This is a genomic window from Enterovibrio litoreus (assembly GCF_045679545.1).
In the GTDB taxonomy this organism is placed as follows: domain Bacteria; phylum Pseudomonadota; class Gammaproteobacteria; order Enterobacterales; family Vibrionaceae; genus Enterovibrio.
The window spans coordinates 2,709,760-2,767,430 of sequence record NZ_CP166194.1; the positions used below are offsets into that span (position 1 = coordinate 2,709,760).

At 47.6% G+C, this 57,671-nt stretch carries 50 protein-coding genes, 6 tRNA genes and 3 rRNA genes (2 of these 59 only partly in view); 20 read left to right on the top strand and 39 right to left on the bottom strand.

Annotated features, from left to right (window positions below; genetic code table 11):
• Positions 1 to 919, bottom strand: the 5' portion of a protein-coding gene (locus AB8599_RS11935; protein WP_407331144.1) for an AI-2E family transporter. Its footprint begins 164 nt before the window's first position; 919 of the gene's 1,083 nt are visible here — the first part of the coding sequence; the start codon lies at positions 917 to 919; the stop codon falls past the left edge of the window.
• Positions 920 to 931: 12 nt separating this feature from the next.
• Positions 932 to 1,153: a sulfurtransferase TusA family protein gene (locus tag AB8599_RS11940; RefSeq protein WP_407331145.1), complete on the bottom strand. Its 222-nt coding sequence runs from the start codon at positions 1,151 to 1,153 to the stop codon at positions 932 to 934.
• 184 nt (positions 1,154 to 1,337) lie between these two features.
• On the opposite strand from AB8599_RS11940, the gene AB8599_RS11945 reads away from it, so the two are divergent.
• The 4 genes from AB8599_RS11945 to AB8599_RS11960 are packed head-to-tail and all read left to right on the top strand — an operon-like array spanning position 1,338 to position 4,214.
• The gene (locus tag AB8599_RS11945) at positions 1,338 to 2,795 is read left to right on the top strand and encodes a M48 family metalloprotease (protein ID WP_407331146.1); all 1,458 of its coding nucleotides are present in this window, start codon (positions 1,338 to 1,340) and stop codon (positions 2,793 to 2,795) included.
• Positions 2,796 to 2,851: 56 nt separating this feature from the next.
• Complete coding sequence (arsC, locus tag AB8599_RS11950; protein ID WP_407331147.1) at positions 2,852 to 3,202, top strand: arsenate reductase (glutaredoxin); 351 nt, start codon at positions 2,852 to 2,854, stop codon at positions 3,200 to 3,202.
• Entirely contained in the window at positions 3,202 to 3,783 is a 582-nt protein-coding gene (gene wrbA / locus AB8599_RS11955; RefSeq protein ID WP_407331148.1) for an NAD(P)H:quinone oxidoreductase, read from the top strand. Before arsC ends, wrbA begins: the two co-directional genes overlap by 1 nt.
• A gap of 17 nt (positions 3,784 to 3,800) precedes the next feature.
• Positions 3,801 to 4,214 (top strand): DUF2069 domain-containing protein, encoded by a 414-nt coding sequence (locus AB8599_RS11960; protein WP_407331149.1) that lies wholly within the window; start codon positions 3,801 to 3,803, stop codon positions 4,212 to 4,214.
• 80 nt (positions 4,215 to 4,294) lie between these two features.
• On the opposite strand, the gene AB8599_RS11965 is transcribed toward AB8599_RS11960, so the two are convergent.
• Positions 4,295 to 5,476 (bottom strand): DUF2066 domain-containing protein, encoded by a 1,182-nt coding sequence (locus tag AB8599_RS11965; RefSeq protein ID WP_407331150.1) that lies wholly within the window; start codon positions 5,474 to 5,476, stop codon positions 4,295 to 4,297.
• 222 nt (positions 5,477 to 5,698) lie between these two features.
• Between AB8599_RS11965 and AB8599_RS11970 the strand changes: the two genes are divergently transcribed.
• Positions 5,699 to 6,940 (top strand): uracil-xanthine permease family protein, encoded by a 1,242-nt coding sequence (locus AB8599_RS11970; protein WP_407331151.1) that lies wholly within the window; start codon positions 5,699 to 5,701, stop codon positions 6,938 to 6,940.
• A 92-nt stretch (positions 6,941 to 7,032) separates the two neighbouring features.
• Here AB8599_RS11970 and upp read toward each other — a convergent pair whose 3' ends face one another.
• Positions 7,033 to 7,659 (bottom strand): uracil phosphoribosyltransferase, encoded by a 627-nt coding sequence (gene upp, locus AB8599_RS11975; RefSeq protein WP_407331152.1) that lies wholly within the window; start codon positions 7,657 to 7,659, stop codon positions 7,033 to 7,035.
• A gap of 179 nt (positions 7,660 to 7,838) precedes the next feature.
• On the opposite strand from upp, the gene purM reads away from it, so the two are divergent.
• Together purM and purN are read left to right on the top strand one after the other, a co-directional pair.
• Positions 7,839 to 8,882, top strand: a complete 1,044-nt coding sequence (gene purM, locus AB8599_RS11980) for a phosphoribosylformylglycinamidine cyclo-ligase (protein WP_407331153.1) — start codon at positions 7,839 to 7,841, stop codon at positions 8,880 to 8,882.
• 2 nt (positions 8,883 to 8,884) lie between these two features.
• Positions 8,885 to 9,520, top strand: a complete 636-nt coding sequence (gene purN / locus AB8599_RS11985) for a phosphoribosylglycinamide formyltransferase (RefSeq protein ID WP_407331154.1) — start codon at positions 8,885 to 8,887, stop codon at positions 9,518 to 9,520.
• A gap of 163 nt (positions 9,521 to 9,683) precedes the next feature.
• Here purN and AB8599_RS11990 read toward each other — a convergent pair whose 3' ends face one another.
• Complete coding sequence (locus AB8599_RS11990) at positions 9,684 to 10,499, bottom strand: class II glutamine amidotransferase (protein WP_407331155.1); 816 nt, start codon at positions 10,497 to 10,499, stop codon at positions 9,684 to 9,686.
• A gap of 22 nt (positions 10,500 to 10,521) precedes the next feature.
• Entirely contained in the window at positions 10,522 to 11,100 is a 579-nt protein-coding gene (gene lpcA, locus AB8599_RS11995) for a D-sedoheptulose 7-phosphate isomerase (protein ID WP_016960045.1), read from the bottom strand.
• A 287-nt stretch (positions 11,101 to 11,387) separates the two neighbouring features.
• Here lpcA and fadE point away from each other — a divergent pair, with 287 nt between their 5' ends.
• Complete coding sequence (fadE, locus tag AB8599_RS12000; protein WP_407331156.1) at positions 11,388 to 13,838, top strand: acyl-CoA dehydrogenase FadE; 2,451 nt, start codon at positions 11,388 to 11,390, stop codon at positions 13,836 to 13,838.
• Between the two features lie 184 nt (positions 13,839 to 14,022).
• Here fadE and AB8599_RS12005 read toward each other — a convergent pair whose 3' ends face one another.
• Together AB8599_RS12005 and dnaQ are read right to left on the bottom strand one after the other, a co-directional pair.
• Positions 14,023 to 15,306 carry a TIGR03503 family protein gene (locus AB8599_RS12005; protein ID WP_407331157.1) on the bottom strand — a complete coding sequence of 428 codons (1,284 nt, stop codon included), beginning with the start codon at positions 15,304 to 15,306 and terminating at the stop codon, positions 14,023 to 14,025.
• A gap of 11 nt (positions 15,307 to 15,317) precedes the next feature.
• On the bottom strand, positions 15,318 to 16,046 hold the full coding sequence (gene dnaQ, locus AB8599_RS12010) for a DNA polymerase III subunit epsilon (protein WP_407331158.1): 729 nt from the start codon (positions 16,044 to 16,046) through the stop codon (positions 15,318 to 15,320).
• Positions 16,047 to 16,097: 51 nt separating this feature from the next.
• Here dnaQ and rnhA point away from each other — a divergent pair, with 51 nt between their 5' ends.
• Entirely contained in the window at positions 16,098 to 16,565 is a 468-nt protein-coding gene (rnhA, locus tag AB8599_RS12015; RefSeq protein ID WP_407331159.1) for a ribonuclease HI, read from the top strand.
• Positions 16,566 to 16,587: 22 nt separating this feature from the next.
• On the opposite strand, the gene AB8599_RS12020 is transcribed toward rnhA, so the two are convergent.
• Entirely contained in the window at positions 16,588 to 17,316 is a 729-nt protein-coding gene (locus AB8599_RS12020) for a methyltransferase domain-containing protein (RefSeq protein WP_407331160.1), read from the bottom strand.
• Between the two features lie 31 nt (positions 17,317 to 17,347).
• On the opposite strand from AB8599_RS12020, the gene gloB reads away from it, so the two are divergent.
• The gene (gene gloB, locus AB8599_RS12025; protein ID WP_407331161.1) at positions 17,348 to 18,106 is read left to right on the top strand and encodes a hydroxyacylglutathione hydrolase; all 759 of its coding nucleotides are present in this window, start codon (positions 17,348 to 17,350) and stop codon (positions 18,104 to 18,106) included.
• Positions 18,107 to 18,178: 72 nt separating this feature from the next.
• Positions 18,179 to 19,747 carry a LysM peptidoglycan-binding domain-containing protein gene (locus tag AB8599_RS12030; protein WP_407331162.1) on the top strand — a complete coding sequence of 523 codons (1,569 nt, stop codon included), beginning with the start codon at positions 18,179 to 18,181 and terminating at the stop codon, positions 19,745 to 19,747.
• Between the two features lie 63 nt (positions 19,748 to 19,810).
• Here the strand turns inward: AB8599_RS12030 and AB8599_RS12035 are convergent, their stop codons facing one another.
• The gene (locus AB8599_RS12035) at positions 19,811 to 20,716 is read right to left on the bottom strand and encodes a LysR substrate-binding domain-containing protein (RefSeq protein WP_407331163.1); all 906 of its coding nucleotides are present in this window, start codon (positions 20,714 to 20,716) and stop codon (positions 19,811 to 19,813) included.
• A 217-nt stretch (positions 20,717 to 20,933) separates the two neighbouring features.
• Between AB8599_RS12035 and focA the strand changes: the two genes are divergently transcribed.
• Positions 20,934 to 22,388 (top strand): formate transporter FocA, encoded by a 1,455-nt coding sequence (focA, locus tag AB8599_RS12040; protein ID WP_407331164.1) that lies wholly within the window; start codon positions 20,934 to 20,936, stop codon positions 22,386 to 22,388.
• A gap of 33 nt (positions 22,389 to 22,421) precedes the next feature.
• Here focA and AB8599_RS12045 read toward each other — a convergent pair whose 3' ends face one another.
• A complete protein-coding gene (locus AB8599_RS12045; protein WP_407331165.1) occupies positions 22,422 to 23,261 on the bottom strand; it encodes an endonuclease/exonuclease/phosphatase family protein in 840 nt (279 codons plus the stop codon).
• A 192-nt stretch (positions 23,262 to 23,453) separates the two neighbouring features.
• Between AB8599_RS12045 and AB8599_RS12050 the strand changes: the two genes are divergently transcribed.
• Together AB8599_RS12050 and AB8599_RS12055 are read left to right on the top strand one after the other, a co-directional pair.
• Positions 23,454 to 23,981, top strand: a complete 528-nt coding sequence (locus AB8599_RS12050) for an HPP family protein (protein WP_407331166.1) — start codon at positions 23,454 to 23,456, stop codon at positions 23,979 to 23,981.
• Between the two features lie 2 nt (positions 23,982 to 23,983).
• Complete coding sequence (locus AB8599_RS12055; protein ID WP_407331167.1) at positions 23,984 to 24,400, top strand: universal stress protein; 417 nt, start codon at positions 23,984 to 23,986, stop codon at positions 24,398 to 24,400.
• A gap of 177 nt (positions 24,401 to 24,577) precedes the next feature.
• On the opposite strand, the gene AB8599_RS12060 is transcribed toward AB8599_RS12055, so the two are convergent.
• From AB8599_RS12060 to gmhB, 10 genes are all read right to left on the bottom strand, one after another.
• Positions 24,578 to 24,654, bottom strand: a tRNA-Trp gene (locus AB8599_RS12060).
• A 36-nt stretch (positions 24,655 to 24,690) separates the two neighbouring features.
• Positions 24,691 to 24,767, bottom strand: a tRNA-Asp gene (locus AB8599_RS12065).
• Positions 24,768 to 24,873: 106 nt separating this feature from the next.
• Positions 24,874 to 24,989 (bottom strand): 5S ribosomal RNA (gene rrf, locus AB8599_RS12070).
• 122 nt (positions 24,990 to 25,111) lie between these two features.
• Positions 25,112 to 28,004, bottom strand: a 23S ribosomal RNA gene (locus tag AB8599_RS12075).
• Between the two features lie 367 nt (positions 28,005 to 28,371).
• A tRNA-Ala gene (locus tag AB8599_RS12080) sits at positions 28,372 to 28,447 on the bottom strand.
• Between the two features lie 31 nt (positions 28,448 to 28,478).
• Positions 28,479 to 28,554: transfer RNA gene (locus AB8599_RS12085), tRNA-Val, on the bottom strand.
• 30 nt (positions 28,555 to 28,584) lie between these two features.
• Positions 28,585 to 28,660, bottom strand: a tRNA-Lys gene (locus AB8599_RS12090).
• 1 nt (position 28,661) lies between these two features.
• Positions 28,662 to 28,737, bottom strand: a tRNA-Glu gene (locus tag AB8599_RS12095).
• A 90-nt stretch (positions 28,738 to 28,827) separates the two neighbouring features.
• Positions 28,828 to 30,372 (bottom strand): 16S ribosomal RNA (locus AB8599_RS12100).
• Together the 16S, 23S and 5S rRNA genes with 6 tRNA genes alongside form the textbook arrangement of a ribosomal RNA operon.
• A gap of 507 nt (positions 30,373 to 30,879) precedes the next feature.
• Positions 30,880 to 31,434 carry a D-glycero-beta-D-manno-heptose 1,7-bisphosphate 7-phosphatase gene (gene gmhB, locus AB8599_RS12105; protein ID WP_407331168.1) on the bottom strand — a complete coding sequence of 185 codons (555 nt, stop codon included), beginning with the start codon at positions 31,432 to 31,434 and terminating at the stop codon, positions 30,880 to 30,882.
• Between the two features lie 125 nt (positions 31,435 to 31,559).
• On the opposite strand from gmhB, the gene tsaA reads away from it, so the two are divergent.
• Positions 31,560 to 32,264, top strand: a complete 705-nt coding sequence (tsaA, locus tag AB8599_RS12110) for a tRNA (N6-threonylcarbamoyladenosine(37)-N6)-methyltransferase TrmO (protein WP_407331169.1) — start codon at positions 31,560 to 31,562, stop codon at positions 32,262 to 32,264.
• A gap of 66 nt (positions 32,265 to 32,330) precedes the next feature.
• Positions 32,331 to 34,046 (top strand): proline--tRNA ligase, encoded by a 1,716-nt coding sequence (locus AB8599_RS12115; RefSeq protein WP_407331170.1) that lies wholly within the window; start codon positions 32,331 to 32,333, stop codon positions 34,044 to 34,046.
• Positions 34,047 to 34,117: 71 nt separating this feature from the next.
• Here the strand turns inward: AB8599_RS12115 and AB8599_RS12120 are convergent, their stop codons facing one another.
• Complete coding sequence (locus AB8599_RS12120; protein WP_407331171.1) at positions 34,118 to 35,050, bottom strand: diguanylate cyclase; 933 nt, start codon at positions 35,048 to 35,050, stop codon at positions 34,118 to 34,120.
• Positions 35,051 to 35,264: 214 nt separating this feature from the next.
• Between AB8599_RS12120 and AB8599_RS12125 the strand changes: the two genes are divergently transcribed.
• From AB8599_RS12125 to AB8599_RS12140, 4 genes are all read left to right on the top strand, one after another.
• Entirely contained in the window at positions 35,265 to 36,416 is a 1,152-nt protein-coding gene (locus AB8599_RS12125; protein WP_407331172.1) for a patatin-like phospholipase family protein, read from the top strand.
• 107 nt (positions 36,417 to 36,523) lie between these two features.
• Positions 36,524 to 37,381, top strand: coding sequence for a GGDEF domain-containing protein (locus tag AB8599_RS12130; protein WP_407331173.1), 858 nt, complete (start codon positions 36,524 to 36,526; stop codon positions 37,379 to 37,381).
• Between the two features lie 85 nt (positions 37,382 to 37,466).
• Complete coding sequence (locus AB8599_RS12135; protein WP_407331174.1) at positions 37,467 to 37,673, top strand: YaeP family protein; 207 nt, start codon at positions 37,467 to 37,469, stop codon at positions 37,671 to 37,673.
• A complete protein-coding gene (locus tag AB8599_RS12140; RefSeq protein WP_407331175.1) occupies positions 37,673 to 37,861 on the top strand; it encodes a DUF4250 domain-containing protein in 189 nt (62 codons plus the stop codon). The genes AB8599_RS12135 and AB8599_RS12140 overlap by 1 nt, the downstream gene beginning before the upstream one ends.
• Positions 37,862 to 37,948: 87 nt before the next feature.
• On the opposite strand, the gene AB8599_RS12145 is transcribed toward AB8599_RS12140, so the two are convergent.
• The 17 genes from AB8599_RS12145 to frr all read right to left on the bottom strand — a co-directional run.
• A complete protein-coding gene (locus AB8599_RS12145; protein WP_407331176.1) occupies positions 37,949 to 39,298 on the bottom strand; it encodes a sodium-dependent transporter in 1,350 nt (449 codons plus the stop codon).
• Positions 39,299 to 39,481: 183 nt separating this feature from the next.
• On the bottom strand, positions 39,482 to 39,793 hold the full coding sequence (locus AB8599_RS12150) for a c-type cytochrome (RefSeq protein ID WP_407331177.1): 312 nt from the start codon (positions 39,791 to 39,793) through the stop codon (positions 39,482 to 39,484).
• Positions 39,794 to 39,849: 56 nt separating this feature from the next.
• Positions 39,850 to 41,178 (bottom strand): tRNA lysidine(34) synthetase TilS, encoded by a 1,329-nt coding sequence (tilS, locus tag AB8599_RS12155; protein ID WP_407331178.1) that lies wholly within the window; start codon positions 41,176 to 41,178, stop codon positions 39,850 to 39,852.
• Positions 41,179 to 41,288: 110 nt separating this feature from the next.
• On the bottom strand, positions 41,289 to 42,251 hold the full coding sequence (gene accA / locus AB8599_RS12160; RefSeq protein ID WP_407331179.1) for an acetyl-CoA carboxylase carboxyl transferase subunit alpha: 963 nt from the start codon (positions 42,249 to 42,251) through the stop codon (positions 41,289 to 41,291).
• A 60-nt stretch (positions 42,252 to 42,311) separates the two neighbouring features.
• Positions 42,312 to 45,791, bottom strand: coding sequence for a DNA polymerase III subunit alpha (gene dnaE, locus AB8599_RS12165; RefSeq protein ID WP_407331180.1), 3,480 nt, complete (start codon positions 45,789 to 45,791; stop codon positions 42,312 to 42,314).
• Positions 45,792 to 45,859: 68 nt separating this feature from the next.
• A complete protein-coding gene (gene rnhB / locus AB8599_RS12170; RefSeq protein ID WP_407331181.1) occupies positions 45,860 to 46,462 on the bottom strand; it encodes a ribonuclease HII in 603 nt (200 codons plus the stop codon).
• 3 nt (positions 46,463 to 46,465) lie between these two features.
• Entirely contained in the window at positions 46,466 to 47,614 is a 1,149-nt protein-coding gene (gene lpxB, locus AB8599_RS12175; RefSeq protein WP_407331182.1) for a lipid-A-disaccharide synthase, read from the bottom strand.
• A complete protein-coding gene (gene lpxA / locus AB8599_RS12180; protein WP_407331183.1) occupies positions 47,614 to 48,402 on the bottom strand; it encodes an acyl-ACP--UDP-N-acetylglucosamine O-acyltransferase in 789 nt (262 codons plus the stop codon). The genes lpxB and lpxA overlap by 1 nt, the downstream gene beginning before the upstream one ends.
• Positions 48,403 to 48,404: 2 nt before the next feature.
• A complete protein-coding gene (gene fabZ / locus AB8599_RS12185) occupies positions 48,405 to 48,857 on the bottom strand; it encodes a 3-hydroxyacyl-ACP dehydratase FabZ (RefSeq protein WP_016958027.1) in 453 nt (150 codons plus the stop codon).
• Positions 48,858 to 48,990: 133 nt separating this feature from the next.
• A complete protein-coding gene (gene lpxD, locus AB8599_RS12190) occupies positions 48,991 to 50,016 on the bottom strand; it encodes a UDP-3-O-(3-hydroxymyristoyl)glucosamine N-acyltransferase (protein WP_407331184.1) in 1,026 nt (341 codons plus the stop codon).
• Between the two features lie 12 nt (positions 50,017 to 50,028).
• Complete coding sequence (locus AB8599_RS12195) at positions 50,029 to 50,538, bottom strand: OmpH family outer membrane protein (protein WP_407331185.1); 510 nt, start codon at positions 50,536 to 50,538, stop codon at positions 50,029 to 50,031.
• Between the two features lie 22 nt (positions 50,539 to 50,560).
• Entirely contained in the window at positions 50,561 to 52,960 is a 2,400-nt protein-coding gene (gene bamA, locus AB8599_RS12200; RefSeq protein ID WP_407331186.1) for an outer membrane protein assembly factor BamA, read from the bottom strand.
• A 35-nt stretch (positions 52,961 to 52,995) separates the two neighbouring features.
• Complete coding sequence (gene rseP / locus AB8599_RS12205; RefSeq protein WP_407331187.1) at positions 52,996 to 54,351, bottom strand: sigma E protease regulator RseP; 1,356 nt, start codon at positions 54,349 to 54,351, stop codon at positions 52,996 to 52,998.
• Positions 54,348 to 55,544, bottom strand: coding sequence for a 1-deoxy-D-xylulose-5-phosphate reductoisomerase (gene ispC, locus AB8599_RS12210; protein ID WP_407331188.1), 1,197 nt, complete (start codon positions 55,542 to 55,544; stop codon positions 54,348 to 54,350). Before ispC ends, rseP begins: the two co-directional genes overlap by 4 nt.
• Before the next feature lie 66 nt (positions 55,545 to 55,610).
• Entirely contained in the window at positions 55,611 to 56,459 is an 849-nt protein-coding gene (locus AB8599_RS12215; RefSeq protein WP_407331189.1) for a phosphatidate cytidylyltransferase, read from the bottom strand.
• Between the two features lie 10 nt (positions 56,460 to 56,469).
• Entirely contained in the window at positions 56,470 to 57,240 is a 771-nt protein-coding gene (locus tag AB8599_RS12220) for an isoprenyl transferase (RefSeq protein ID WP_407331190.1), read from the bottom strand.
• A 75-nt stretch (positions 57,241 to 57,315) separates the two neighbouring features.
• A protein-coding gene (gene frr / locus AB8599_RS12225) for a ribosome recycling factor (RefSeq protein WP_407331191.1) crosses the window boundary here: on the bottom strand, positions 57,316 to 57,671 show its 3' portion. It continues 202 nt past the right edge of the window; 356 of the gene's 558 nt are visible here — the last part of the coding sequence; the start codon falls outside the window, past its right edge; its stop codon occupies positions 57,316 to 57,318.

A 57,671-nucleotide genomic window follows, 5' to 3' on the forward strand; every position in this document is an offset into this window, starting at 1 on the left:
GATTGACCGCCTCAGAAAACAGAACAGGTACTAGCACATTGCCATCAAGGGCTTGAATAATACCGTAAGCAAGCATCAGATATCCCAGATCGGGACTGATCCCCCATTGGAACAAAGCCACCATGAAAATCGGTAAGGTGACAGCAGCTGCGCCAATATACGGGATCAATACTGACAGCCCTGTCGCCACACTCAACAACGCCGCATAACGTAAATCTAATAGTGCAAAAGTAATGTAGCTGGCGATGCCAACAATAATGATTTCTGTCACTTTACCGCGGATGTAATTCGAAATTTGCTCGTTCATCTCTGTGCCGACACGATTCGTCAGTTTACGATTTCGCGGCAATAAGGTGCTAAAAGACGCCAGCATTTGGTCACGGTCTTTCAACAAGAAGAACAGCAATAAGGGAACCAAAATCAAGTAGACCGCCAATGTTGCCAAACTCACTAGCGATGCCAACGAGCCTTTCACAGCGGTTTCCCCTAAGCCCAGCACACGACTTTGCAACGTATCAATAAACGCTTTAACCATCTCAGGTTGAATAACGTCTGGGTAGGCTTCTGGTAAATGGGAGATATAATTCTGGAAATCGTTGAACATGGTCGGGATATCGGCAATCAAATTGATCACCTGCGTCCAAATGGTAGGCACCAGACCGAAACAGGCCAACAGCATCAAGCCAACAAAGAGGGTTAACACTAGCATCACGGAAACGACGCGAGGCAGGCCGAATGACACCATTTTAGACACAGGCCATTCAAGCAAATACGCCAGCACAATGGCCACCAGCAGCGGCGCTAACAAATTGCCAAAGAAGTAAATGACAACAAAGCCAATAACAAGCAACGCCATCAGGCTAACTGCGTGCGGATCGGAAAACCGTCGTTGGTACCAACGGTTAAGCATTTCTAGCATGTAAATTCCCGTTTAAAGTTTGGTGACGTGAAACACCGTCGCTCCATGAACAGTCTGCTGCTCAAAATCAAACCCGTTATTAGTTAAATAACGAGGAATGTCTTTCAATGCCCCGCTGTCCGAAACATATAGCGCTATTTGCTGTCCCTGCCCCAACGTTGCGCAGGCTCTTTTAGCCATAAGCAGCGCCATAGGACAACGATGCTCACGCAAATCAAGGGATTGAATTTCCATTCTTTCTCACTGATCGCTATTATCGACCGCATTGTATACTCAAACGACGCGGAGAAGTAGTTTGGGTCGCCACGACAATAAGGTAATTAGGGTAAACAGTTTAGAACCTCTTAGTGGGTCTGGTGTCTACTACTAAGATATCGCATTCTTACCTTTCCGCGTGCTGGAGGCACTCACGTCCGTTATGCAATTGTTCAAAAAAATGACGACTAGTCTGCTTGTCGCATCTCTGTCGCTGTCTTCACCTGCAATGGCAACAAGCTACAGCGAACTGCCCGACATTGGCACAGCAGCGGCGGGCACGTTATCGGTCGAAAAAGAGATCGAATACGGCAATGCTTACATGCGTATGCTGCGTGGAAGCCAACCAATCGTGACCGACCCGCTTCTTTCCGAGTATATTTCATCGCTCGGTGCAACATTAGTTGCAAATGCGAATGATGTAAAAACACCGTTTGAATTTATCCTAATTCGCAATCGTGACATTAATGCGTTTGCATTCTTTGGTGGCCATGTTGCCCTGCACACGGGTCTTTTTCTCCACGCTCAAAGCGAAAGTGAATTGGCTTCGGTGGTCGCGCATGAAATTGCGCACTTAACACAACGCCACCTTGCTCGCGCGATGGAGGAGCAGGCAAGGCAAACCCCACTGACCATGGCCGCGCTTGTCGGTTCTCTGATGCTTGCAATCGCAGCACCACAAGCGGGCATCGCCGCGGTTCAAGCGACCACTGCCGCTTCCATTCAAAGCCAGATAAATTATACCCGCAGCAATGAAAAAGAAGCGGACCGCGTTGGTATCGAAACGCTGTCTCGATCTGGGTTCGACGTGAATGCTATGCCGCGATTCTTTACGCGTTTGTCTGATCAATATCGCTTTGCGTCAAAACCCCCTCAGTTTCTGCTGACGCACCCGTTGCCAGACTCACGTATTACAGACTCTCGAGATCGCGCGCAGCAGTACCCGCAAAAAACTGTTCCATATTCACCGGAATATCAACTGGCACGAGCGCGGGTGATTGCAAGGTATGCTGGTATTGATGCAAACGCCGCGTTGGATGGGTTTAATCGAGACTTAAAGAAAGCCTCGCCGGCGCAAGCCCAATCTCTCAATTACGGCAAAGCGCTGGTTTACATTGATAGCCGCCAATTCGACAAAGCTGGCGCACTGCTAATACCGCTGTATAAAGCACAACCAAATAACCGCTTCTTTTTGGATGCAATGACCGACCTTGATGTCAACCAAAAGCATTTTGATCAGGCATTAACGCGCCTTAACACCGCATTGGAAAGCCAACCCAATAACCCCGTTTTGTTATTGAACCGCGATTACGTGCTGGTGAAAGCGGAAAAATACAAACAAGCAACATCTGGATTGATGCGATATACCCATCGCTATCCCAATGACGTTAATGGGTGGTCACTGCTTCAAGAGGCATATGACAATCAAGGTATCCGTCATGGCGCATTAGCCGCACAAGGCGAGCTATATGCACTACAAGGACGCTGGCACAAAGCCATTAACAATTACACACAAGCTAGCCAGCTGGTCGACCTTGGCAGCCTTGATCAAGCCCGCTACGATGCACGTATTGATCAGCTTAGGGTTGAAGAAGCGCGATACGCGGCACTTCAACGCTAATATATTTACAATAACAATAAACATTGCGACGACGAACGCAGTAAAAAGGAGCTTTCATGTCAGTCACTATTTATCACAACTCTCGCTGTTCAAAGAGCCGTCAAACACTTGCGCTGCTGACTGAGCGTGGCATTGAACCAGACGTTGTGGCCTATTTAGACACCCCTCCTTCGGTTGAAACCATCAAAACCTTGCTGTCTCAGTTGGGCTATGACTCTCCACGCCAAATGATGCGCACCAAGGAAGACATTTACAAAGAACTCAACTTGGGCGACGCGTCCGTGACAGACGAGCAGTTAATCGTTGCAATGGCTGCCAACCCTAAATTGATTGAGCGCCCAATCGTGGTTGCCAATGGCAAAGCCGCTATGGGACGCCCTCCTGAAAGCGTTCTTGATATCCTCTAATGACTGAGATCTTAGTGCTGTACTACAGCCGCCATGGCGGAACAAAAAAACTGGCGCGCTTGATTGCCAGAGGCATTGAGTCGACGGGCGCGGTTGCGAGACTACGCACGGTACCGGAACTGGCTACTGCAGGTGAAGACCCGATATTTTCTGAACCTGATGACCCGTTTGTTACCCTTGATGATTTGACGGCTTGTGATGGTATGGCTCTGGGTAGCCCTGTTCGTTTTGGAAACATGGCGGCACCACTGAAGCATTTTATCGATAGCACCAGCAAAGCGTGGCTGGCTGGTACCTTGATTGGCAAGCCTGCGATCGTGTTCAGTTCAGGCTCTATGCTTCATGGCGGGCAAGAAACCACTTTGCAATCCATGATGCTGCCATTGTTGCACCACGGCATGATCATTGTTGGACTTCCTCATTCCGAACCTGCATTGCATACGACATCTGGCGGTGGCTCACCCTACGGCCCTTCTCACGTCACTGGTGAAAGTCGGCGTCAGCCTGACAGCGACGAAAAAGCACTAGCAATAGTGGCTGGTAAGCGATTGGCGGATATCGCTGCCAAGCTGCAACATTGATAAAAGGAGTTATCCCGTTGTTCTCTTCTATTTCTCGCTTAAGAGCGGCTGCACTTTTTTCCTATCTTGGTTTATTTGTCTGGGTGGGTCTTTGGCACGGCGTGTTATCGCCGCATGTGCACGTGAACCCCTACGGCGTCACCATTGCGTGGCTAATCCCTTTGCTTTTCCCATTGAAAGGCATCCTTACTGGTAAACCCTACACCCATGCGTGGGCAAATTTCATTCTGATGTTTTACTTCATTCACGCGCTGACCATCCTTTGGGTTGATCAAGGTGAGCGATGGCTAGCATTGGTCGAGTTAGTTCTGACGTCTACTTCATTTGTCAGCAACATCTATTTTGCTAAACGCAAAGGGCAAGAATTAGGATTGGGTCTGAAAAAGCTGTCTCAAGTTGAACGTGAAGAAAAGGCGCGATTTGAGAAGTAATTGTACTTAGCAACCCAAAAGACATAAAAAAAGCAGATGAATAATCATCTGCTTTTTTTTCGCTTAGTTTAACGAATCCGCTAGCCAATCCACTGATAAGTGATTGCTGGCGTGACTGGCACAACAGCATCAGGAACAACCAGTGATGGAACAACAACACCGTCGATAACCTCACCCGCCTCGATATTTGCAGGCTGTGTAGGTGCAGGAATCACTGACGGCTCAGGTAACACTTCAACACGACGTAAACGTCTATCGGTCATTATCTCGTTATGAAAGATATCTTCATTCGCCAACAAGCTAATGCGGAATGTTGCGGTCCCTGACTCAATCGACTCCAAACGGAGCGCTGCAACCGAGTTAAGCCCTTTTAGGGTGCGCTCAACCACGAAGAAATCTTCAGCATCATTTAAACCCGAGATTTGCAGCGCTTTGGCACTGTTGTCGGCTACACCCAAGTTAATGGCTAAACGGTCAGCATAATAATCTGAAATATCATCGACCATTTTTGCAAGGGCTTGAGCAGGAGCGCCCGCTGCTTGACCTTCTAACGGCGCATCATTGCCAATGCTTGCGGCATTTGGAAACAACTGCCAGCTCAAACGGTTATTACGTATTTTCACCACAGCAACGCCGGTTGGGTTATAACGCGCGCTTGCTTGAGCAATAGGTGCAGCAAAGCCTCCCCAAAGATCGGGAATAGACACCGCGACAACATCATCAAAATCACCCACAGGCATAAGCACAGGTAAACCACGTCGCTCACCTTCCGCTTTCAGCATATTAATCAACTGGGAATCCGACTGTTCCCACACCACGTTGCGCTGAGATGCATTGTCTTCGACCAGCCAAAACAGTACTTCTGGGCGCGGTACCCCCCAATATGGCGCTTGCGCCTGCGTCAATAATGTTCGGATTTTGGCATCATCAAACGCCAGCACCAATGTGCGTAATCCCTCAGACTCACCATACCCCAACTGGGTAATGTACTGATTCACAGACGGCAGCGCTTTTTGAATCACGGGATTGTCACCCAAGGCGGATTCACCCGACGTGCGCACAAGCACATCAACAAACGCTTTTTCTTTTGCAGCTTGCTCTGTTGCTCTGTCGCTATCATCCAGCACCACTTCCGTACTGAATAGTGAAGCAGCCATTGCACTGGTTTGTCCCAGCACTAACGCTAAAACGAAAAAGAAGATTCGTAACATATATTTGCCAGATAACTCGATTTTTAAACGTTGATCATAAATTGAAGCCACACTGTCAGCAATGGCAAAACGCCGAATTTGAGCGATATACCCAAACCACTGACAATGTAGTCGACACCAATAGAATAGAACCTACCCTCTCATTGACCTCACACGGAGCAAAAAGTTAGCAACAAGGTGTGTAACTCGTCGACAAGATGATGCGTGGTGATCCAATGTCCTTACAGTTCATGATAGTATCTGCCGATTTTTTTTATTAAAGGAAGGAGCGTCATGATGCAATTCTTACTCGGGGCACAAATGTTATTTGTGGCCTTCGGCGCGTTAGTGCTAGTTCCGCTACTCACCGGACTCGACCCTAACGTTGCACTGTTCGGTGCTGGTGTAGGCACCTTGCTTTTCCAACTTGTGACAAAACGCTCCGTCCCCATTTTCCTCGCTTCCTCTTTTGCTTTTATCGCTCCTATTATGTTCGGCGTCCAAACTTGGGGTATTCCTGCCACAATGGGTGGCCTGATGGTGGCTGGTCTGGTCTATGTGCTCATGGGCGGCATCATTAAAGTGAGAGGCGTTGGTTTTATTCACAAGCTGCTTCCACCTGTTGTAGTGGGTCCCGTGATCATGGTGATTGGCCTGGGCTTGGCACCAGCAGCGGTAAACATGGCGCTAGGTAAATCAGGTGACGGCGCATTGCAACTTGTTGATGGGTCAGTGGCACTTTGGATTTCAGGTATTTCACTGGCAACCACCATTGCGATGTCTGTTTTTGCCAAGGGCTTCTTCCGGTTAGTGCCTATTTTGGCTGGTATTGTTTCAGGCTACGTGACGGCATTGTTCTTCGGCGTGGTCGACTTCTCGCCAGTGCTGAACGCCGCTTGGCTCGCCATGCCTGCATTTACCGCACCGGCATTTAACATTAACGCGATTTTGTTCATGATCCCTGTGGCTATCGCGCCTGCGGTCGAGCACGTGGGCGACATGCTGGCGATTTCAAATGTCACCGGAAAAGACTATCTGAAGAAGCCGGGCCTACACCGCACCATGGCAGGTGATGGCATCGCAACCATGGCAGCATCCATGTTCGGTGCGCCGCCTAACACCACCTACAGTGAAGTGACGGGGGCCGTGATGCTAACGCGCGCATTTAACCCCGCGATCATGACGTGGGCAGCGGTGACCGCCATCATCTTGGCATTTGTCGGTAAATTGGGCGCAGTGCTGCAAACCATTCCAGTTCCAGTCATGGGCGGCATCATGATTTTGCTGTTTGGCTCTATTGCTACAGTTGGCCTCAACACCTTGATCAAAAATCAGGTCGATTTACATAAAGCTCGCAACCTGACCATTGTGGCAGTGACGCTGGTATTTGGTATTGGTGGCATGGCGTTTGGTATTGGTGAATTCAGTCTACAAGGCATCAGTCTTTGCGGTATCGTCGCTATCTTGCTGAACCTTATTCTGCCGCATGACATGGGTGAAACCCACGTTGTTGATAATGCCCAGATGGAAGACTAAGCCTTTGAACACATTCCACTAAGCACAAAAAAGGCTTCCCTCGGGAAGCCTTTTTACATATTGCGTTTCCGCTTTCGATGACATTAGCTCAGTTACTTAGTACCGAAAATCTTGTCGCCGGCATCGCCCAAACCAGGAACGATGTAGCCTTTATCATTCAGTTTTTCATCGATTGCTGCAGTGTACAGTTCAACGTCCGGGTGCGCTTTTTCTAAGGCTTCAAGACCTTCAGGTGCCGCAACCAGAACCAATACTTTAATGTTGTCACAACCGTTTTCTTTCAACAGATCGATCGTCGCGATCATCGAACCGCCCGTCGCCAGCATGGGGTCAACCACCAGCGCCATGCGCTCTTCGATGTTGCTTGCAAGCTTATGGAAATAAGGCACAGGCTCTAGCGTTTCTTCGTCGCGGTAAATACCAACAACACTGATACGTGCACTTGGAATGTGCTCAAGAACGCCGTCCATCATGCCTAGACCCGCGCGCAGGATTGGCACAACCGTGACCTTCTTACCTTTGATTTGGTCGACTTCAACCGGGCCATTCCAGCCTTCAATGGTGACTCTTTCTGTTTCGAAATCTGATGTTGCTTCGTACGTCAGCAGGCTGCCAACTTCGGTCGCTAATTCGCGAAAACGCTTGGTACTGATATCACCTTCACGCATCAAACCGATTTTATGCTTAACCAGCGGGTGCTTAACCTCAACGACTTTCATGACAGACTCCTGCAAAAAACAAATTCCCCGCATTATACACAAGAAAAATGAGCGGAATAGTTACATACAACCAGTTGCGTTTTTTTGCTGCAATTTGCCTTACGCAAACGTTTTCCTTTTTAGAATGTCGCTGTTAAAATGGCGCGGCTTTTAAGTCCACAACTCGGTAAGGATCCCCAGTGAGCGATAATAAGTCTTCTCTAAGCTACAAAGATGCAGGTGTAGATATCGATGCAGGCAACGCCCTGGTCGACAGAATCAAAGGCGTAGTTAAGCGTACTCGTCGCCCTGAAGTGATGGGTGGTATCGGTGGCTTCGGCGCACTTTGTGAACTGCCTACAAAATACAAACAACCGGTACTGGTCTCAGGTACTGACGGTGTAGGCACCAAACTTCGCCTAGCGATGGATCTGAAAAAACACGACACCATTGGCATCGATTTGGTCGCGATGTGTGTCAACGACCTGATTGTTCAAGGTGCTGAACCATTATTCTTCCTTGATTACTACGCGACAGGTAAGTTGGATATTGATACCGCAGCAAGCGTTGTTACGGGCATTGGTGAAGGTTGCTTGCAATCAGGCTGTGCACTGATTGGTGGTGAAACCGCTGAAATGCCAGGTATGTATGAAGGTGAAGATTATGACGTAGCAGGATTCTGCGTCGGCGTTGTGGAAAAAGAAGACATTATTGATGGAACGAAAGTCAGTGCTGGCGATGCCATCATTGCTATCGCATCATCAGGCCCTCACTCAAACGGTTACAGCTTGGTTCGCAAAATCATCGAAGTGTCTAACGCCGATGTGAATGCAGAGTTGGACGGTAAAACACTGGGTGAGCACCTACTAGAACCTACCCGCATTTATGTTAAGCCTGTTTTAAAGATGCTTGAAACTTGCGATGCGCATGCGATTTCTCACATCACAGGCGGCGGTTTCTGGGAAAATATTCCTCGCGTATTGCCGCAAGGCACTAAAGCAGTTATTAACGGCAACAGCTGGGAATGGCCTGCGATCTTCACTTGGCTACAAGAAAACGGCAACGTGACGGATCATGAAATGTATCGCACCTTCAACTGTGGTGTCGGTCTGATCGTTGCTCTCCCAGCAGAGCAAGCACAGCAAGCGATCAATATCCTGAATCAAGAAGGCGAAAATGCGTGGTTGCTAGGCAACATTGAAAACGCTGCCGACGGTGAAGAGCAGGTAGAGATCAAGGAGTAACCATGAAAAAGCTGGTTGTTCTGGTTTCAGGGAATGGCTCTAACCTTCAAGCTATCATCGATCGCTGTCATGATAAAAATGACATTCATATTGCGGCGGTGATTGCGAATAAAGAAGACGTTTACGGTCTCGTTCGTGCAAAGGATGCAGGTATTGATGCGGTGGTGGTTGCCAGCAAAGGTATCACTGATCGCAGCCAATACGACAACCAGTTAATGGCGACCATCGATGAATATGAGCCCGATCTGATCGTGCTGGCAGGTTTTATGCGTATTCTGACGCCGGCGTTTGTTCGTCACTATGAAGGCAAGATGTTAAACATCCACCCTTCACTGTTACCCAAATACCCGGGGTTAAATACCCACCAGCGCGCCATTGATGCAGGTGATAAAGAGCATGGAACGTCAGTGCACTTTGTTACTGAAGAGTTAGACGGTGGCCCCGTTATTCTTCAAGCGCGCGTTCCTATTTTTGAAGACGACAATGCGGATTCCGTATTTGAACGTATCCAAGAGCAGGAACACCGCATCTACCCGCTCGTCGTTGAATGGTTTTGCCAAGATAGACTACAAATGGTTGGAGGCAATGCCGTGTTAGACAGTGTGACGCTCGGCCAGCATGGCTATGCGCCTGAATAACTGAATTCGGCTACTCAAACACATAGCAATTGGCGAAAAGCAGCCAATAAAAAACGCGCCACGGATGAAGTGGCGCGTTTTTTCTTTTCAGGCTGTTCATCCGAGCTAGCAAATCAAAACTAACTCAGCAAAATTAACCCTCAGCGTTAACGAGGAAGAGAAACTAAGCACGTTGTGCCGCACTCGCCTTCTGAGCGATTTCTGCCTGATTGCAGGTAATCACCTCACCCAAATGAAACACACAATATTCACCCGGCTGCATTTTATGCCACGTTTCATTGTTGGTCAGGGGCTGCGTGGCGATCACTGTTACTACATCATTCGGCGTGGTTTCTTGCTGAAAATCCACCGTCACTTCTTCGTCAATTAAACTGGCTTTGCCAAAGGGTGCGCGACGCGTGATTGAATGAAGATTGTTGGTGCAGTAAGCCATCACATAATCACCGTCACTGAACAGCATATTGAACACACCCAGTTCACGGAGCATGTCGCAACGACTAGCAATAAAGCGAAACACTTCGGTCATGTCATCAGGCTTGTCGGGATAATGCTTTTCGATCTCACACAACAACCAACAAAAAGCCTTCTCACTGTCTGTTTCACCAACGGGCTTAAAATGGCCTGTTGGTAAATCTTCGTACCCTGTCAATTGACCATTGTGCGCGTAAGTCCAATAGCTACCCCAGATTTCGCGAGTAAATGGGTGCGTGTTCACCAAATTCACATCACCACGGTTAGCTTGACGAATATGACTTATCACCGCACAACTTTTGATCGGATAGCTTTGTACCAATTCAGCAATCTTCGAGTTACAGCTTGGATTAGGGTCTTTAAACGTACGAAAACCTTTGCCTTCGTAAAAGACGATACCCCAGCCATCGCGGTGAGGGCCAGTATTGCCCCCTCGCTGAATTAGGCCAGTAAAACTAAAACATATATCAGTGGGTACATTGGCACTCATGCCAAGAAGTTCACACATATTCCGTCACGCTTTCCTTGGATTATTTTTCCATTTCTTTTTCAACTAACTGGATCAAGATATGAATAATCTTGATATGTACCTCTTGGATGCGATCAGCATAACCAAAGTGAGGGACGCGGATTTCGATGTCCGCTAAGCCCGCCATTTTGCCGCCGTCTTTACCGGTTAGCATAATGGTTTTCATGCCTTTGGTTTTTGCAGCTTCAATCGCTTTAAGGATGTTACCTGAATTACCAGACGTCGATAAACCAAACAACACATCACCCTTCGAACCAACAGCTTCTAGGTAGCGTGAAAAAACAAATTCGTAGCCAAAATCGTTGCTCACACAAGAAATATGGCTTGGGTCAGAGATCGCAATCGCAGGATAACCTGGGCGATTTTCGCGATAACGTCCCGTCAGCTCTTCAGCAAAGTGCATGGCGTCACAGTGCGAGCCACCGTTACCGCATGAGAGTACTTTTCCGCCTGCTTTGAATGAATCTGCCAGCAAGGTTGCCGCCGCTTCAATATCAGCAATATTTTTGTCGTCGCTAAGAAACGCGTTTAGCACGTGAGCTGCTTCATTGAGCTCGGAGCGAATCAGATCTTGGTACATGGGCAATTCTCTTTATCGATTGTTGACTGTTTGCGGATCAAGCCGCCGGCCTATCAAAGCAGTGTACCTGTAAATGCCAGAAGCTGTCGATAATCAGGCTCACCTTCTGATTACAGCGTAAAAACAGGCGCCTAATAATTGCACGGCGTTTAATTGTTACCCAGTGTGAAGCATTGTGCACATTTCTGTCGGTCATCATTTTACATTCCGTTAAAAACCTGCTTACAATTGAGTGGTATGACCTCTTACCATTTAAAGTTTGGGTTGATGGAGAAGGAGAACCTGACATGGCAACAACCCTGTACCTTACAACGTTCCTAGCAGTGCTGGCGCTTTTGGCTTATCACCGCGCAGGATTAAAGATGTTCACCGCCGCAGCCGCGATTTTGTTAATTGTTGGATCTGTGCTTGGCAATGTCGGCCAGATCGGCTGGCTCGTTTTCTTTGCCGTCGCCATTCCTCTCAATGTGCGCTCCTTCCGCGAAAGTTGGTTGAGTAAACCTGCGCTGAAGATGTTTAAAGGTGTCATGCCTGAGATGTCACAAACAGAAAAAGAAGCGATTGATGCAGGTACCGTTTGGTGGGAAGCGGATTTGTTCCGTGGCGCTCCTGATTGGAACAAGTTGCATGATATTCCTGCGCCGCGTTTGAGCGCGGAAGAGCGTGCGTTTCTTGATGGCCCTGTAAATGAAGTTTGTCGTATGGTGAATGACTACCAAGTGACTCACGAGCTTGCAGACCTTCCTGAAGATATTTGGCAGTTCCTCAAAGATCACAAATTCTTCGCCATGATCATCAAAAAAGAATATGGCGGCCTGGAATTTTCTGCATACGCGCAATCTTTGGTGCTGCAAAAACTAACTGGCGTATCTAGCGTCTTATCTTCAACTGTTGGTGTTCCAAACAGCCTTGGTCCTGGCGAATTGCTGCAACACTATGGCACTGACGATCAAAAAGACTACTACCTGCCGCGCCTAGCGAAAGGTCTGGAAATCCCGTGTTTTGCTCTCACTAGCCCAGAAGCCGGTTCGGATGCCGGCTCGATTCCAGATGAAGGCTTTATCACGAAAGGCATGTGGCAGGGTGAAGAAGTTCTGGGTATGTCGATCACTTGGAACAAGCGTTATATTACCCTTGCGCCAGTGGCAACAGTTCTTGGTCTGGCATTTAAACTGAAAGACCCTGACAGCTTGCTCGGCGACAAAGAAGATCTCGGTATTACCTGTGCGTTAATCCCGACCGATATTGACGGTGTTGAAATCGGTCGCCGCCACTTTCCACTGAACTTGCCGTTCCAAAATGGTCCGACGCGCGGCAACAACATTTTTGTCCCATTGAGCTTCATCATTGGTGGACCTGATATGGCGGGGCAAGGCTGGCGCATGCTGGTTGAATGTCTGTCAGTGGGTCGTGGCATTACGCTGCCTTCAAATTCAACCGGCGGCCTAAAATCCGCGGCCTTGGCAACTGGCGCCTATGCACGCATCCGTCGCCAATTCAAACTGCCTATCGGCAAAATGGAAGGGATCGAAGAGCCTTTGGCGCGTATTGGCGGTAACGCTTACGTGATGGACGCCGCAAGTGCGCTGACTGTAACAGGTATCGATTTAGGCGAGAAGCCATCTGTCATTTCTGCCATTGTGAAATACCACTGTACTCACCGCGGCCAACGTTCCGTGATTGATGCCATGGATGTGGTTGGTGGCAAAGGTATTTGTTTAGGGCCGAAGAACTTCTTGGCTCGGGGCTACCAAGGCTCGCCGATTGCGATCACCGTAGAAGGCGCAAACATTCTGACGCGCTCCATGATCATCTTTGGTCAAGGTGCAATCCGCTGTCACCCATTCGTATTGACGGAAATGGAAGCGGCATACAACGAAAATGAACGCGAAGCTCTTACTGCATTTGACCAAGCTTTGTTTGGCCATGTGGGCTTTGTGATCAGTAATCTTGTTCGTTCAGTTTGGCTAGGTCTGACTGACGGTCGTACCTCGAAAGCACCACGTAAAGACGAAACCGCACGTTACTATCAGCAAATGAACCGCTATGCGTCAAACCTCGCGCTGCTAGCCGATATTTCGATGGCAGTGCTAGGCGGAAACCTTAAGCGTAAAGAACGCCTTTCTGCGCGCCTAGGTGACGTATTGAGCCAGCTTTACATGGCATCGTCGACCATGAAGCGTTATGCGGATGAAGGCTACCAAAAAGCCGACCTCCCATTGGTTCATTGGGGCATGCAAGACGCCTTGTATCAAACGGAAGAAGCGCTTATCGAGTTTTTGGCTAACTTCCCAAGCCGCTGGATAGCTGCACCTTTGCGTGTTTTGCTCTTCCCATTTGGCACCCGCCGTACCAAGCCAAGTGATAAGCTCGACGGTATGGTTGCACAAATCCTGCAAACGCCGAGTGAAACACGAAGCCGTATCGGTCGTGGTCAGTTCCTTGAAGCCTCAGAGCACAACCCTGTCGGTAAGATTGAGAAAGCGCTACTGGATATCTTGGCAGCTGAACCTGTTTACAAAAAGGTCTGCGACGCAACCGGTAAAAAGCTACCTTTCATGTTCCTAGATAAAGTGGCACATGTCGGTTTAACTGAAGGCGTTATCACCGAGAAAGAAGCTGAGATTCTGTGCATCGCAGAAGAAGGACGATTAGAAACCATCAACGTGGATGATTTTGAGTCTGATGAGCTTGCAGCAGCAAGCAAAGCTCTGGATAAAGTGATTCACGCGGCATAACCTGCCGCATGCGCAACAAACAAAAAGGAGAAGCCATGCTTCTCCTTTTTTTATCTGGCCTAAGTGTTTATTCACCAACGGTAATTGAGATTCATTCCGGCTGACCGTCTTTGTTCCTTATCGTTGTGACTCACTGTCACTATTGCTGGCTATCGTTGGCGCTCACACATGCTATACATCATCATTATGCCGCTTTGTCAGGCTCTTCAGGTGGCGGCGCTTCTAATTCTTCTTCTGTTTCAGCCGCTAGCTTCTTGGCTTTAATCTTACGAATGATGAACCACGTCAATATCGCCAGTACCAACAGCAAAATATTGCCGCCAATGATGGTAATCATCGCCATCTTTCGATCTTCTTCACGCTGAATGGCTTGGCGCTTTTCTTCCTCGATACGCTCACGCTCAGCCTCACGCTCGTCACGCTCAAGCTTAGCTTTCTCAATCGCTTCATAGTCGGCGACGGCGAATGTCTGCTCTGGCAAATGGAAAACAAGAGGACGCCCAGATAATTTGTCCGTTCCGTACAGCCAAGCGAACCATCTGTGTCGCCCTGGTTCGCCAAAGTTATCTATCTCAACATTCAGCGCAGTGTAATCTTCACTGGATACTCCCTGATAAACCGAAAGTTTACCGTTGGTATCCGTAAATTCGGCGTGCGCTGCGATGGTGCCCGCTTCAATACTGGCGCTGTCAGATTCCACCAGCAAATGGTGCGGTAGGGCTTTTTTACGACTTTGGGTAAAAGTTGCCATTAGTGGGGTTGGATAAACCAAGACTTCTTGTTCCAGCGTGCGAAAGAAAACGCCGTTACCCGATGTTACTCTGGCTCGGTATTTCCCTGGTGCGACATTAATCGGTAACTCGACAGTAAAAATGCCGTCACCAGCAACCTCATCTAATGCTGAGCCATCATCCACAAATCGGCCCAAGGACATTTCCTGAGGACGCTGATCAACCGGAATGTCATCGACACTTTCCAGATACTCGGTAAACGTCACGGTAAGCTCAACGCGATCGAGAAAATCGCGTAAATTTAACGGTTCGTTGGCCTGCATCAGACGTGCGGTAAATTTCAGGGTTTCGCCCTGATAAAGGCGATCAGGGAAAGTGTCCACTTTCATGCTGAGTTCAGACAGGATGCGGATCTTATTTTCAGGTGTGACTTTGCCTATGGCCTGCCAAGGGCCGGGCATAGGGTTAAGAACAGACACGATGTCCATGTCAGGCTCTTGATGCCAAGAGACATGGTCGGGGTGTCTCCACGCGTATAACTTGGTGCCATCAGGCTGAACGAGCACCACAGGCTGACTCGGATTCTGCCGATAAATAATAAAGGCGACCTGAGTGATGGTGGAGTCGATCCGGAATCGGTTGTTCAGCAACCGAATATCTCGATCAGATGTCTGCTCCGCCGCGACGTTGAATGTCGTCAACAACGCTAGCAGCACGCCAATCCACCCAAATTTCATACTGTCTCCTGTTACCGCCAGAGGCAACTGCCGTTTTTCGCAATAATGTCTAACTGCGCTTCATGTTCTTTTAGTTCATCGGCAGATGCATGGATGATCTTTAGCTTTTTCGTGCCCACTTCGACGCGTCGGATGGATTCCCCATTAGCATCCTGATCATTTGAGTCCTTCCCACTGAATGACAAGGTTGTCTGGCCGCCCGTCATCAGCAAGTAAACGTCAGCTAGGATCTCGGCATCCAACAATGCCCCGTGCAGCGTTCGGTGAGAGTTATCTATGCCATAGCGATCACAAAGCACATCAAGATTGTTGCGCTTGCCCGGGAAGATTTTTCTTGCCATGGCAAGGGTATCGGTGACCTTACAATAGTCCGTGGTCTTGCCGATGCTTGGATCTAACGTCTGGAATTCACTGTCCATAAAGCTGACGTCAAAGGGAGCGTTATGAGCGACCAATTCAGCGCCTTTAATGAACTCAAGAAACTCTTGGTGGATCTTGGCATATGCAGGCTTATCAACCAGAAATTCGTCAGTGATACCATGGACAGAAATTGCCTCTGGATCGATTTGACGATCAGGTTTGATATACACATGGAAATGTCTCCCCGTTAGCTTACGGTTCACGATCTCCACGGCGCCAATTTCAATAATTTTGTGCCCTTCATAAACTGGGCCGCCTTCACGGTTCATACCCGTGGTTTCTGTATCGAGAACGATTATTCTGTCGTAACTGGCTTTCATGGCGTCACTTGTGTCAGACTTTATGATTAATTTAAGTAGATACTAACAAATATGGTCAAGCAGGTAGAGATTTTCACAGACGGTTCTTGTCTCGGCAATCCAGGGCCCGGGGGTTATGGGGTCGTCCTTCGCTACAAAAAGCATGAGAAAGAGCTCAGTGAGGGCTTTGACCTAACGACTAACAATCGCATGGAACTGCTCGCAGCTATCGTGGGATTGGCCAACCTGAAAGAAAGCTGCAACGTTGTGCTGACTACCGACAGTCAGTACGTTCGTCAGGGGATCACGCAGTGGATTCATAACTGGAAAAAGCGTGGTTGGAAAACAGCCGATAAAAAACCCGTGAAAAATGCCGACCTTTGGCAGAGATTGGATGCAGAGGCACAGCGTCATGCGGTTGATTGGCAATGGGTGAAAGGCCATGCTGGCCATCCAGAGAATGAACGTTGTGATGAACTGGCAAGAACGGCAGCACAGAACCCAACAGGCCCTGATACCGGCTATGTACCCACAGAGTAGTTATGTCAATCGGATGAAGTTATTACATATCTCCAGTGCGGTAATTGATGCCAACTGGCGATAGTTGCTTCTTGAGCTTCATTTTTTCTCTAATCGGTTTTAGCGGGTAAGTACGCTTTCTTGCAACGATGAAATATAGCGACCCCATCGCTGGCAACAAGCCTGAACATGCATTTTCAAACCACACTCCACAAGTACGATGCTTGGTAGCCGGAATCAATCCAAAACAAGACATTTCGATCAGCTCATAATTCAGCAACCCTAGCCAATCACGCACTCGAAGCGGTGAGAACATTCTTCCGTTCCAAGGTAGTTGGTTTTTTCGCCACGGAATTAAGCGGCCAACACCCATCACACTGCTAGGATTTACACCCGATATGACCAAGTACCCATCATCTATCATGACTCTGTCGATTTCACGAAGGAGCCGATGTGGGTCGTCTGAATAATCAAGTTGATTAGCGAGAATGCAAACATCGAACGCTTTATCAACAAAAGGTAACTCGTAACTTTCAGCTTCAACGTTTCGCAGAGGGTTTAACTTATCGATGCAGACCTGATGATGGATGTTACAATGCCCACTGGTTAGTTCGCAGCTAAGGCCACCCAGTTTGAGCATGTGATAACCGAAAAAACGAGGGAGCCATTCGTCCAGCCGGGTCTGTACATGTGAGCACGCCCACTCACCATGGGCGAATTGATCCCATGTATAAGGGTATTCCAGTGGACGTTGACTGCGTGCTGGTTTCATAGTCTATTTGAGTTATAGCTGGAGAGTTTAAATGCTATCTGTATCAAGCATACCCGCATTAAATGACAATTACATCTGGCTGCTAAAAAATGATGACAATCATTGCGTTGTTGTCGACCCAGGCGATGCCACACCCGTTTTCGCGTTCTTAGAGAGCCACGGCCTTATCTTAGACGCAATACTGATTACCCACCACCATCATGACCATGTTGGTGGTGTATCTGCGCTTGCTTCCCATTTTCCGGGCATCGTCGTTTATGGTCCATCAACCTCGCGTTTCCCGCAGGTCACTTACCCTCTGAAGGATAAATCAACATTTACGCTTCTGGGCACTGAGTTTGAGGTATTCGACGTACCGGGACATACCTTAGACCATATCGCTTACTACACGGGCAGTATGCTGTTCTGCGGTGACACGCTTTTTTCCGGCGGATGCGGTCGGTTATTCGAAGGCAGTCCAGCTCAGATGCACCAGTCATTAACTCTGTTATCCTCTCTGCCTGATGAAACATTGGTTTTCTGCACGCACGAATACACACAATCAAACCTAAAATTTGCTCAAGCCGTTGATTGCGGCAATACTGCGCTTAAAGCATATGCCCTTGACGTCGACACATTGAGATCTCAAAACAAGATCACTTTGCCCTCTACCATTGGCATGGAAAAAAGTATTAATCCTTTTTTACGCGTTAACCAAGATGCCATAAAAAAAGCAGTACAACACAGTGCGATAGATAGCTCTGATACAGAAACGTTTGCAGCGCTCAGACGCTGGAAAGATGAATTTTGACACAAGTCACTTGTAAGCAGCAGTGCAGGCCGATTACTATCATCGGCCAATTTTTGAAAGGTTAAGCTATTAATGAAGTTCCGTTACGTATTAGTGGGATCGATGTTCCTCGCAGGATGCCAATTAACTGGGCAAGATGACGTCGCGACAACGACTAATACGCCAAAGCAGCAGGAAACCTTGTTGGGCCAAGATGCCTCTGAGACGAACGTTGATGCGGTTGATACTGTGGTCGCGGCGCCTGTCATCACTCCGCAAAATCAGGAAGATGTCTGGGATCGGATTACTTTACAGTTGGAGATGCCAGTTCCAGAAAACAAGCGAGTGAAGTATTACCGCAACTGGTACTTAGAACACCCCCAGCATCTGCAAGTCGTGTCTAAACGTGCCGAGCCTTTCCTCCACCTCATTACAGAAAAAGTCGAAGCACGTGGTATTCCGCTCGAGTTTGCGTTACTGCCCGTTGTCGAAAGTTCATTCGACCAATTTGCTTACTCACATGGTCGTGCTGCCGGTTTATGGCAGTTTGTGCCTGATACGGGACGTCGATTTGGATTGGAGCAGAATTGGTGGTACGACGGTCGAAGAGATGTGGTGGCATCGACTGACGCTGCGTTAGATTTATTGGAGTATCTTCACAAGAAATTTGATGGTGATTGGTTGCACGCGCTTGCAGCATACAACACAGGCGAAGGACGCGTGTTTCGTGCAATTAAAAACAACAAAGCTAAAGGCCTCCCAACTGATTTTTGGTCATTGTCGCTGCCTAAAGAAACCAGCGGCTACGTACCAAAACTCTTAGCCGTGGCTGATGTTATTAAAAACAAAGACCAATATGGTCTTTCACTGCCAGCGATCGCCAACAAACCCGTGGTTGAGTTAGTAGAACCTAACGTTCAAATGGATCTCGCGCTTGCCGCAGATTACGCAGGGCTATCGCTTTCACAGCTTCAGAGTCTTAATCCGGCATACAATCACTGGGCAACAGCACCTGATGGCGCCAATCATCTTCTTCTACCAAAAGAGAAAGTCGCACGTTTTAATACGCAACTTGCAGAGAATGATAATCAAGGAATCAAAGTCACTCGCTATAAGGTCAAAGGCGGAGATTCATTGGGTTTGATCGCACAACGCCACAATACAACAGTAAAATTGATACAACGCGCTAACAGTATCAAGGGAACCAGTATTCGCGTTGGGCAACACCTTATTATTCCTATCGCGCTTCATGATGAAAGCCAATACGCTTTAAGTGCGCCGCAGCGTCTTGCAAAGATGACCAGTAAAAAACGCGGGGATTACAAGCTCACTCATACTGTCGCTAAGGGAGATAGCTTTTGGACTATCTCACGTAAGCATGGTGTGTCTCATGGTGAACTGGCCCGTTGGAATGGCATGAGCCCGAAAGATCCATTGCGTATCGGTCAAGACTTGGTGGTTTGGAAAAAAGGAGAGGATGGCGCACGCATCCGTACTATTTTCTACGAAATCCGCGAAGGGGACTCATTGAGCAGTATTGCTTCGCGCTACGGGGTATCTGTGACAGATCTTGTTCAGTGGAACTCACTGAAAAAGAGCGCTTACATCAAGCCTGGACAAAAACTGAAACTGTATATCGATGTAACTAAAGTCAGCGCGTAATGCGCCTAGCTTACCCATAAAATATAAAAACGCGTTGTAGCCAATACAACGCGTTTTTTTATGTCACATCACCATGGGATGACGTTTCATCATTCTGATTCCTTCCCGCTTAAAGCAATCAACTAACGGGTTTTCTGCCATATCCGCACGCCAAACAAACGACAGTGAACGTGATATATCGAGCTCAGGTACATTAAGTGCAACCAACTTACCGTTCTCTATATAGCGCTCAACATCCAAGTAAGGCAGGCACGTGAGATAAGGTCCGTTTGATACTAGGCTTCGGATCACAGGGACATGTTCATATTCACGCCAAACATCGAGATCGGGAATATGATGACAGATTGCACTTTCAAATGCCGTTCGAGTGCCTGAACCCTGCTCACGCAATACCCATTTAGCCTGCTCTAATTGTGCAATACTCACGCGATCGTAGCGTGAAAAAGGGTGATGAGCAGAAGCAGCAATAATCAGATGATCGGTACACCAAGACTCTTGATGAAGGCGGCTGTCATCACATCGACCTTCTATCACACCAAGATCATAACGGTAGTCCAATACACCCGATATCACGGAGCTAGTACTATGAACACCAAGTGAGATTCGAATTTCTGGAAAATCACTATCAATAATACTGATAAGGTCTGGCACCAAGTGTTCCGCGGGCGTTTGGCTCGCACCAAGTCGAATTTCACCACTCAGTAGATGCTGATCGTAAAAGCCCATTTCAATTTGTTTTGCGTCTCGCAAAAGGCGCTTTGCTTTCGGTCTTAGCCAACTTCCCCAATGTGTGAGGATCAGCCTTTTCCCTTTTCGCTCAAACAAGGGACGACCAAGCATTTTTTCCAGCTGTGCCAACGACATGCTGGTTGCAGACTGTGTGAGTGACAATTTATCTGCTGCCTGACTAACACTTCCCGTGTCTGCCACGGTATCAAATACCGCAAGTTGTTTAAGTGAATATCGCATCGCTGTTATTCCCCAAAAAGCACACCGAAGTAACCCTTTATAATTTTTCTATCTATTGTACCCCCCAAAATACAATCATCAATAAATCTGAATACATTTCAAAGAATTATCAATTGTACTTGTGATGACCTCCCCGATTACGCTGATTAAGAAGCAAGGCAATTCGCCAAGCTCAATCACATGGAGAATGACATGAATACATATCGGAGGCCTTGCGATGACGACTGCCTACTCTGATCACGACTTCGTTTCAGTCAAAGGCTTTAACGCATCAGAGATGATGAATGAGGCTGAACGCTATGCGCTGAAGAAAATAAGCAAACGCAGTGGCGCGACACTCAGCTTGGCTATTTTAGCGGGCGCTTTTATCGGTCTTGCCTTTCTGTTTTACATAACCGTCACAACAGGCAATGACAACACAAGTTGGGGTGTCAATAGGCTGATCGGTGGCTTCGCTTTTAGCATGGGATTGATCCTGATCGTTATTTTTGAAGGCGAGCTATTCACCAGCACCGTGCTGTCGAGTATTTCGTGGGCAAATAATCAGGTCAGTATCAGCAAACTGCTTTCAACCTGGGGCAAGGTTTACCTTGGCAATTTCTTAGGTGCAACACTCCTTGTCATCATGGTCACCGCGGCGGGCTTATACCAGCTTGATGGCGGCCAATGGGGTTTAAATGCACTGAATATCGCCCAGCATAAACTGCACCATACCTGGCTCGAAGCCTTCACCTTAGGTGTTTTGTGTAACATTTTAGTCTGTACGGCTATTTGGCTTACTTTTTGTTCTGCCAATCCTATTGTCAAAGCTGTAATGACAATGCTACCCGTCGCTATGTTCGTCTCTAGTGGTTTCGAACACAGCATCGCTAATATGTTTATGGTGCCATTAGGCATTGTCATCGCCCACTTTTCCCCTGACACCTTTTGGGTAGGGCTTGGCGTCAATTCTGCAAACTACGCTGACCTTACATTCAGTCACTTCATCACTAACAACCTTATCCCCGTTACCATCGGCAATATCGTAGGCGGTGCAGTGCTTGTCGGTCTTGCCAACTGGGGGATCTACCGTAAACAAATGCAACAACCAGACATGCTGAGCGTTAACACGCCAGTGACTATCGCTAAAGCTAGTAAGGACTCTGCCATGATTAACAGTGTGAAAGTAAAAGACCTAATGAACAAAAGCCCTATCGTTTTGAGTGCAAGCGATCGCACGGCTCAAGCCATTGACACATTGCTTTCCAATGGAATCACCGGTGCACCCGTTTGTGATAGTCAGATGCAGGTTGTCGGTTTCTTCTCCGTGCATGATGTGATGGTCAATCTTTGGTGTGAAGACTATCTGCCGGATGCGAAGCAGGTCGTCGGCGAGCTAATGTGCGACAACGTGACTGCGCTAAGTGCAGATGAGAGCTTGGTTGATGTCGCTGAATTCTTAGTCATGGACAAAGAAAAGGTTTTCCCCGTCTCTCCGATGGGTATCGCAACAAGCTTCTCTAATTTGTCACTAGAAGATCGTGTCAAAGAAGCAAAAGTGAGCAAGCCACATATCTTGCCAGTCATCACTAACGGACGTTTGGTCGGTGTAATTTCAAGATCTGATGTGCTTCAAGCATTGAGACCACTTTATGAGATCGAACCATTAGTTGAAGTGGCAAAAGCTGTTTAATGAAAAGAAGGGCAGTACAATACTGCCCTTCTCTTATTGAGTAGGAAATGTCAAAGACGCTTCGATAAATGCATGGTCAGACGCTGATGTCTCTTTTGACAAAGAAACATCAAGTTCAAGTTCGCGGTAAAACAAATGATCAAGTGGATGACCAAACACAGTCAGTCTATCATCACTGTCATACTGAGCTTCTTTCAGCCCAAGTCGCTCGAGTTCTTTTCTAACCACATCCAGACGCTCATCACTCCAAGTATTAAAATCGCCAGCAATGATGAGGGGTCCTTCAATATCACTCACCGCTTCAACCAATGAATGCAGTTGCTCTCTATACTCCTCCACCCCGAAGGTGAAGTTAATACTGTGGAGATTAATGACAGACAACATTTTTCCATTTGAAAGCACAAAGGCACTGTAAAGCGCGCTTTTTGGTAGACGCAGATAAGGTTCAACTTTGGTATAAGCGCACACTTTTCTAGGGATGACCTCCGATAATGTCATCACGCCAGCAATTTCACCGTTGATAGCAAAAGCGTAAGCCTGATTGCTGTGCCACCCCTCGCGCTCAATGTATCTGAGAAGCTGGGGTTTAGATTGAGCTTCTTGAAGCAGTATTATCGCGTTATGTTTCGATAATTCAGAAAGCTCAGCCTCCCAACCATCTAACTGTTGTTTATAGATATTCCACACTGCGATATTCAGTGGCTTAGTCACATCGATCGCTTCAACCACTGAGTAGTCTCGGCAACGAACGCTTGCTTCTCCAGATGCCAAGCTCGCCTCTGTCGGTACATCAACAACCATATAGACTGTTAAAATGCCACAAATCAATATCAATGCGCCTAGTATTGCCCAGCGAGATCCAAGCTGTTTCATCAAAAAGTGGCACCTTACTGTTAGTTTTAAAGCCATCGTGATCCGACAGGCCAAGAATTTTTTGTGCTCTTGATAAATATTGCCGAACAACTCACCACAGTCGTTTCAATAGCGGGACTGACAGCCCTAATTGCCAAGTGCAGTATCGAATAGCCCCTATACTCTCTCGAATCGCACATTCAGGAGCAAAAAATGGCTAATGAACCTAAAGGCATCGATTATCGCATTCTACACCCAGCTCAAAAACCATGGATGATTGCCTTCGTTGCAGCTATTGGCTCTGCAATTTGTATCGCCTTACTAGCATTAATTGATGAAAGTGCGAAAGGTGATTATGTCTTAATGGCACCTTTTGGAGCAACAATGGTTCTGGTTTTTGGATTACCCAAAAGCCCTCTTGCGCAGCCCCCCAATGTCATCTTCGGGCATCTAACAACTGCCATCGTCGGCGTCATTTTTGCCAATCTCTTTCTTGTTGAGTTTTGGTCGCTAGGGTTGGCTGTGGGCATTGGGATTTTCTTTATGATTCTGTTTAACGTTACCCACCCACCCGCTGGCGGAAACCCACTACTCATTATGCTAGGAGGGCACACCAGTTTTACGTTCGCTCTTTATCCAGTGCTCACGGGAGCCTGTGTCATTGTTATTGTTGCTCTGATTTATCACGGATTTGTATCGCGTCTGGAGTATGCGTGGGTCAACAAGCCAAAGAAGGTATAGTTATGTATAACAAAGTACTTTACGCGCTAGATCTGGATTCTAAAGCCCATTTACAAAAAGCGATCGCTATCGCCGCACAACTCAACGCAGAACTTTACGTGGGGTATGCCACCTATATGGGTGAAGACTATACAGATGATGAGATCTATTTCGGCAAGGCAGATGGTGACAAAGTCGTTGATAGCAAGAAAAAAGAGCTCGAAAATAAGCTGGAAGCATTGCTACTGGGAACAGAACTATCAAAAGAGCATGTGTATATCGTCGATGGCCCAGTTGGAAAAGCAATCGATCATTTAGCCCAAACACTGAGTGTAGAGCTTGTCCTTATTGCAAAATCTCATCACCACTTCAGCTTGATGATTAAGCCTGACACCTTAATACGCTATATGTCGCACTATGACTTATTGAGCTTTAACTAGAGAAATAGTAACCAGAAAAATCGACAAATACGAAAAACCCCCGACATTCCTGTCGAAGCTTCCAAAAGTGGCAGGGGTGGAGAGATTCGACCGGGCTGGCGTTCCAGCTCCCAACATCGCTTTAAAAAAGCGACAAATACGAAAAAGCCCCGACATTTCTGTCGAGGCTTTCGAAAGTGGCAGGGGTGGAGAGATTCGAACTCCCAACACGCGGATTTGGAATCCGCTGCTCTGCCAATTGGAGCTACACCCCTATAGTTATTTTAAAGACTTAACTTTGTCTAAATATGTGGCGGAGCGGACGGGACTCGAACCCGCGACCCCCGGCGTGACAGGCCGGTATTCTAACCAACTGAACTACCGCTCCACACGGTGATAAACACCTTGGTGTCTATCCGATACACGCCGTTCAACGCGCGTATCTAAACTTTTTGCCTTCATCTTTATCTTAAAAAGATGAAAACGAATTTGAAGCCTGGCGATGTCCTACTCTCACATGGGGAGACCCCACACTACCATCGGCGCTATTACGTTTCACTACTGAGTTCGGCATGGGATCAGGTGGGTCCATAATGCTATGGTCGCCAAGCAAATTCTGTTGTGTCCCCCGCTTGCGCGAAAAACAAAAATCTGAAGAAAATCTGACTAGCCTATCTCTCAATACACATTCAATGTTCTTATCTGAGTCCGCTAAAACCCCTTGGGTGTTGTATGGTTAAGCCTCACGGGCAATTAGTATCAGTTAGCTCAACGCCTCGCAGCGCTTACACACCTGACCTATCTACGTCGTAGTCTCCAACAACCCTTTAGGACACTTATAGTGTCAGGGATGACTCATCTCGAGGCTTGCTTCGCGCTTAGATGCTTTCAGCGCTTATCAATTCCGAACTTAGCTACCGGGCAATGCCACTGGCGTGACAACCCGAACACCAGAGGTTCGTCCACTCCGGTCCTCTCGTACTAGGAGCAGCCCCTCTCAATCATCCAACGCCCACGGCAGATAGGGACCGAACTGTCTCACGACGTTCTAAACCCAGCTCGCGTACCACTTTAAATGGCGAACAGCCATACCCTTGGGACCGACTTCAGCCCCAGGATGTGATGAGCCGACATCGAGGTGCCAAACACCGCCGTCGATATGAACTCTTGGGCGGTATCAGCCTGTTATCCCCGGAGTACCTTTTATCCGTTGAGCGATGGCCCTTCCATTCAGAACCACCGGATCACTATGACCTACTTTCGTACCTGCTCGAATTGTCATTCTCGCAGTCAAGCGGGCTTATGCCATTGCACTAACCTCACGATGTCCGACCGTGATTAGCCCACCTTCGTGCTCCTCCGTTACTCTTTGGGAGGAGACCGCCCCAGTCAAACTACCCACCAGGCACTGTCCGCAACCCCGATTAGGGGCCAACGTTAGAACATCAAGCATACAAGGGTGGTATTTCAAGATTGCCTCCACACATACTGGCGTACGTGCTTCTAAGGCTCCCACCTATCCTACACATGTAGGGTCAATGTTCAGTGCCAAGCTGTAGTAAAGGTTCACGGGGTCTTTCCGTCTAGCCGCGGGTACACAGCATCTTCACTGCGATTTCAATTTCACTGAGTCTCGGGTGGAGACAGCGTGGCCATCATTACGCCATTCGTGCAGGTCGGAACTTACCCGACAAGGAATTTCGCTACCTTAGGACCGTTATAGTTACGGCCGCCGTTTACCGGGGCTTCGATCAAGAGCTTCTCCGAAGATAACCCCATCAATTAACCTTCCGGCACCGGGCAGGCGTCACACCGTATACGTCATCTTTCGATTTTGCACAGTGCTATGTTTTTAATAAACAGTTGCAGCCACCTGGTATCTGCGACTGCCTCTAGCTCCATCCGCAAGGGACTTCACCGGAGGCAGCGTACCTTCTCCCGAAGTTACGGTACCATTTTGCCTAGTTCCTTCACCCGAGTTCTCTCAAGCGCCTTGGTATTCTCTACCCGACCACCTGTGTCGGTTTGGGGTACGATTGCTTATAACCTGAAGCTTAGAGGCTTTTCCCGGAAGCATGGCATCAATGACTTCATCACCGTAGTGACTCGACATCGTGTCTCAGTGTTAACAGCGTCCCGGATTTACCTAAGACACCCACCTACGCACTTGAACTTGGACAACCGTCGCCAAGCTCACCTAGCCTTCTCCGTCCCCCCATCGCAGTTATAAGCAGTACGGGAATATTAACCCGTTTCCCATCGACTACGCCTTTCGGCCTCGCCTTAGGGGTCGACTTACCCTGCCCCGATTAACGTTGGACAGGAACCCTTGGTCTTCCGGCGAGGAGGTTTTTCACCCCCTTTATCGTTACTCATGTCAGCATTCGCACTTCTGATACCTCCAGCAAACCTTACAGTTCACCTTCAACGGCTTACAGAACGCTCCCCTACCCAACAACTCCGAAGAGTTGATGCCGCAGCTTCGGTGTATCGCTTAGCCCCGTTACATCTTCCGCGCAGGCCGACTCGACCAGTGAGCTATTACGCTTTCTTTAAATGATGGCTGCTTCTAAGCCAACATCCTGGCTGTCTGAGCCTTCCCACATCGTTTCCCACTTAGCGATAACTTTGGGACCTTAGCTGGCGGTCTGGGTTGTTTCCCTCTCCACGACGGACGTTAGCACCCGCCGTGTGTCTCCCGGATAGTACTTACTGGTATTCGGAGTTTGCAAAGGGTTGGTAAGTCGGGATGACCCCCTAGCCTTAACAGTGCTCTACCCCCAGTAGTATTCGTCCGAGGCGCTACCTAAATAGCTTTCGGGGAGAACCAGCTATCTCCGAGTTTGATTGGCCTTTCACCCCTAGCCACAAGTCATCCGCTAATTTTTCAACATTAGTCGGTTCGGTCCTCCAATTGATGTTACTCAATCTTCAACCTGCCCATGGCTAGATCACTCGGTTTCGGGTCTACTCCTAGCAACTCATTCGCCCAGTTAAGACTCGGTTTCCCTACGGCTCCCCTATTCGGTTAACCTTGCTACTAAAAGTAAGTCGCTGACCCATTATACAAAAGGTACGCAGTCACCCCACGAAGAGGCTCCCACTGCTTGTACGTACACGGTTTCAGGTTCTATTTCACTCCCCTCACAGGGGTTCTTTTCGCCTTTCCCTCACGGTACTGGTTCACTATCGGTCAGTCAGGAGTATTTAGCCTTGGAGGATGGTCCCCCCATGTTCAGACAGGATACCACGTGTCCCGTCCTACTCGTTTTCACGATAAAAGCATTGTCGTGTACGGGGCTATCACCCTGTATCGCTACCCTTTCCAGGGTATTCCACTAACACTTAAACCGCTTAAGGGCTAATCCGGGGTCGCTCGCCGCTACTGCCGGAATCTCAATTGATTTCTTTTCCTTCGGGTACTTAGATGTTTCAGTTCCCCGAGTTCGCCTCATACAGCTATGTATTCACTGCATGATACGTGCTTATGCACGTGGGTTTCCCCATTCGGAAATCGTAGACTCAAGTGGCTGTTACTGCCTTATCTACGCTTATCGCAAGTTACTACGTCCTTCATCGCCTCTGACTGCCAAGGCATCCACCGTGTACGCTTAGTCACTTAACCATACAACCCCAAGAGGTCTTTATGTATGGCAAACAACCAAGGTGTTCTCGTTAAAGAACAAGTTCATCTTTCGATGAACGGTTTTTCGCCGGACTCAAATATGTTCATTCCTCTCTAAGAGAAGAATGAAACCAAGAACACTTGAATGTGTTTGGTGTTAATTCCGAAGAATTAACGTTTTGAGAACTTTTGTTTCGTTACCTCTCGGGTAGAGAGATAAGAAACAGATTTCAATTTAATCCCTCTTTTTTCAAAGAAGCATTAAATCTACTAGTCAGCTTTCCAGATTTTTAAAGAGCAAAGTGATGTGTCTCTGAGACAGAGATGTCCACTTTCTAAAGACACTCGCGAGAATGCGTTTAAAGAGTGGTGGAGCTAGACGGGATCGAACCGTCGACCTCTTGCATGCCATGCAAGCGCTCTCCCAGCTGAGCTATAGCCCCCCTGATGTTTTAATTCTTTCAGGAGAAAGAATGGTGGGCGATACCGGGCTCGAACCAGTGACCCCCTCCTTGTAAGGGAGGTGCTCTCCCAACTGAGCTAATCGCCCACGATAGTTTTAATTCCCTCATGGAGAGAATGGTGGGTCGTGTAGGATTCGAACCTACGACCAATTGATTAAAAGTCAACTGCTCTACCAACTGAGCTAACGACCCGTGGCGTCCCATAGGGGAGTCGAACCCCTGTTACCGCCGTGAAAGGGCGGTGTCCTAGGCCTCTAGACGAATGGGACACTTTGCTTGTTTGGCATTTGGGATGCCAAACCACTCTTTACTTTTTCAACCTATACAATTTGTGTGAGCACTTGCATCAATAGTATCGTTAAGGAGGTGATCCAGCCCCAGGTTCCCCTAGGGCTACCTTGTTACGACTTCACCCCAGTCATGAACCACACCGTGGTAAACGCCCTCCCGAAGGTTAAGCTATCTACTTCTGGTGCAGCCCACTCCCATGGTGTGACGGGCGGTGTGTACAAGGCCCGGGAACGTATTCACCGTGGCATTCTGATCCACGATTACTAGCGATTCCGACTTCACGGAGTCGAGTTGCAGACTCCGATCCGGACTACGACGTACTTTCTGGGATTCGCTCCACCTCGCGGCCTCGCTGCCCTCTGTATACGCCATTGTAGCACGTGTGTAGCCCTACTCGTAAGGGCCATGATGACTTGACGTCGTCCCCACCTTCCTCCGGTTTATCACCGGCAGTCTCCCTGGAGTTCCCACCATGACGTGCTGGCAAACAAGGATAAGGGTTGCGCTCGTTGCGGGACTTAACCCAACATTTCACAACACGAGCTGACGACAGCCATGCAGCACCTGTCTCACAGTTCCCGAAGGCACAAGTCCATCTCTGGTCTCTTCTGTGGATGTCAAGAGTAGGTAAGGTTCTTCGCGTTGCATCGAATTAAACCACATGCTCCACCGCTTGTGCGGGCCCCCGTCAATTCATTTGAGTTTTAATCTTGCGACCGTACTCCCCAGGCGGTCTACTTAACGCGTTAGCTCCGAAAGCCACGACTCTAGGTCACAACCTCCAAGTAGACATCGTTTACAGCGTGGACTACCAGGGTATCTAATCCTGTTTGCTCCCCACGCTTTCGCATCTGAGCGTCAGTCTTTGTCCAGGGGGCCGCCTTCGCCACCGGTATTCCTTCAGATCTCTACGCATTTCACCGCTACACCTGAAATTCTACCCCCCTCTACAAGACTCTAGCCTGCCAGTTCAAAATGCGGTTCCCAGGTTGAGCCCGGGGCTTTCACATCTTGCTTAACAAACCGCCTGCATGCGCTTTACGCCCAGTAATTCCGATTAACGCTCGCACCCTCCGTATTACCGCGGCTGCTGGCACGGAGTTAGCCGGTGCTTCTTCTGCAGCTAACGTCAAATTAATACGCTATTAACGTACTAACCTTCCTCACTGCTGAAAGTGCTTTACAACCCGAAGGCCTTCTTCACACACGCGGCATGGCTGCATCAGGCTTGCGCCCATTGTGCAATATTCCCCACTGCTGCCTCCCGTAGGAGTCTGGACCGTGTCTCAGTTCCAGTGTGGCTGATCATCCTCTCAAACCAGCTAGGGATCGTCGCCTTGGTGAGCCATTACCTCACCAACTAGCTAATCCCAACTGGGCCCATCCCGACGCGAGAGGTCCGAAGATCCCCCTCTTTGGTCCGTAGACATCATGCGGTATTAGCAGTCGTTTCCAACTGTTATCCCCCACGTCAGGGCAGGTTCCCAGCCATTACTCACCCGTCCGCCGCTCGTCATCTTCAAAAGCAAGCTTTTGAAATGTTACCGCTCGACTTGCATGTGTTAGGCCTGCCGCCAGCGTTCAATCTGAGCCATGATCAAACTCTTCAATTAGAATTTTGTTGTCACTCGAAAGTGACGCTCAATGAATACTGAATTACTTTTTTGCCCTAAGGCAAATCTGCATTGACTGTGTTTCTTATTGGTTTCCACTTTTGAAAAAGTGAAATCAAAACAGCTCAAGGCTGATTTCCAATTCGATTGGGTCACTCAGTTCATTGATAAATCTTATGTCTATCAAATACGAGTGCCCACACAGATTGTATAGGTCAAATTGTTAAAGAGCTTGCTCAGGCTTGCTGAGCGGAGAGAGATTTAAACTCAACTCCTTTTTTGAGTCAAGCACTTTTGCTTTCCTCATGTTAGCTGCAAAATTTGCCGTGCCAACAGGGAGCGCATTATAGGGAGAGATTTTGTATTGGCAATACCTTTTTAGTGAAAAAAACGCTTTTTCTCTAAAAAAAGCCCCAACCGTTCAAAACTTCATCAAAGTGATATAAAAACAGCCCAAATGGGCTGTTTTAAATAAGAATACTGTATTCTAAATTCTTTTCGGTATCGCTACCGTGCTTTCAAATAAGCCGGCACATCGGCAACGCTATCCAATACGACTGTTGCTAAAGCCTCAGCGTCTTCGGTGACTTGCTTTCCGGTGCGTACAAGAATTTTGGTTTCCACCCCTGCAGCACTTGCGGCTTTCATATCATCCGCTTTATCACCAATCATGACCGACTTAGCCATATCGATGCCAAGGTACTCTTGCGCGGTTAAAAACATACCAGGCTTTGGTTTTCTGCAATCGCAGTCTTTTTTGTACTTATCATCACCATGTTCAGGATGGTGCGGGCAATAATAGATTCCATCGAATTCGACACCTTGGTCCTCAAAGTTCCAATCCATCCATTCGGTCAGAGAGATAAAATCATCTTCGCTGTAGTAACCACGAGCGATGCCAGATTGATTTGTTACCAATACGAGCAAGTAACCCATTTCTTTGAACGCTCGGCATGCTTCAAAAACACCGTCAATATACTCAAAGTCATCGACCTTGCTGATGTAACCATGATCAACATTAATCACGCCGTCTCTATCAATAAATACCGCTGGTTTGGCCAATGCTCTGCCCTCTATATATGCTTAGCGGGCGATTATGACACGCAATTCGCTCATCATCTATTGTCTCGCCGCTGCCTAAGCTAACTATGATAAAGTCTGCATTAAAAGAATCAGAGATAAATACTATGAATTACTCACTTACGCCTGTGGGTCACATTCAGTCCCCTTTCAAAGAAAAGTTCGCTGTACCTCGCCAACCTGGGCTAGCACCGAGTGCAACGGCATTTATTGCACTGTGCGGAGACGCGAATCAAGAAGATGCCGTTCGCGGACTCGAGCAATTTTCACATATATGGGTCCTTTTTTTATTCGACCAAAATTTAGCGAAAGGCTGGACGCCAACAGTTCGCCCACCGCGCCTTGGCGGCAATGAACGAGTGGGCGTTTTCGCCAGCCGTGCGACCTTTCGCCCCAATGGGATTGGTATGTCAGTAGTTTCGATAAAAGGAATACGAAAAGCAGGCAATCAGGTCATTATTGATATCGGTAGCTGTGACCTTGTTGATGGCACACCCGTTATAGACATCAAACCTTATATTCCTTATTCCGATTCCATCACTGAAGCACAAGGCGGATACGCCGCAGAAATACCCGACACCCTAAACGTTGCTTTTACCGATCTAGCACAAACCCAATTGACTAAACAAAAAGATGCCGAACATAAAACGCAGGTGATTCGTGAGGTGCTGGCGCAAGATCCCCGCCCGGCTTATAAGAAAGGGAAAAAAGATGATAAGGAATATGCAGTCCACCTCTTTGACCTAAACGTGAAGTTTTTCGTCGAAGAACGGCTAATCACAGTGACTACCATAGAAGCCTTTGGTGATTAAGGTTCTCACTGGTAATATGACGCCCTTATACCTTTCATATTGTAAATAGATAAACGGATAGCTTAGATGCGTACCAGTAAATACCTTCTTTCTACATTGAAGGAAACGCCAAATGACGCAGAAGTGATCAGCCACCAGCTGATGCTACGCGCCGGAATGATCCGCAAACTGGCTTCAGGCCTATACACCTGGCTGCCAACCGGTCTGCGCGTTCTTCAAAAGGTTGAAAACATCGTTCGTCAAGAAATCAATAACGCAGGCGCGATTGAAACTCTGATGCCTGTTGTTCAGCCCTTTGAGCTTTGGGAAGAAACAGGTCGTTCCGAAAAGATGGGACCTGAGCTTCTGCGCTTCACTGACCGTCACGAGCGTCCGTTTGTTCTGAGCCCGACGGCAGAAGAAGTGATCACCAGCCTTGTTCGTAACGAAGTGAATTCTTACAAGCAACTGCCATTGAATCTGTATCAGATTCAAACCAAATTCCGCGACGAAGTACGTCCGCGTTTTGGTGTGATGCGTGCACGTGAATTCTCAATGATGGATGCATACAGCTTCGACATTGATAAAGAAGGTTTAGAGAAGTCATACGAAGCGATGCATGTTGCTTACTGCGCTGCATTCGATCGTATGGGCTTGGATTACCGTCCAGTGCTGGCCGATACCGGTGCAATTGGTGGTTCTGCGTCACACGAGTTCCATGTACTGGCGAACAGCGGCGAAGACACCATCGCATTCTCAACGGAATCTGAATATGCAGCCAACGTTGAAATGGCAGAGGCCGTGGCGCCTGCTGGTGAGCAAGCTACGCCAACTCAGGAAATGACATTAGTTGATACGCCTGATGCGAAAACCATCGCACAGTTGGTTGAGCAGTTTAATCTGCCAATCGAGAAAACCGTTAAAACGCTGTTTGTCAAAGCCTCTGATGCCGTTGACGCAGATATCGTAGCCTTGCTCGTTCGTGGTGATCATGAACTGAACGAACTCAAAGCCGAAAAATTGGCTCAAATTGCAGCCCCTCTTGAATTTGCCACAGAAGAAGAAATTCGTGCTGTCGTCAATGCAGGCCCTGGCTCGCTAGGTCCAGTGAACCTGACGGTTCCATTCATTGTTGACCGCACTGTGGCAGCGATGAGTGATTTTGGCGCCGGTGCAAACATCGATGATAAACACTACTTCGGCATTAATTGGGGCCGTGATGTAGAACTTGGCGAAGTGGCTGATATTCGCAATGTTGTTGAAGGCGATCCAAGCCCTTGTGGTCAAGGCACCATTTTACTTAAACGCGGCATTGAAGTTGGTCATATTTTCCAATTGGGTACTAACTACTCAGAAAAGATGAACTGCGGCGTATTGGGCACTGACGGCAAAAACGTGATTCTAGAAATGGGCTGCTATGGCATCGGTGTTTCTCGTGTTGTTGCGGCGGCCATCGAGCAAAACCACGATGACAATGGCATTATCTGGCCAGACGCAATTGCGCCATTTACCGTCGCTATTGTGCCAATGAATATGCACAAGTCTGAGCGCGTTAAAGAAGCGGCAGAGAAATTATATGCAGACCTGAAAGCGGCAGGCATTGAAGTGCTGTTTGACGATCGTAAAGAACGCCCTGGTGTAATGTTCTCTGATATGGAATTGATGGGTGTTCCGCACACTATCATTATCGGTGAGCGCAGCATGGATAACGGTGTGTTTGAATACAAACATCGTCGTGATGGCGAAAAACTTCCGGTCGACATGGAAAACATGGTTGAGTACATCAAAGCTAAATTAGCTTAAGCACACTTCCATTTAGTAAACTTGCTCGATAAGCGCTTCCTAATCGGAGGCGCTTTTTTTATCAGCTCTTTTTACACGATATTTTCTGAAAAAGTAACGTGATTCCTACCCGTTTCCTTAGAACGATAGAGTGCTTCATCTGCCCTTTTAAAATATGCTTCTACCCTGGCAACTTCCTCTCCGGCCTCAATAAATGTCGCACCAAAACTCATGGTTACCGAGATTTTCTTACCTTCATAGACAAAATCACAGCATTCAATAGCACGCCTGATTCGCTCAAGCACTTTCCATGCATTGATCTCGTCTTCTACTGAAAACAAAAGTAGAAACTCTTCACCACCAATACGACCAAGCCTGTCATAAGGTCGCAGCTCCTGCGTCAACAGTTCACCGAGGCGGTGCAAAATGGCATCCCCCGCTGGGTGGCCATGTTTATCATTGATGCGCTTGAACCAATCAATATCGCACACCGCAAAGCACAGGTTCTCTTTAGCACGATGCGCACGAGAAAAATCTTCGCGTATTCGATCAAACAACACGCGGCGATTAAGTAACCCCGTTAACTCATCAAAACTAGCAAGATGATCTAACCGACTCATGGCATCCACCAGTCGTGCTTGTAGCTCAAGCGTGCGCAGACCAACATCCACTCTGGCTTTTAACACTTGGGTATTAAACGGCTTAGAAACGTAGTCATTCGCCCCCTTATTCAATCCTTGTACGATGTGCTCAGCACTATCTCTCGCTGTACAAAGAATGATGTAGGGAGGGTTAGACGTATCAATTTGTCGGATTTTTTCGCACAGCTCAATGCCACTGTAGCCCGGCATTTCCCAATCAAGAAGAAGCAAGGACGGTGGAACCGCTCGCATCATCACTTCCAGCGCTTCTAAACCATCATGGGCAACGACAGTCTCAATTCCCCATTTTTGCAGCAATACGTCAACCAATTTGGCCGTTGCTTTGTCATCATCAGCAATTAATGCGGTTAAGTGAGGAGTCATGATTTCGCCGAACAAAAGAAAAGTGAACAGAAATATAGCATTTGCCGTTCTCTTTACTCGATGGCAATGATTTTTGATGCTGTCGGTTTTAGCACTTGATCACAATCAATTCAGAAAGTTACTTAAAAATGCCTAGGTTAAATTGAGTATGAATCAAAGACTCGATTTCTAGGTCATACTCAAAATTAATGACAAAAAACCGAGCGCTCGCACTATGGCCCCCAAAACACCACCAAAAATTCCGCAGAAGAAAATCGCACTTTTATTAAGCGGCGGTGGTGCGCGTGCCGCCTATCAAGTGGGCGTCATTAAAGCAATTTCAGAGTGGTACCCTCGCGTTCATGCCAGCCCCTTCACCATTTATTGCGGGACATCAGCAGGTGCACTCAATGCCACATCACTTGCATGCCATACGTCATGTTTCCGACTCGGCGTCAAAAAATTGTCTTGGCTTTGGTCGCATCTGCACACCAAGCATGTCTTTCAAAGCTCTTTTCAGGGCATGCTAATGCATTTGGGCCGGCAGGGGTTTGCGCGAGCACAAGCGCGTTACCACTGTGCACCGCCTTTTGGGTTGCTTGATAACCGTCCACTGCGTAACCTTCTTAATAACGTGTTGAATTTCAGTAAGATTGAGCATCAAATACTCAATGGGTACCTACATGGCTTGGCGGTAACAGCATCAAATTATCACACCAGTAAGTCTGTCACCTTCTACCAAGGACATGCAGACATTCCCGTTTGGAGTCGCTCTCGTGCAATAGGCATAAAAAGCCAAATCACCACCGAGCACCTGCTTGCATCATCTGCCATTCCTATCGTGTTTCCCGCATCAAAAATTGGTCACAGCTTTTATGGTGATGGATCAGTTCACCAAATCGCGCCGCTGCGACCCGCACTAAAAATGGGGGCTGAGAAGGTGCTTATTATTGACCTAGCACCGAAATCGCCAACCACGCACAGTAGTCTCTCACCTGCGCCTGGACTCGCTATGCTTGGTGGGCACTTAATGGATGCAATATTTGCCGATACCCTGTCCGCTGACCTTGAGCACCTTGAACGCATGAACAATCTTGTCGCGGCAGTGGATAAAAACAAAGCCGAAAATTTGGCGCTGCGGCAAGTAGATGCCCTCCATCTCTCCCCTTCCTCGCCCTTTGAGCCTTTGGTTGAAAGATATTATTGTCATATGCCTTTAGCTGTACGTAGTTTGATGAGAGTTCTAGGCATTAGCCCTTCTGAGGATGCGGCAATTACCAGCTATCTGTTATTTGAACCGAAATATATCAACCACTTAATTGACATGGGATATCAAGATGCTCAAAATCGTCGATCCGATTTAGTGAGCTTTCTATCAAGTGACTAATCATATTAAATAAGACAAGCAGTTGCGCACCGATAATCTGGAACGCTTTTTGCTTCTATTGATGAATGCATGAACGGTCATGGTTATTAGTTTCTGAGGCAGTTTCGATGAGTACGCAACTGGAACAACTCAAAAAAGCAGCAATACAGTCTCGCCGAGTTCCTCTCGGGGCGGATCAGCGCCTAATGGTGCTGCAGAAACTTCAAGGTCGACTTGAGATAGAAAAATTGTTTGAAGTGTTCACCAGAGAACTGGAAAAGCAAATCGACATTCATCGTCTGATATGGGAGCACGACGACATCTCTCATATTGTTAGACGTGGCGGCTCTTCTGATCATCGACAAACGTTCTCGATAAAATTTGCGCAGTCTCCGTTAGGAATGCTGCAATACAGTACGCCCTATCAACTTGATGACGATGAAATCAGTCTTATTCATACCTACCATCGCCTTCTTGCTGGCCCTTTAAGCAATGCCATTGAGTACTGTCGTGTTAGAAATCTCGCGATGCTTGATAGCCTCACAGGCCTAAACAATCGAACCAGCTTTGAGCAAGACCTCCGTCAATCTCTCGCCTTAACAGAGCGTAAGAATCACGGTTTGATCTTAATGATTTTTGACATGGATAACTTTAAACAGGTTAACGACACCTATGGTCACCTAGATGGAGACAAAGTACTGCGTCGCTTTTCATTGTTATTAAAAGAAGCCATTCGAGCATCCGATCGCTGCTATCGCCTCGGCGGAGATGAATTCGCGGTATTGCTTACACCCGCTACGCGTGAATCAGCGCAACTGGTTAACGATCGTCTCAAAATGCTGCTTTCCAATGACTCCCTTCTTACTGCGCATTCTATTTCCAGTTCTGTCGGTTGCTCAGCATATCGTCAAGGCGATAATGTCACTTCTATGTTTGAGCGAGCGGATCGCAGCATGTACCGCAACAAAGCCAATCGTCGTCGATAACATCCCCCCCTCTTTCTTCGATTAAGGCTCCATCGCATCACTTTTTTACGGTATATTTCAGTCAGAGTCTTTCCAAGGAGTAGCAATGAAAGTCTACGATTGTTGTGATTTGATCCGCCAACGTTATGCGGAAATTGGCAGTGGTGACCAAGGGTATATTCCCAAAGCAATCACCTGCGCAGTAAAAACACTGAATGCCATCGCATCAGATGAATCCCTACCTAAAGAAACCCGCGAACAAGCTGCATTTGCCGCAGCCAATTTGCTGATCAGCGACCATAGGGATGCCTGATGGATTTAAAGAAATTTGAAACCATGGACACGGTAATGCTGATGAGTATTGTGAACATGAAGCTACGCGATGAATTCTCGTCACTGAATGAGTTAGTGAAGTACTTTGAGATCGATGCGGCGGCGTTACAGGTAAAACTGGCGAGTGCAGGGTTTGAATATATGCCCGATCAGAATCAGTTTCGCTAAGCCAGAATGATAGTGAACTAACGAAAAACGGAAGCCTCAGCTTCCGTTTTTGTTTTCATTGATTAATTACATTTCTTCATGACATTGTTACGCCAATGACATCCAAATCACCGCAATGACCAGCGCTGGACAGACAAATTTGACATAGGCTGGCCAGATTTTCCAAAACAGCCCCTCTTCGATGTTGTCATAGCCCTGACGCAACTCTTTAAGCTTCTCAATACGGGTCCAAACCCAACCACCGTAAAGACAGAACAGCAAAGCCGCGATTGGCTGAAAGTACTGAGTGGCAATTGTCGCAACTAGGCCAAACATGCTGCCAAAGTTAAACACAATAACGACACTAAACAGGGCAATTAGCCCACCAAGTAACCAGCTTGCGACAGAACGCTTCGTCCCCAAACGCTCATTCATCAAGGATACAGGGCATTCCAACATGGAAATGGACGAGGTTAGCGCTGCAATTGTCATCAATACAAAGAAGATTAACGCAATGAATGCACCACCCGCTCCCAACCCTTCAAACAGCATTGGTAAGACATCAAAAACCAGTGTGGATGAACTCAGTAGCGCGCCATTAGCATCGTAAATCTCAACCTCTTGTTGCATGGCAGCAAACATCGCAGGAAGAATAACTAAGCCTGCGATAACCGCGACAGCGGTGTCCACCAATGTCACGTTAAGTGCCATTTTGGGAAGATTTTCTTTTCGGCTTAGATAAGATCCATAAATCAACATGGAGCAACCTCCGATCGTTAGCGAAAAGAAACCTTGTCCCATCGCGGCCAATATCAGATCCCGATCCATGACCTTTGAAAAGTCAGGAATGAGATAATGCGCAAGCCCTTGGGTTGCTCCCGGCAATGTCATGACGTAGACAAATAATATGCCAAAAAGAACAAACAAAGCTGGCATCAGTCGGGTTGACCATTTTTCGATGCCATCTTTCACACCAGCCTGAACAATCAAGATAGTAAGAAGGTAGAAAATAGCCGCACCGAATAAATTTCGCTCAACAGAGAAACCTTTTAACCAGAGAGAAACATCATTCAGGCCGACAATGTCTGCGCCTGCAGCCAGTAGGAACGATACTAACCAGCCACCCACGATGCTATAAAAGGCAAGTACCAGACAAGGAACCATTAAGCCAATCAATCCAACGCTGCCACCTAATGTTTTCGAAAGTGGTGAACGCCCAAGCTTACGCATACTGTCGATGGGGTTTGCTTGACCATGGCGACCAATCGCCATTTCAACAACCAGCATCGGATATGCCACGACTAAAATCATCAAAAGATAAACCAGCAGAAATGCACCGCCGCCATTGCTTGCCGCTTGCGTAGGAAAGCCCCAAATATTACCCAATCCAACAGCGGCACCTGCCGCAGCAAGCACAAATCCTATCCTTGAGCTGAAATGCTCACGTCCTGCAGCCATTGCTTTACCCTCGCACAATGTATCAGTGAGCTAGTACAATAGTAAAATCTGATTTTTATAGCAATAGCAGCAAATTCGATCGAACAAAAAACAATCTAACCACATAAAAAACTTGCGAGGTGAATCCATACAAATAAAAAAGCCACAGCACAGAGCTGTGGCTTTTCAACAAATCGGACGCAGTTATTTCATTTGAGAGAAATAGGCAGCAAGATTTTCCATGTCTGCATCGCTCAGCATGTTCGCTTGTGGCGCCATGACAGCAGCTTGCCCACCAGTGCGCTCTCCGTTCTTATAAGCCTTTAAGGCTGTCACAATATACTGCGCGTTTTGACCTGCCAGATTTGGGTAACCGGGAATCATTGCAATACCATTTGCACCATGACACGCCGCGCAAATCACAGCCTTCGCCTTACCGGCTTCCGCATCACCAGCAGCAAAAGAGGGTGCCGCCAGCATAAGAGTAACCAAACCTAAAGGTAATAATTTTTTCATCGCTTCCTCGCTTTATTATTTTCCAGTTTGCATAAATTCTTACACGTGAACGCCATTCACGCACTGTATGGATTGTGTTTGTGCCAGACAAGCTCACACTCCTGCCCGTCGAATCCTTCACAGACAAACATATCAGCGACTGCCGCTATCTGATCGCCATAAAAAATCAATGGCGTTCTTCTGCGTTGCCATGTGGGCACACCATATTCCTGAAACAGCTTTTTTAACTTTCGCTTGCCCTGTCGTCCAACGGGGTGAGCGGATAAACCCTCGGGATTAAAACTGACGGTGACGGCTTCATTCCCATTAGGTCGACGAAGCATCAACCCCTTTATGTCAGCACTTTCAGCCAGCAGCAATTCACCAATATGATCAGGCAACTTAACTAACACATTGAGCGTCAGATAGTGCACCCAATCAGAAACATCTTCAGCATTTTTCACGCAATACAAACTTTGGTGAAAACGTCTTATCTGCCAACACCCAACCTGCACAAGCGGGTTTGCATCTTCAGCAGCCTCAATCACTGACATGAATATCTGGTTGAGTTGCCCTTGCGAAACACTTACACCAGCCGCTTTCTTAAACCAACGTCGTACCAATGATGCTTGCATTCTCGCTGAGTACGCCCCCAACAAAGTCAGCGCGACCCCGCCATCGGGTTGCTCGATACGCGCGTCGTGCTCTGACAGCAACTCATCGAGCAATGCCTCTTGCTCAGCACACAGTTTAGATGTTCGGTTTATGGCCTTTACAAATCCCGGCCATCTTCTTCTCGCCTCAGGAAGCCATGCTTGACGAATAAAATTACGATCAAAACGACAATCCAGATTGCTTTCGTCGTCTATCCACGCCAAACCCTGTTGATTAGCGTAGGTTTCAATATCTTGGCGCATGACAGTCAACAGTGGTCGTAATAAATGCGCCTGCCCAAGTGGTCTAATTTCTGGCATCGCAGCTAATCCAGCTGGCCCACTGCCACGCTTCAACGCCAATAAGAAAGTTTCGGCCTGATCGTCTGCATGCTGCCCTGTTAACACTAATGCCTCTGATTCGACGGCTGATGAAATAGCCAAATATCGCGCCTCTCTGGCGGCTTTCTCCAGGCTTTCTCCCTGCTTATCGATGTCAACGCGCAACCCCTTGAAATCGAACCCTGCCTCTGCTGCCCACTCGCTGCATTGTGTTAGCCAAGCATCTGCTTTTCCACTGAGGCCATGATGTACGTGAATCACAAGGTAACGATGTTGAGGATGGATATCACGATAAGTTGAGAGTAAATCGAGCATGACACGCGAATCTACACCACCACTGAAGGCCAAAACAATTTGTCGAGGAGTGGGGGTATAAGTATCAAGGATATTTTCAAACAGGGAGAACAGCATAAGTGCCTCAAAGACATTGAATTGCCGTCATAATAGCATTGGAATGAAAAAAAGGGCCATTCGGCCCTTTTTAGTATTCTCGTCTTAATATTCGCTTTCGCAAACGGCAATCAGCAGTAGCCGTAGCTCAGTAGACGCTGGTAGCGACGCTCTTTCAGAGCATCCGCATCCAATGGCTCAAGCTCGTCCAATTGCTTCAACAGCAGGGCTTTGATGTTGCCTGCGGTAAAGCCAAAATCTCGATGAGCACCGCCCATGGGTTCTTCAATGATATTGTCAATCAGACCCAGCTCTTGCAGACGCGGTGCAGTCATGCCCATGGCTTCTGCCGCTTGTGGTGCTTTGTTTGAATCACGCCACAAGATTGAAGCACAACCTTCAGGTGAAATCACTGAATAGGTTGAATATTGCAGCATATTGACAAAATCGCCCACACCGATAGCAAGTGCACCACCCGAGCCACCTTCACCAACTACGTTGCAAATCACTGGCACGCTAAGGCCAGCCATTTCTTTGAGATTACGAGCAATCGCTTCTGATTGGCCACGCTCTTCCGCACCAACACCTGGATATGCACCCGCGGTATCAATGAAGGTAATGATAGGCATTTTGAAACGCTCAGCCATCTTCATCAAACGCAGCGCCTTGCGGTAGCCTTCCGGCTTGGGCATGCCAAAGTTACGAATCACTTTTTCACGTGTTTCACGGCCTTTTTGATGACCAATAATCATCACAGGGCGACCATCAATACGTGCCATGCCACCTACGATTGCTTTGTCATCAGCATAAGCACGATCGCCCGCCAACTCTTCGAACTCGGTAAAAATCAGATCGGCGTAATCCAAGGTGTAGGGACGACGTGGATGACGCGCCAATTGCGCCACTTGCCAAGCACCTAAGTCACTGAAGATTTTTTTCGTCAATTCAGCGCTTTTTGTCTCCAATTGCTCGATTTCTTTATCAAGATTGACAGCCTCAGGATCGTCACCGCGTTTGGACACTACACGCAGGGCTTCAATTTTTGCTTCCAATTCAGCAATCGGCTGTTCAAATTCAAGGAAATTAAGACTCATAGAGAAAGAATCCTGTTCAGGTAATTAAGTTGCCCCGTCGTACACGACAGGGCAAACGTATCAGTCAAATTCCAACTCGACCTGTTTGTCGCCGAGCAGCGTTTTTAAATCATCGATCAGCTTATCATCTGGCGTGATCCGCCATTCTGTTCCTAAGACCAATTTCGCACGCGCATCGTCACGCTGGTAATAAAGATTCACAGGTACAGTGCCTGCACGATAAGGTTCTAGGATTTCGCTAAATCGTTCAAAAAATTTGTTATCAATTTGCCTATCAGTCACGGATATAGCAAGACTGCGTAGGTACTTTTCACGCGCTTGAGAGAGATCAAGCACTTCTCGTGCCGACATTTTAAGGCCACCGTTGAAGTCATCAAAGCTGACCTGTCCCGATATGACCAAAATTCGGTCTTTTTCGATAAAATCCAAGTACTTTTCTAATACATCTGAGAATAGCATCACTTCCATACGCCCAGATCTATCGTCGAGCGTCAAAATGCCAATACGCGTTCCACGCTTCGTTGTCATGACTCGAGCTGCAATCACGAGACCCGCTATCGTTGATACCACATCGCGTTTTGTCGCGTGCGCATCTTCTAGTCGCCAAGTTATGTAATGCTTAAGCTCTTTAACGTAGCTGTTGATAGGATGACCGGTTAGATATAAACCTAATGTTTCACGTTCGCCTTCCAGCCACACTTTCTCAGGCCAATGCGGAACATTCGCATATTTGTGTTCAACTTCTTCTGGCGCATCGGTCAACACACCAAACATATCTGCCTGACCAAATGCCTCGGCTTGACGATGTTGGCTTGCCGCTTTGATAGCCCCGTCTAACGACGCCATCATGGCTGCACGGTGAGGACCTAATCGGTCAAGTGCACCCGCCTGAATCAATTTTTCAATAACACGTTTATTGACTTTTTTCGTATCAACTCGCGCACAAAAATCAAAAAGGTCGCGGAAATAGCCACCTTTTTCACGCGCTTCAATAATGTTTTCAATCGGCGTCTCACCCGCGCCTTTAATCGCACCAATACCGTATACGATTTCGCCTTTATCATTCACATTAAAACGATATAGGCCAGCATTCACATCGGGCGGCAGCATCGTCAACTTCATGCGACGACACTCTTCCACCAAACCGACGATTTTATCTGTGTTATCCATATCCGCGGTCATTACTGCCGCCATGAATTCAGCGGGATAATGCGTTTTCAACCAAAGCGTTTGGTAGGACACGAGTGCATAGGCGGCAGAGTGCGATTTGTTAAAACCGTAACCTGCGAATTTTTCCACTAGGTCGAAGATCTTTATCGCCAACTCACCGTCGATGCCGTTCTTCACCGCACCTTCTTCAAACGTTGCACGCTGCTTGGCCATCTCTTCAGGCTTTTTCTTACCCATGGCGCGACGAAGCATGTCAGCGCCACCAAGGGTATAACCCGATAGCACCTGCGCAATTTGCATGACCTGTTCTTGGTAAAGAATGATGCCGTAGGTTGGCTCAAGAATTTCTTTTAATGACTCGTGCTGCCATTTTTCGTCAGGGTAAGAAACCACCTCACGGCCGCGCTTACGGTCAATAAAGTTATCTACCATGCCTGATTGAAGCGGGCCTGGGCGGAACAATGCCACCAATGCGATCATGTCTTCAAAGCAATCCGGTTGCAGACGCTTGATCAGATCTTTCATGCCTCGGGATTCTAACTGGAATACCGCGGTGGTTTCTGAATTTTGTAGTAGCTTAAATGACGCAAAATCATCCATTGGGATTGCTTCAATGCGAATAGGGTCTTGCCCCTCAGCTTGAAGACGAGGGTTAATCATCTTCAACGCCCAATCAATGATGGTTAGCGTGCGCAACCCCAAGAAGTCGAACTTAACGAGTCCTGCGGTTTCTACGTCATTCTTATCAAACTGCGTAACCGGGAAGTTGCCTTCACTGTCACAATATAGCGGAGCGAAGTCTGTGATGGTAGTCGGAGAGATAACCACACCACCAGCGTGTTTACCCGCGTTTCGCGTACACCCTTCGAGAATTCGACACGTATCAATCAGCTCACGAACTTCTTCATCCGCTTCATAAATCTCGCCCAGTTGAGGTTCGACATCAAACGCTTTCGCCAATGTCATACCTGGATCTGGCGGCACCATCTTTGAGATACGATCAACAAATCCGTAAGGATGACCAAGCACACGACCAACATCTCGGATAACCGCTTTGGCCGCCATCGTACCAAACGTAATGATCTGTGATACCGCATCACGACCATATATTTCCGCGACGTGATCAATCACCTTGTCGCGTTTATCCATACAAAAGTCGATATCGAAATCGGGCATGGAGACACGTTCAGGGTTAAGAAAGCGTTCGAACAGAAGATCGAATTCCAGCGGATCGAGATCGGTAATTTTCAGTGCATAGGCCACCAATGAACCTGCACCCGACCCTCGCCCAGGACCAACGGGGATATCATTGTCTTTCGACCACTGGATAAACTCCATCACGATGAGGAAGTAGCCAGGGAAACCCATTTGGTTGATCACCTTGAGCTCGATATCTAATCGCTCGTCATATTCTGGACGGCGGTTCGCGCGCTCTTGCGGATCGGGAAACAAGAACTCAAGACGATCTTCCAAGCCTTCCTGAGACTTCTTCACCAAGAATTCACCAATCTCCAACCCTTCGGTGGGGAAGTTTGGTAAGAAGTATTCATTCAAACGCACTGTCACGTTGCAACGCTTGGCGATTTCTACGGTGTTGACGAGTGCTTCTGGAATATCTTGGAATAACTCACACATTTCCTCTTCAGTACGAAGGTATTGTTGTGGGCTGTAATTCTTTGGCCGACGCGGATCTTCAAGGGTAAAGCCATCATGGATCGCGACACGAATTTCATGGGCATCAAACAGATCTGATGACTGAAAACACACTTCGTTGGTCGCCACCACGGGCAGATCATGCTCGGAGGCAAAATCTAGTGCAAAATGCAGGTACGCTTCTTCGTCAGGACGGCCTGTGCGGATCAATTCTATATAATATGCATCAGGAAAGTGAGTCTGGTAAAACGCCGCACATTGTTTGGCGAGTGCCATATTGCCTTTCAGCAGTGCTTTACCAAGATCACCTCGTCGACCACCTGACAATATGATCAATCCTTCATTGAGCTCCACCAACCATTCAAGATCGATCACCGGTTGATGCTGAACATGACCACGAAGATAGGCTTTTGATATCAATAACGTGAGGTTCTTGTAGCCCGCGTTGTCGGCAGCCAGTACCGTCAGTTGACAAAGGTCGTCACCAAACGCGTCAGACTGCACTTTAAAGTCAGCACCAATAATAGGTTTCACACCGTTGCTTTGGGCGGTGTTGTAGAACTTCACCAGTCCGCATAGGTTCGTGAAATCGGTCAATGCCATCGCTGGCATACCAAGCTCGCCAACTTTTTTAACCAAAGGAGGCACTTTACCCAGGCCGTCGACCATGGAGTAATCACTGTGAACACGAAGGTGGATAAAACGTGGGTCTGACATAGTACTCGTACGTGACTGATTTATGTTTAGATAGGATGATAAAGGGGAGCTCAACTCCCCTTTACGCATTATGCAATGCCTAGCGCTTTCTTGACAGGCTTAAAGCTCTTACGGTGCTCAGCGATAGCGCCGTGCGCTTCAAGCGCTTCAAAATGCACCTTGGTTGGATAACCTTTGTGCTTTGCGAAACCATATTGCGGATGCTGGGCATCCAGCACTTCCATTTCGCGGTCGCGCACAACTTTGGCGAGAATCGAGGCGGCGCTGATTTCAGCCACACGTAAATCCCCTTTGACGACCGCTTCACCTTTCATGGTTAATCCCGCTGGTACGCGGTTACCATCAATCAAAACAAAATCAGGTTGAATCGACAAACCTGCGACAGCACGCTCCATGGCTAGCATGGTGGCCGCGAGAATATTCATGTCATCAATTTCTTCTGGCTCGGCGCGTCCAAGTGACCAGGCTAACGCTTTTTCTTTGATTATCTCAAACAGCGCTTCGCGTTTCTTTTCGGTCAGCTTTTTTGAATCCGTCAGCCCTTCAATAGGATTGTTAGGATCCAGAATAACAGCCGCAGTCACAACTGCACCCACTAGCGGGCCTCGCCCTACTTCATCAACACCCGCAATAAGCTTGGCATCAGGGTAAACAAAAGGTTCGAAATCCATAGATCAACGCCCTATTAAATTCAGTACAGCACGCGCTGACGTTTTGTCTGCATCACGACGAATCACTTCATGCAAACGCGTAAATTCAGCCATCAACGCTTTGTTATCGCCATCAAGGTAGCGACTCACTTCTGTCGACAGTGCTTCTGGCGTGCATTCTTCCTGCAGCCTTTCTGGCACAAGCTCTCTGCCCGCTAGAATGTTTGGTAACGAGACAAATTCCGTTTTCACTAAACGTCTTGCCAGCCACGCAGTGATCGCATTCACTTTGTATCCGACAACCATAGGACGCTTAACCAGCATGCACTCCAGTGCTACCGTGCCCGATGCCAAAAGCACAACATCTGAAGCGGCAATGACGTTGCGGGCCGTATCATCAACCAGTGTGAAATCCAATTCAGGCGCTGTTTCTTGCCATGCTTGCTCAAACTGCGCACGACGGGCTTCGTTGACCAATGCGACGGCAAAACCCAAATCGGGATATTTCGCTTTGAGTAACTTGCAGGTTTCAATAAACGTCGGGGCAAGCATTGTCATCTCACCACCGCGGCTGCCTGGCAATACCGCTAAATAGGTTTTGTCGGTATCCAATCCGAGCAATGTTCTCGCAGCTGTTTTATCGCTTTCCAACGGAATATCGTCTGCCATGGTATGTCCTACGAAATCACATGGCACATCAAATCTGTCGTAAAACGCTTTTTCGAACGGCAGAAGCGCCAACACCAAATCTGTTGCTGCCGCAATTTTGAAAATACGTTTTTGACGCCACGCCCATACACTCGGGCTGACGTAATGGACCGTTTTAATACCAGTATTTTTGAGCGATTTTTCAAGACGGAGGTTAAAGTCTGGCGCGTCGATACCCACAAATACATCGGGCGGATTGGCAACAAAGAAATCCACCAATGCATGTTTGATTTTCAACAAACGAGGCAAACGACCAAGCACTTCTACGATGCCCATGACTGCCAGCTCTTCCATATCAAACAAGGTCTCGCATCCCAAGGCTTTCATGCGAGGGCCACCGATACCAACAAACTCAGCATCTGGATATTGCGCTTGAACCGCTTTGATAAAGCCAGCACCTAAAATATCGCCGGAGATTTCCCCGGCGACAATTCCAACTCGTAACGGCTTAGTTGCTTTAGCCATTATCGAATAATACCTCGGCTCGACTTTTCAAAAAACTCAACAAAAAGTTGAAGAGCTTCTTCGTCTTTTGCCATCTCAGCAACTTGCTTTTTCGCTTCATCCAGCGTTTTACCAGAACGGTAAATCTCTTTGTAAACAGCACGGATCGCTTTAATTGCACTCTTTTCAAAGCCGCGGCGTTTGAGGCCTTCCACATTAATCCCGAATGGTTCGCAGTGGTTACCTTGCGCCATCACATACGGAGGAACATCTTTCACCACAATCGAGCCACCACCAAGCATGCAGTGACTGCCGATAGTGCAAAACTGATGAATCGCCGTCATGCCGCCAACAATCGCAAAATTACCAACAGTCACATGACCCGCAAGGGTTGCGTTGTTAGCAAAGATACAACGGTCACCAATCACACAGTCATGTGCCACGTGCGCATTGATCATGAATAAGTTATCACTACCGACTTGGGTATGACCGCCATCTTGAACAGTACCACGATGCATAGTGACACTTTCACGGATCGTGTTTCGATCACCAATCTCTAGTGTGGTGGGTTCACCCGCGTATTTCAGATCTTGACACTCTTCACCGATAGAGGCGAACTGGAAGATCTTATTATCTCTGCCAATTTTTGTTGGACCTTTGATAACAACATGGGTTTTCACTTCGGTGCCTTCACCGATCTCCACACCAGTACCAATGAAGCTGAACGCGCCAATTTTAACGTTAGCGCCAAGGGTTACCCCCTCTTCAACCACTGCGGTTGGGTGGATTTGTGCAGATTCATGAATCACAGTTAAAACTCTCTTCTGGCACACTTCAGGTCAGCAGAACACACAACCTTACCATCTACTTTTGCAACGCCAGTGAAGGCAGCAATGCCACGGCGCTCTTTAATGAACTCAACTTCCAATACCATTTGATCACCCGGCGTCACTGGCGCACGGAATTTGGCATTGTCGATACTTGCAAAGTAGTAAAGCTCATTTTCCTTAGGGTTTCCGAATGTTTTGAATGCCAACAAACCTGTAGCTTGCGCCATGGCTTCGAGGATCAGTACACCTGGGAAAATAGGAAGTTGTGGGAAGTGACCCGTGAATTGAGGTTCGTTTACCGATACATTCTTGATGGCATGAAGGTATTTACCTTCTTCAAAATCAATAACACGATCAATAAGAAGGAATGGGTAACGATGCGGTAGAAGCTCTCTAATTTCGTTAATAGTCAGCACGTTGTTTTCGCGAATCAAAGTAATATTCCCGTATGAAAAGCTTATTATTTGTCGTTGAGAACGGAAAATGGCCTACACTGCAGACTACGGCGATATTGAGCAGTTTCTCAATGTGCAGCAAGCCACCAGAGTAGGCCATCTAAGACAGCGTTTACTTGCTATCTTCTATTTGTTTTTCAACGGCTTTTAGTCGTTTATGCATCTCTTCGATCTTCATCACTCGCGCTGCTGTTTTACGCCACTCGCGATTGGACTGAAGTGGAATACCCGAAGAATACATACCAGGTTCAGTGATCGGTCTCATCACCATCCCCATACCAGTGATCGTCGCACCATCTGCAATTTCAATGTGACCATTGATTACACAGGCACCGCCAATGATACAGTGCTTGCCTATCTTGGTACTGCCCGCAATAACGGTCGCACCTGCAATGGCTGTATTTTCACCGATCTCGACATTATGCGCGATCTGGCAAAGATTGTCGATAATCACACCATCAGCAATCAGGGTGTCATCCAGCGCGCCACGATCGACTGTCGTGCATGCACCGATCTCAACACGATCGCCAATGATAACGCGGCCAACTTGAGGGATCTTTATCCAGCGTCCTTTGTCATTGGCATAACCAAAGCCGTCTGAACCAATCACAGTGCTTGACTGCACCAAGCAAGACTCACCGAGTTGAACGTCGTGATAAATGCTCACATTCGCCCAAAGGCGAGTGTTTGCACCCAATTTGGTATTCTGACCGACAAAACATCCAGCACCAATCTGAACATGATCGCCCAGTTCAACACCGTCTTCAATCACAGCATTATGACCGATGGACACACCTTCACCCAGTTTTGCTGAAGGTGATACATAAGCACTCGCCGCAATATCAGTCGCACAGCGAGGTGTACTGTCTAATAGCTGCGCGGTAAGTGCATAACCCAAATACGGATCTTTCACTACTAGCACGTTGCCATTGCAATATGCGAGGTCGGCTTCCTTGACCATCACTGCACTGGCTTGACACTGTGCGAGGTGCTTACGGTACTTGCTACTGGATAAAAACGTGATTTGTCCTTCACCCGCTTTATCCATTCCCGCAATAGAACGAATGGCAACGGTACCGTCACCATGCAGCTCCGCACCCAATTTTTCCGCTAATTCAGCGAGCGTAATTGAAGCCATTTTCTACCTTACTTATTTGACTGCTTTCAGTACTTTCTCTGACAAGTCATCTTTCGGGCTTGCGTAAAGAACTGCCTGGCGATCTAGCACCATGTCATAGCCCTCTGTCTTCGCAAGACTCGTGATGGTCTTTTGCAGTTTTTCTACTAGTTTACGTTGTTCTTCAGCGCTGCGCTTGCGCTCGTCTTCTTTTAGATTACCGACTTTAAGTTTATAGTCAGAATCCAAAGACTGCAGTTGGCGCTGAAGTTTGGTGCGCTCGCTTTCACTCATTAGCTCGCCATTGCGCTTCAATTTTTCAATGCCTTTTTTGAGCTGATCTTCCAAACGTTCTACTTCAGCAATGCGATCTTTAAATTCTTTACGCAGTTTTTCACTCACATTGCTTTGTTTTGCCATTTGCGCAAGTACTGGGCCTGTCGCTACGTAACCCACTTTTTGCGCAGCCTCTGCCGCAGTTGCATACATAGAGGCAGTGAAAATGGCAAGGCTCAGGCCTGCCGCTTTGATAATAGGTTTCAAACTTTTCTCCTAGTCTTGAAAATCAGAACGTTTGGCCAATCGTAAAGGTAAAGAATTCTTCATCATCACCTTCATAGCTCTTAATCGGTTTCGACAGCGAGAACACTAGTGGCCCCATTGGTGAGCGCCATTGGAGAGCTGCACCGTAAGACGCACGATAGTTGGTCGGATCGCTGTAGTCGTAAATATATTCTTGTCCGCTGATAACACGCGCATTGTCGAGATCATATTCGGTATCCCATACAGATGCGGCATCAACAAACACACTGGTACGTATCGAGTTTCTCACTTCCGCAGACACAAATGGTGTCGGCACGATCAATTCCATACTCGCCAATGCGATGGCATTACCGCCCACAGAATCATTACTGCCTACCAGTGCCGGGTTATTACCCGCACCTTGGTCGTATACTGCTTTAGGCCCTGCCGTGTTTGAACGGAACCCTCGCAGTGTTGAGTAACCACCGGCATAGAAGTTTTCATAAAACGGAAGCAAGTAATCATTTTCGTCATTCTTACCGTAGCCGTTACCATAACCGAGTCGCCCACGCATAAGCAGCGTAAAGCTGTGTGATTCAGTCAACGGAACATACTGCCTCACATCATATTGCGTTTTGAAATACTGGGTATCTGAACCCGGCACTGTCATACGGAATGATGCACGCTGATAGTTACCTGCCGTTGGGAAGAAGCCACGATTAAGGTTGTTGCGGCTCCAACTTACCGACCAGTCAAAATCATCGACTTCCAATCCACCGTTATCGGTCACACTATCTTCCATCGAATCGAGGAATTTCTGAATTTGATAGTAACCACCCAGATTTTCGATTTGACGGTGTGTGTAGCCAATAGAGAAGTCGAAATAGTTCAGCTCGTTAAAAGGGAAACCCCACGTTAGACTGGTACCATAGCTCTTATCGGTATAATCAACGATGTTTGCATCAGAGGCTTCAAATTCGTTGTAGAAGATTTTCCCACCCAAACTAATGCCATCAAGCGTCCAATATGGGTCACGGTAGTCCAGTGTCAGGTTTTTCTGGTAATCATTGACCATGGCGTTAATACCAAAGCGATTACCGGTTCCTGCAAAGTTATCTTGCTGAAGACCAGCCTGGAAGCTAATGCCCGATTCCGTACCGTAACCAATACCAAAGTTCACGCTGCCGGAGTTGGTCTCCTTAACGAAATACTCAACATCGACCTGATCATCCGTACCCGGCACACGCGTGGTACGCACATCAACGGTTTCAAAAAAGCCAAGACGGTTTAAACGCTCTTTACTGGTTTCAACCGATTTGGCGTTTAACCAAGAGCCTTCCATCTGACGCATTTCACGACGCAATACCTCGTCACGCGTAATTTGGTTGCCAGAGAATTTGATATTGCGGACATAGACGCGCTTACCAGGGTCAACATTCACATTCAATGCGACGGTGTTTTCGTCATCATTAAATTCGGGAATAGTCGCCACCTGCGGATAAGCGTAACCTTGCTCACCCAGCTTGCGTTTGATCTCATCTTCCAGTCGAGTGACTTTCTCACCGCTGTAGACTTCACCATCTTCAAAAGGAACCAGCGTTGCAAATGCTGCGCTGTCTTTACCACCGCGCACATTCACACCAGACACCGTATAGGGTTCGCCCTCATCAATGTTCAGGGTGATATATACGCCTTTCTTATCAGGAGAAATAGAAACGTTGGTTGATTCGACGCGGAATTTTAAATAACCACGGTTTAGATAGAACGAACGTAGACTTTCCAAGTCACCAGCAAGTGCTTGCTTTTGATATTGCTCATTAGCAAGGAAGTTCCACCAAGGTACATCAGCACGAAGCTTAAAGTTTGCCTTGAGCTCTTCATCGCCAAACACGTCGTTACCAATAAAGTTAATTTGCTGAATGGTGGCCGAAACCCCTTCCGTAAACACAAACTTCACATCAGCACGATTACGCGGAAGCGGTGTGATCACCGTGTTGACCAGCGCGTTATATTTACCCACGCTGTAGTAAAAATCTTCGAGACCTTTTTCAATATTTGACAAGGTCGTACGGTCGAGTGCTTCGCCGACACGCAAGCCAGATGCTGAAAGATTCTCTGAAAGCTGCTCTTCCTCAATGGCTTTATTGCCCGAAAACGAAATACTCGCCACCGTAGGACGTTCAATAACCTTCACTAACAGGTCATCACCGTCACGGAAGACGCGCACATTCTCAAAGTTCCCAGACGAGAAAAGGGATTTAATGATCCCGGATACATCGCCTTCATCAATATTGTCGCCAACTCGTACCGGCATCGCGAGCAAAGCGGCACCGAGACTGACTCGCTGAAGCCCCTCAAATCGAATGTCTTCCACTACGAACTCATCGGCCGTAACAGAACTAGAAAATAGAAGAGAGGCCAGTAAAAGTTTTTTCATCGCCATTGCTGCTCTGAGTGTTCCTTGCTAAACGCTGATTTCTAGAGTCGGGCAAAATCGTTAAATAATGCCACGCCCATCAGTACCACGATAATGGCTGAACCAACCCGATATCCAATATCCTGCACACGTTCGGGGACAGGGCGGCGTGTCACGGCTTCAATACCAAAAAACAACAAGTGCCCGCCGTCAAGAACCGGTAACGGTAACAGATTAATAATGCCTAAATTCACGCTAATCAGCGCGAGAAAACCGAGAAAGTATACCAGACCGAAGTCTGCGGTCATCCCTGCACCTTTTGCAATTGAGATAGGCCCACTCAAATTCTTCACGGCAACATCACCAGTGAACAACTTTTTGATCATTTGCGCAGTCAGCACCACAACTTGCCACGTTTTATCCACAGCAGCGGGAATAGCGTCCAATGGACCATACTGCAATGTGAATCGATAGGTCTCTGGCCATTCGCCCATTTGAGGCGCGAAACCGGCATACCCAACTTGTGCGCCGCCTTGCTCACGGGCATCGGGTGTAATCACTATTTCTAGTTCTCGACCATCTCGCAATACCGTCATTGGCAACGACATCTCGGGATGGGCACGAATAACATTCACAACCCTTTCCCAGTCATCAATAGGTTGACCATCAACAGTGAGTAATTCGTCACCTTCTTGCAGACCCACACGCTCAGCAGCACTTCCTTCTACCACTTGTGCAACCACATTAGTGATTTCAGGCGTAAATGGGGTTAATCCCAAGGTACGAAGCGCCGATTCTGATTCTGGGTCAAAAGACCAGGACGTCAAATCCAGCGACTTATCGACAGTGTAACCAGCACTTTCACTCGGTATCACTGACATCGTCATTTCGTCATCGCCGATGTGCGAGATCAGTTGCAAGTTAACCGACTCCCAATCTGGCGTTTTGATGCCAGATACCGCAGTAAGTTCCATGCCACTTTCGATTCCGGCTTTTGCTGCAATAGATTGGGGAGCTACCTCACCAATTACCGGCTTAACGGCCGGCGTGCCAATGATCATCACTAACCAATAGGCGCAGATAGCAAAGAGGAAATTCGCTGCAGGTCCCGCGGCCACGATGGCGCTTCGCTGCCAAAGAGGGCGATTGTTAAATGCCATTTCTTTTTGGTCTGCTGGCACATCGTCAACACGCTCATCCAGCATTTTGACATAGCCACCCAGCGGGATCATGGCGAGGGTGTATTCTGTTCCATCTTTGCCAACACGCTGCCAAATCGCTTTACCAAAGCCAATAGAGAAACGTTCGACTTTCACGCCGCATCGTCTTGCCACCCAGAAATGACCATACTCATGAATGGCAACCAAAATACCAAGCGCAATGAGAAAAAAGGCCAAGTTCCACAAAATACCGCTCATCGACCCAGCCTTGTCATATAATCTTGTGCCATTTTACGTGCCTTAATATCAATCTCGAGCAAACATTCAATGCTTGATGGTTCCAGAAGTTCTGACCGTTGTAACACAGCATCATTGATTTCAGCAATCTGCATGAAACCCACACGCCCCGAGAGAAAGGCATCAACAGCAACTTCATTGGTAGCATTCAGGGTAGTGGTAGCCGCTTGTCCAACGTAGCAAGCATCAATCGCGAGTTTCAAGCACGGGTAGCGCTCAAAGTCAGGCTTAAGAAAGGTGAATTCGCCAATTTCGCTAAAGTCGAGTGGCTTCACACCCGCTTCAATACGATTGGGGTAAGCCATAGCATAGGCAATGGGTGTACACATATCAGGATGCCCCATTTGTGCCAATACTGAGCCATCGCGGTACTGCACCATGGAGTGGATAACCGACTGAGGATGAATAATGACATTAAGTTGTTCTCGGCTCGCATTGAATAACCAACGCGCCTCGATGTACTCCAAGCCTTTATTCATCATAGTGGCTGAATCTACAGAAATTTTAGGCCCCATAGACCAATTAGGGTGTGCAATCGCCTGTGCTGGTGAAACAGAAGCGAGTAGATCGATATCGGTATATCGGAATGGTCCACCAGAACCCGTGAGAAGAATTTTACTTACGCCTTCCGCAGCGAGGTCACAACGACCCGGGTTGACTTGAATGGAGGTAGGCAGGCATTGAAAAATGGCATTGTGTTCACTATCAACCGGCAAAAGCTCAGCACCGTATTGATGAACCGCATCAATAAAGAACTTCCCTGACATCACCAAGGCTTCTTTATTGGCGAGCAAGATGCGCTTCCCTGCTTTTACCGCTGCCATTGTCGGCATTAGCCCAGCAGCGCCAACAACTGCGGCCATTACTGCATCAACATCATCGTGCGAAGCAATGGCACACAAACCCTCAATACCGCTTAGTACTTCAGTCTCGCTGCCTTGATTTTTTAGTGCCAAACGCAATGCTTTTGCGGCAGCGTCATCAGCCATTGCGGCAAACGCAGGTTTCCACTTCAAGCACAACAAAAGCATGTCGTTGACATTCGCATTCGCAGCAAGCGCGAAAACTGTATATGCAGAAGGATTCTTTTCAACTACCGCTAATGTGCTGGTTCCAATCGAACCAGTGGCACCAAGAATCGTTAAATTACGCATAGAAAACTCTAATCATTGTTTCGCCCAGTCAGAATACGAATCACCGGCTAAACGCCGGTGATTCCTTTAAGCCAACCAGAAATACAATACGGTGAAAACTGGAAAGGCGGCAGTGAGGCTGTCAATTCTATCGAGTATGCCACCATGACCTGGAAGAATACTGCCACTGTCTTTCACCCCAGCGGTACGCTTGAACATACTTTCAGCCAAATCACCAAGCACTGAAGCAAATGACGTCACCAATGCAACAATGCCAAGCAGAGGAAGCGAAGAAAACGGAATAGCAAAGTAATGCGCCGCAGCGATGGTAACAGCAACCGAAGCAATCAACCCACCAATGAGACCTTCGATCGTTTTGTTAGGGCTTACGGATGGCGCCATTTTTCGTTTACCAAAGCGCTTACCTGCAAAATAAGCCCCGGTATCAGCGGCCCATACTAACAAGCAAACCGTTAGTACCAGTTTGGCACCAAGAAACGGCTCGAGTTCATAGTGGTAGGCACGCAGTAATAATACGCTCCACAAAAACGGTAGCAGGGTTAATACGCCAAAGCCTTGTTGCAGTGCGGCACTGTTCGCCCACCAACTCGTTCCTTTGGGATATTTCAATACCATGCTCGTTGCGACTAGCCACCAAAGTGCACCAGCTATAGCAATGACGCCGCCATTGAACGAAGAGATATCCATCCCGTTTCCTGTCACTGGCAGCGAAAACGCTGAACCAAGAAGGACAGTAGCAGGTAAAATAAATGCCCCTAAACGAGAAGACGAGGCGACAAATTTAGTCCATTCCCAGTGACCAAGCAGAGTAACGCTGGCCACGGCAATAATGAAAAGTTGAAACGGCAAAAAGAAGATACCTGCGATAACTAATGGCGCTAACACAGAAGCCGTTAAGACACGTTGTTTCAGCAAACGAAACCCTCTATTTTTCTACTTGTAACATGGCCTTAATTTGTTCACCGGTGCATCCAAAACGGCGCTCGCGGTTGATAAACCAAGCAATGGCTTCAGTAAGACTGGTCTCATCGAAGTCGGGCCAAAATTGTTCAGTAAAATACAGCTCTGCGTAAGCTGCCTGCCACAACATAAAGTTACTGATGCGGCACTCTCCACTGGTTCGAATCATCAAGTCTACATCTGGCAAACATGCTGTCGTCAAATGCGCTTGAATATCAGCTTCTGTCAGTTGCTGAGCCGGAATTTCTCCGCGCTCAATCTGACCAGCCAGTTTTTTTACCGATTGCAAGATATCCCATTGCCCACCATAGTTGGCAGCAACGTTCAACGTCAGCCCTGAATTATTCTCGGTCAACGCTTCTGCAGCGGCGATTTTATCCTGCAATGACTTGCTGAATCTCGATGTATCGCCAATTACCTTGAGTCTTACACCATTTTTGTGAAGGCGTTTCACTTCACGTCCCAACACTGTGACAAACAATTCCATTAGAAGGCTGACTTCTTCTTCCGGACGTCGCCAGTTTTCACTGCTGAATGCAAACAGAGTTAACACTTGAATGCCAAGACGATTGGCCGTAGACACCGTTTTTCGAACAGCATCAACACCGGCTTTGTGCCCAAACATTCGGGCTTTACCGCGTGCTTTTGCCCAACGGCCATTTCCGTCCATAATAACGGCAATATGTTTTGGAAGCAGGCTAGGATCTATCTCTAGATAGGGAGATTGGGAGCTCATCATTATCCTTCGCAAATAAAAAGCGCTGTACTGCTAGCACAGCGCTTTGGCAATGGAATCAGAGTGTAGCCGGAATTAGACTTCCATCAACTCTTTTTCTTTCGCTTCAAGAATCGCGTCAATTTCTTTAACTGCTGCATCTGTCAGCTTCTGAATATCGTCTTGGCCACGACGCTCGTCATCTTCAGAGATGTCTTTGTCTTTAAGCAGGCCTTTGAGATCGCTGTTAGCGTCACGACGAATGTTTCGCACGGCTACACGGCCCTGCTCAGCTTCAGCGCGAACGATTTTAACCAAATCGCGACGACGCTCTTCTGTCAACGGAGGTAATGGAACACGGATAACCGCACCCGCAGACATTGGGTTGAGACCCAAGCTAGACGTCATAATCGCTTTTTCAACGGCTTGTGTTACTGATCTATCAAAAACAG

Coding starts and splice junctions, on each gene's coding strand:
- AB8599_RS11940 (WP_407331145.1), bottom strand. CDS start 1,153: ATGGAAATTCAATCCCTTGATTTGCGTGAGCATCGTTGTCCTATGGCG.
- AB8599_RS11945 (WP_407331146.1), top strand. CDS start 1,338: ATGCAATTGTTCAAAAAAATGACGACTAGTCTGCTTGTCGCATCTCTG.
- arsC (WP_407331147.1), top strand. CDS start 2,852: ATGTCAGTCACTATTTATCACAACTCTCGCTGTTCAAAGAGCCGTCAA.
- wrbA (WP_407331148.1), top strand. CDS start 3,202: ATGACTGAGATCTTAGTGCTGTACTACAGCCGCCATGGCGGAACAAAA.
- AB8599_RS11970 (WP_407331151.1), top strand. CDS start 5,699: ATGATGCAATTCTTACTCGGGGCACAAATGTTATTTGTGGCCTTCGGC.
- upp (WP_407331152.1), bottom strand. CDS start 7,659: ATGAAAGTCGTTGAGGTTAAGCACCCGCTGGTTAAGCATAAAATCGGT.
- purN (WP_407331154.1), top strand. CDS start 8,885: ATGAAAAAGCTGGTTGTTCTGGTTTCAGGGAATGGCTCTAACCTTCAA.
- AB8599_RS11990 (WP_407331155.1), bottom strand. CDS start 10,499: ATGTGTGAACTTCTTGGCATGAGTGCCAATGTACCCACTGATATATGT.
- lpcA (WP_016960045.1), bottom strand. CDS start 11,100: ATGTACCAAGATCTGATTCGCTCCGAGCTCAATGAAGCAGCTCACGTG.
- fadE (WP_407331156.1), top strand. CDS start 11,388: ATGGCAACAACCCTGTACCTTACAACGTTCCTAGCAGTGCTGGCGCTT.
- AB8599_RS12005 (WP_407331157.1), bottom strand. CDS start 15,306: ATGAAATTTGGGTGGATTGGCGTGCTGCTAGCGTTGTTGACGACATTC.
- dnaQ (WP_407331158.1), bottom strand. CDS start 16,046: ATGAAAGCCAGTTACGACAGAATAATCGTTCTCGATACAGAAACCACG.
- rnhA (WP_407331159.1), top strand. CDS start 16,098: ATGGTCAAGCAGGTAGAGATTTTCACAGACGGTTCTTGTCTCGGCAAT.
- AB8599_RS12020 (WP_407331160.1), bottom strand. CDS start 17,316: ATGAAACCAGCACGCAGTCAACGTCCACTGGAATACCCTTATACATGG.
- gloB (WP_407331161.1), top strand. CDS start 17,348: ATGCTATCTGTATCAAGCATACCCGCATTAAATGACAATTACATCTGG.
- AB8599_RS12030 (WP_407331162.1), top strand. CDS start 18,179: ATGAAGTTCCGTTACGTATTAGTGGGATCGATGTTCCTCGCAGGATGC.
- AB8599_RS12035 (WP_407331163.1), bottom strand. CDS start 20,716: ATGCGATATTCACTTAAACAACTTGCGGTATTTGATACCGTGGCAGAC.
- focA (WP_407331164.1), top strand. CDS start 20,934: ATGACGACTGCCTACTCTGATCACGACTTCGTTTCAGTCAAAGGCTTT.
- AB8599_RS12045 (WP_407331165.1), bottom strand. CDS start 23,261: ATGAAACAGCTTGGATCTCGCTGGGCAATACTAGGCGCATTGATATTG.
- AB8599_RS12050 (WP_407331166.1), top strand. CDS start 23,454: ATGGCTAATGAACCTAAAGGCATCGATTATCGCATTCTACACCCAGCT.
- AB8599_RS12055 (WP_407331167.1), top strand. CDS start 23,984: ATGTATAACAAAGTACTTTACGCGCTAGATCTGGATTCTAAAGCCCAT.
- tsaA (WP_407331169.1), top strand. CDS start 31,560: ATGAATTACTCACTTACGCCTGTGGGTCACATTCAGTCCCCTTTCAAA.
- AB8599_RS12115 (WP_407331170.1), top strand. CDS start 32,331: ATGCGTACCAGTAAATACCTTCTTTCTACATTGAAGGAAACGCCAAAT.
- AB8599_RS12120 (WP_407331171.1), bottom strand. CDS start 35,050: ATGACTCCTCACTTAACCGCATTAATTGCTGATGATGACAAAGCAACG.
- AB8599_RS12125 (WP_407331172.1), top strand. CDS start 35,265: ATGGCCCCCAAAACACCACCAAAAATTCCGCAGAAGAAAATCGCACTT.
- AB8599_RS12130 (WP_407331173.1), top strand. CDS start 36,524: ATGAGTACGCAACTGGAACAACTCAAAAAAGCAGCAATACAGTCTCGC.
- AB8599_RS12135 (WP_407331174.1), top strand. CDS start 37,467: ATGAAAGTCTACGATTGTTGTGATTTGATCCGCCAACGTTATGCGGAA.
- AB8599_RS12140 (WP_407331175.1), top strand. CDS start 37,673: ATGGATTTAAAGAAATTTGAAACCATGGACACGGTAATGCTGATGAGT.
- AB8599_RS12145 (WP_407331176.1), bottom strand. CDS start 39,298: ATGGCTGCAGGACGTGAGCATTTCAGCTCAAGGATAGGATTTGTGCTT.
- AB8599_RS12150 (WP_407331177.1), bottom strand. CDS start 39,793: ATGAAAAAATTATTACCTTTAGGTTTGGTTACTCTTATGCTGGCGGCA.
- tilS (WP_407331178.1), bottom strand. CDS start 41,178: ATGCTGTTCTCCCTGTTTGAAAATATCCTTGATACTTATACCCCCACT.
- accA (WP_407331179.1), bottom strand. CDS start 42,251: ATGAGTCTTAATTTCCTTGAATTTGAACAGCCGATTGCTGAATTGGAA.
- dnaE (WP_407331180.1), bottom strand. CDS start 45,791: ATGTCAGACCCACGTTTTATCCACCTTCGTGTTCACAGTGATTACTCC.
- rnhB (WP_407331181.1), bottom strand. CDS start 46,462: ATGGATTTCGAACCTTTTGTTTACCCTGATGCCAAGCTTATTGCGGGT.
- lpxB (WP_407331182.1), bottom strand. CDS start 47,614: ATGGCTAAAGCAACTAAGCCGTTACGAGTTGGAATTGTCGCCGGGGAA.
- lpxD (WP_407331184.1), bottom strand. CDS start 50,016: ATGGCTTCAATTACGCTCGCTGAATTAGCGGAAAAATTGGGTGCGGAG.
- bamA (WP_407331186.1), bottom strand. CDS start 52,960: ATGGCGATGAAAAAACTTTTACTGGCCTCTCTTCTATTTTCTAGTTCT.
- rseP (WP_407331187.1), bottom strand. CDS start 54,351: ATGAGCGGTATTTTGTGGAACTTGGCCTTTTTTCTCATTGCGCTTGGT.
- ispC (WP_407331188.1), bottom strand. CDS start 55,544: ATGCGTAATTTAACGATTCTTGGTGCCACTGGTTCGATTGGAACCAGC.
- AB8599_RS12220 (WP_407331190.1), bottom strand. CDS start 57,240: ATGAGCTCCCAATCTCCCTATCTAGAGATAGATCCTAGCCTGCTTCCA.